Annotated in this window: 51 protein-coding genes (1 of these 51 running past the window's edge); 15 read left to right on the top strand and 36 right to left on the bottom strand. The window is 72.4% G+C overall.

The window, feature by feature from the left end; translation table 11 throughout:
- Positions 1–534, bottom strand: the 5' portion of a protein-coding gene (locus ACFWJ8_RS17550; protein ID WP_378813963.1) for an ABC transporter permease. Its footprint begins 597 nt before the window's first position; 534 of the gene's 1131 nt are visible here — the first part of the coding sequence; it begins with the start codon at positions 532–534; the stop codon falls past the left edge of the window.
- A gap of 64 nt (positions 535–598) precedes the next feature.
- On the opposite strand from ACFWJ8_RS17550, the gene ACFWJ8_RS17545 reads away from it, so the two are divergent.
- Positions 599–1189, top strand: a complete 591-nt coding sequence (locus tag ACFWJ8_RS17545; protein ID WP_378813961.1) for a TetR/AcrR family transcriptional regulator — start codon at positions 599–601, stop codon at positions 1187–1189.
- Positions 1190–1400: 211 nt separating this feature from the next.
- Here the strand turns inward: ACFWJ8_RS17545 and ACFWJ8_RS17540 are convergent, their stop codons facing one another.
- The 5 genes from ACFWJ8_RS17540 to xylA all read right to left on the bottom strand — a co-directional run bounded on the left by ACFWJ8_RS17540 (position 1401) and on the right by xylA (position 6150).
- The gene (locus ACFWJ8_RS17540) at positions 1401–2183 is read right to left on the bottom strand and encodes a GTP pyrophosphokinase family protein (protein ID WP_378813959.1); all 783 of its coding nucleotides are present in this window, start codon (positions 2181–2183) and stop codon (positions 1401–1403) included.
- A 49-nt stretch (positions 2184–2232) separates the two neighbouring features.
- Complete coding sequence (locus ACFWJ8_RS17535) at positions 2233–3081, bottom strand: transposase (protein WP_378813957.1); 849 nt, start codon at positions 3079–3081, stop codon at positions 2233–2235.
- A gap of 32 nt (positions 3082–3113) precedes the next feature.
- Positions 3114–3467 (bottom strand): hypothetical protein, encoded by a 354-nt coding sequence (locus tag ACFWJ8_RS17530; RefSeq protein WP_378813955.1) that lies wholly within the window; start codon positions 3465–3467, stop codon positions 3114–3116.
- Between the two features lie 79 nt (positions 3468–3546).
- Entirely contained in the window at positions 3547–4851 is a 1305-nt protein-coding gene (locus ACFWJ8_RS17525; RefSeq protein ID WP_378813953.1) for a xylulokinase, read from the bottom strand.
- A gap of 111 nt (positions 4852–4962) precedes the next feature.
- Entirely contained in the window at positions 4963–6150 is a 1188-nt protein-coding gene (xylA, locus tag ACFWJ8_RS17520) for a xylose isomerase (RefSeq protein WP_378813951.1), read from the bottom strand.
- Positions 6151–6301: 151 nt separating this feature from the next.
- Here xylA and ACFWJ8_RS17515 point away from each other — a divergent pair, with 151 nt between their 5' ends.
- Both ACFWJ8_RS17515 and ACFWJ8_RS17510 read left to right on the top strand, forming a co-directional pair.
- Positions 6302–7360, top strand: coding sequence for a LacI family DNA-binding transcriptional regulator (locus ACFWJ8_RS17515; RefSeq protein ID WP_378813949.1), 1059 nt, complete (start codon positions 6302–6304; stop codon positions 7358–7360).
- The gene (locus tag ACFWJ8_RS17510) at positions 7357–8520 is read left to right on the top strand and encodes an ROK family protein (RefSeq protein ID WP_378813947.1); all 1164 of its coding nucleotides are present in this window, start codon (positions 7357–7359) and stop codon (positions 8518–8520) included. The genes ACFWJ8_RS17515 and ACFWJ8_RS17510 overlap by 4 nt, the downstream gene beginning before the upstream one ends.
- A gap of 9 nt (positions 8521–8529) precedes the next feature.
- On the opposite strand, the gene ACFWJ8_RS17505 is transcribed toward ACFWJ8_RS17510, so the two are convergent.
- Positions 8530–9525: a LacI family DNA-binding transcriptional regulator gene (locus ACFWJ8_RS17505; protein WP_378813945.1), complete on the bottom strand. Its 996-nt coding sequence runs from the start codon at positions 9523–9525 to the stop codon at positions 8530–8532.
- A gap of 173 nt (positions 9526–9698) precedes the next feature.
- Between ACFWJ8_RS17505 and ACFWJ8_RS17500 the strand changes: the two genes are divergently transcribed.
- Genes ACFWJ8_RS17500 through ACFWJ8_RS17485 form a run of 4 tightly spaced genes read left to right on the top strand, consistent with a single transcriptional unit; the run spans position 9699 to position 15183 of the window.
- The gene (locus ACFWJ8_RS17500; RefSeq protein ID WP_378813943.1) at positions 9699–10988 is read left to right on the top strand and encodes an ABC transporter substrate-binding protein; all 1290 of its coding nucleotides are present in this window, start codon (positions 9699–9701) and stop codon (positions 10986–10988) included.
- 12 nt (positions 10989–11000) lie between these two features.
- Complete coding sequence (locus ACFWJ8_RS17495; protein ID WP_378813941.1) at positions 11001–12026, top strand: carbohydrate ABC transporter permease; 1026 nt, start codon at positions 11001–11003, stop codon at positions 12024–12026.
- A complete protein-coding gene (locus ACFWJ8_RS17490) occupies positions 12023–12889 on the top strand; it encodes a carbohydrate ABC transporter permease (protein ID WP_378813940.1) in 867 nt (288 codons plus the stop codon). The genes ACFWJ8_RS17495 and ACFWJ8_RS17490 overlap by 4 nt, the downstream gene beginning before the upstream one ends.
- Positions 12886–15183: a glycoside hydrolase family 3 N-terminal domain-containing protein gene (locus ACFWJ8_RS17485; protein WP_378813938.1), complete on the top strand. Its 2298-nt coding sequence runs from the start codon at positions 12886–12888 to the stop codon at positions 15181–15183. The genes ACFWJ8_RS17490 and ACFWJ8_RS17485 overlap by 4 nt, the downstream gene beginning before the upstream one ends.
- A gap of 87 nt (positions 15184–15270) precedes the next feature.
- Here the strand turns inward: ACFWJ8_RS17485 and ACFWJ8_RS17480 are convergent, their stop codons facing one another.
- Genes ACFWJ8_RS17480 through ACFWJ8_RS17465 form a run of 4 tightly spaced genes read right to left on the bottom strand, consistent with a single transcriptional unit; the run spans position 15271 to position 19767 of the window.
- Entirely contained in the window at positions 15271–16776 is a 1506-nt protein-coding gene (locus tag ACFWJ8_RS17480; RefSeq protein ID WP_378813936.1) for an alpha-N-arabinofuranosidase, read from the bottom strand.
- Positions 16773–17879: a Gfo/Idh/MocA family protein gene (locus tag ACFWJ8_RS17475; RefSeq protein WP_378813934.1), complete on the bottom strand. Its 1107-nt coding sequence runs from the start codon at positions 17877–17879 to the stop codon at positions 16773–16775. Before ACFWJ8_RS17475 ends, ACFWJ8_RS17480 begins: the two co-directional genes overlap by 4 nt.
- On the bottom strand, positions 17876–18568 hold the full coding sequence (locus ACFWJ8_RS17470) for a ThuA domain-containing protein (protein ID WP_378813933.1): 693 nt from the start codon (positions 18566–18568) through the stop codon (positions 17876–17878). Before ACFWJ8_RS17470 ends, ACFWJ8_RS17475 begins: the two co-directional genes overlap by 4 nt.
- Positions 18565–19767: a Gfo/Idh/MocA family protein gene (locus ACFWJ8_RS17465; RefSeq protein ID WP_378813931.1), complete on the bottom strand. Its 1203-nt coding sequence runs from the start codon at positions 19765–19767 to the stop codon at positions 18565–18567. The genes ACFWJ8_RS17470 and ACFWJ8_RS17465 overlap by 4 nt, the downstream gene beginning before the upstream one ends.
- A gap of 95 nt (positions 19768–19862) precedes the next feature.
- Here ACFWJ8_RS17465 and ACFWJ8_RS17460 point away from each other — a divergent pair, with 95 nt between their 5' ends.
- Both ACFWJ8_RS17460 and ACFWJ8_RS17455 read left to right on the top strand, forming a co-directional pair.
- Positions 19863–20861, top strand: a complete 999-nt coding sequence (locus tag ACFWJ8_RS17460; protein ID WP_378813929.1) for a LacI family DNA-binding transcriptional regulator — start codon at positions 19863–19865, stop codon at positions 20859–20861.
- A gap of 117 nt (positions 20862–20978) precedes the next feature.
- A complete protein-coding gene (locus ACFWJ8_RS17455) occupies positions 20979–22400 on the top strand; it encodes an aspartate aminotransferase family protein (RefSeq protein WP_378813927.1) in 1422 nt (473 codons plus the stop codon).
- Positions 22401–22507: 107 nt separating this feature from the next.
- Here the strand turns inward: ACFWJ8_RS17455 and ACFWJ8_RS17450 are convergent, their stop codons facing one another.
- Positions 22508–22987, bottom strand: a complete 480-nt coding sequence (locus tag ACFWJ8_RS17450; RefSeq protein WP_378813925.1) for a MarR family winged helix-turn-helix transcriptional regulator — start codon at positions 22985–22987, stop codon at positions 22508–22510.
- 79 nt (positions 22988–23066) lie between these two features.
- On the opposite strand from ACFWJ8_RS17450, the gene ACFWJ8_RS17445 reads away from it, so the two are divergent.
- On the top strand, positions 23067–24266 hold the full coding sequence (locus ACFWJ8_RS17445) for an FAD-dependent oxidoreductase (protein WP_378813923.1): 1200 nt from the start codon (positions 23067–23069) through the stop codon (positions 24264–24266).
- Positions 24267–24281: 15 nt separating this feature from the next.
- Here the strand turns inward: ACFWJ8_RS17445 and ACFWJ8_RS17440 are convergent, their stop codons facing one another.
- The gene (locus ACFWJ8_RS17440; RefSeq protein WP_378813921.1) at positions 24282–24857 is read right to left on the bottom strand and encodes a TetR family transcriptional regulator; all 576 of its coding nucleotides are present in this window, start codon (positions 24855–24857) and stop codon (positions 24282–24284) included.
- A 105-nt stretch (positions 24858–24962) separates the two neighbouring features.
- Between ACFWJ8_RS17440 and ACFWJ8_RS17435 the strand changes: the two genes are divergently transcribed.
- Positions 24963–25988, top strand: a complete 1026-nt coding sequence (locus ACFWJ8_RS17435; RefSeq protein ID WP_378813919.1) for an SDR family NAD(P)-dependent oxidoreductase — start codon at positions 24963–24965, stop codon at positions 25986–25988.
- 326 nt (positions 25989–26314) lie between these two features.
- Here ACFWJ8_RS17435 and ACFWJ8_RS17430 read toward each other — a convergent pair whose 3' ends face one another.
- The 15 genes from ACFWJ8_RS17430 to ACFWJ8_RS17360 all read right to left on the bottom strand — a co-directional run bounded on the left by ACFWJ8_RS17430 (position 26315) and on the right by ACFWJ8_RS17360 (position 44059).
- Positions 26315–27874: an SLC13 family permease gene (locus ACFWJ8_RS17430; RefSeq protein ID WP_378813917.1), complete on the bottom strand. Its 1560-nt coding sequence runs from the start codon at positions 27872–27874 to the stop codon at positions 26315–26317.
- Between the two features lie 507 nt (positions 27875–28381).
- On the bottom strand, positions 28382–30397 hold the full coding sequence (locus ACFWJ8_RS17425; RefSeq protein WP_378813915.1) for an NAD(P)-binding protein: 2016 nt from the start codon (positions 30395–30397) through the stop codon (positions 28382–28384).
- A 36-nt stretch (positions 30398–30433) separates the two neighbouring features.
- Positions 30434–31594, bottom strand: a complete 1161-nt coding sequence (locus tag ACFWJ8_RS17420; protein WP_378813913.1) for a cystathionine gamma-synthase — start codon at positions 31592–31594, stop codon at positions 30434–30436.
- Positions 31591–32610: a pyridoxal-phosphate dependent enzyme gene (locus ACFWJ8_RS17415; RefSeq protein ID WP_378813911.1), complete on the bottom strand. Its 1020-nt coding sequence runs from the start codon at positions 32608–32610 to the stop codon at positions 31591–31593. The genes ACFWJ8_RS17420 and ACFWJ8_RS17415 overlap by 4 nt, the downstream gene beginning before the upstream one ends.
- Positions 32611–32784: 174 nt before the next feature.
- Positions 32785–33249: a helix-turn-helix domain-containing protein gene (locus ACFWJ8_RS17410; protein WP_378813909.1), complete on the bottom strand. Its 465-nt coding sequence runs from the start codon at positions 33247–33249 to the stop codon at positions 32785–32787.
- A gap of 98 nt (positions 33250–33347) precedes the next feature.
- A complete protein-coding gene (msuE, locus tag ACFWJ8_RS17405; protein ID WP_378813907.1) occupies positions 33348–34016 on the bottom strand; it encodes an FMN reductase in 669 nt (222 codons plus the stop codon).
- Positions 34013–34639, bottom strand: a complete 627-nt coding sequence (locus ACFWJ8_RS17400) for an alkylhydroperoxidase domain protein (RefSeq protein ID WP_378813905.1) — start codon at positions 34637–34639, stop codon at positions 34013–34015. Before ACFWJ8_RS17400 ends, msuE begins: the two co-directional genes overlap by 4 nt.
- Entirely contained in the window at positions 34636–35277 is a 642-nt protein-coding gene (locus ACFWJ8_RS17395; protein WP_378813903.1) for a CMD domain protein, read from the bottom strand. The genes ACFWJ8_RS17400 and ACFWJ8_RS17395 overlap by 4 nt, the downstream gene beginning before the upstream one ends.
- Positions 35274–36317 carry a putative FMN-dependent luciferase-like monooxygenase gene (locus tag ACFWJ8_RS17390; protein ID WP_378813901.1) on the bottom strand — a complete coding sequence of 348 codons (1044 nt, stop codon included), beginning with the start codon at positions 36315–36317 and terminating at the stop codon, positions 35274–35276. Before ACFWJ8_RS17390 ends, ACFWJ8_RS17395 begins: the two co-directional genes overlap by 4 nt.
- Positions 36314–37960: a dipeptide ABC transporter ATP-binding protein gene (locus ACFWJ8_RS17385; RefSeq protein WP_378813900.1), complete on the bottom strand. Its 1647-nt coding sequence runs from the start codon at positions 37958–37960 to the stop codon at positions 36314–36316. The genes ACFWJ8_RS17390 and ACFWJ8_RS17385 overlap by 4 nt, the downstream gene beginning before the upstream one ends.
- Positions 37957–38910 carry an ABC transporter permease gene (locus ACFWJ8_RS17380; RefSeq protein ID WP_378813898.1) on the bottom strand — a complete coding sequence of 318 codons (954 nt, stop codon included), beginning with the start codon at positions 38908–38910 and terminating at the stop codon, positions 37957–37959. The genes ACFWJ8_RS17385 and ACFWJ8_RS17380 overlap by 4 nt, the downstream gene beginning before the upstream one ends.
- Positions 38907–39884: an ABC transporter permease gene (locus tag ACFWJ8_RS17375; RefSeq protein ID WP_378813896.1), complete on the bottom strand. Its 978-nt coding sequence runs from the start codon at positions 39882–39884 to the stop codon at positions 38907–38909. The genes ACFWJ8_RS17380 and ACFWJ8_RS17375 overlap by 4 nt, the downstream gene beginning before the upstream one ends.
- Before the next feature lie 13 nt (positions 39885–39897).
- The gene (locus ACFWJ8_RS17370; RefSeq protein WP_378813894.1) at positions 39898–41538 is read right to left on the bottom strand and encodes a TIGR04028 family ABC transporter substrate-binding protein; all 1641 of its coding nucleotides are present in this window, start codon (positions 41536–41538) and stop codon (positions 39898–39900) included.
- 248 nt (positions 41539–41786) lie between these two features.
- Positions 41787–43202 carry an NtaA/DmoA family FMN-dependent monooxygenase gene (locus ACFWJ8_RS17365; protein ID WP_378813892.1) on the bottom strand — a complete coding sequence of 472 codons (1416 nt, stop codon included), beginning with the start codon at positions 43200–43202 and terminating at the stop codon, positions 41787–41789.
- The gene (locus ACFWJ8_RS17360) at positions 43199–44059 is read right to left on the bottom strand and encodes a sulfurtransferase (protein WP_378813891.1); all 861 of its coding nucleotides are present in this window, start codon (positions 44057–44059) and stop codon (positions 43199–43201) included. Before ACFWJ8_RS17360 ends, ACFWJ8_RS17365 begins: the two co-directional genes overlap by 4 nt.
- 176 nt (positions 44060–44235) lie before the next feature.
- On the opposite strand from ACFWJ8_RS17360, the gene ACFWJ8_RS17355 reads away from it, so the two are divergent.
- On the top strand, positions 44236–44862 hold the full coding sequence (locus tag ACFWJ8_RS17355) for a hypothetical protein (protein WP_378813890.1): 627 nt from the start codon (positions 44236–44238) through the stop codon (positions 44860–44862).
- 12 nt (positions 44863–44874) lie between these two features.
- Here ACFWJ8_RS17355 and ACFWJ8_RS17350 read toward each other — a convergent pair whose 3' ends face one another.
- Positions 44875–47022: a DEAD/DEAH box helicase gene (locus tag ACFWJ8_RS17350; RefSeq protein WP_378813889.1), complete on the bottom strand. Its 2148-nt coding sequence runs from the start codon at positions 47020–47022 to the stop codon at positions 44875–44877.
- Between the two features lie 141 nt (positions 47023–47163).
- Between ACFWJ8_RS17350 and ACFWJ8_RS17345 the strand changes: the two genes are divergently transcribed.
- Positions 47164–47505, top strand: coding sequence for a DUF6412 domain-containing protein (locus ACFWJ8_RS17345; RefSeq protein WP_378813888.1), 342 nt, complete (start codon positions 47164–47166; stop codon positions 47503–47505).
- 87 nt (positions 47506–47592) lie between these two features.
- A complete protein-coding gene (locus ACFWJ8_RS17340) occupies positions 47593–48345 on the top strand; it encodes a YidC/Oxa1 family membrane protein insertase (protein ID WP_378813886.1) in 753 nt (250 codons plus the stop codon).
- Between the two features lie 58 nt (positions 48346–48403).
- Here the strand turns inward: ACFWJ8_RS17340 and ACFWJ8_RS17335 are convergent, their stop codons facing one another.
- From ACFWJ8_RS17335 to ACFWJ8_RS17305, 7 genes are all read right to left on the bottom strand, one after another.
- Complete coding sequence (locus tag ACFWJ8_RS17335; protein ID WP_378813884.1) at positions 48404–48643, bottom strand: hypothetical protein; 240 nt, start codon at positions 48641–48643, stop codon at positions 48404–48406.
- A gap of 53 nt (positions 48644–48696) precedes the next feature.
- Positions 48697–49152 (bottom strand): DUF2871 domain-containing protein, encoded by a 456-nt coding sequence (locus ACFWJ8_RS17330; RefSeq protein WP_378813882.1) that lies wholly within the window; start codon positions 49150–49152, stop codon positions 48697–48699.
- Positions 49153–49229: 77 nt separating this feature from the next.
- On the bottom strand, positions 49230–50882 hold the full coding sequence (locus ACFWJ8_RS17325) for a DHA2 family efflux MFS transporter permease subunit (RefSeq protein ID WP_378813880.1): 1653 nt from the start codon (positions 50880–50882) through the stop codon (positions 49230–49232).
- Positions 50879–51502 (bottom strand): response regulator, encoded by a 624-nt coding sequence (locus tag ACFWJ8_RS17320; protein WP_378813879.1) that lies wholly within the window; start codon positions 51500–51502, stop codon positions 50879–50881. The genes ACFWJ8_RS17325 and ACFWJ8_RS17320 overlap by 4 nt, the downstream gene beginning before the upstream one ends.
- The gene (locus ACFWJ8_RS17315; protein ID WP_378813877.1) at positions 51499–52794 is read right to left on the bottom strand and encodes a sensor histidine kinase; all 1296 of its coding nucleotides are present in this window, start codon (positions 52792–52794) and stop codon (positions 51499–51501) included. Before ACFWJ8_RS17315 ends, ACFWJ8_RS17320 begins: the two co-directional genes overlap by 4 nt.
- A complete protein-coding gene (locus tag ACFWJ8_RS17310) occupies positions 52763–54883 on the bottom strand; it encodes an MMPL family transporter (RefSeq protein ID WP_378813876.1) in 2121 nt (706 codons plus the stop codon). Before ACFWJ8_RS17310 ends, ACFWJ8_RS17315 begins: the two co-directional genes overlap by 32 nt.
- Positions 54884–54973: 90 nt before the next feature.
- Positions 54974–56023, bottom strand: coding sequence for an FUSC family protein (locus tag ACFWJ8_RS17305; protein ID WP_378813874.1), 1050 nt, complete (start codon positions 56021–56023; stop codon positions 54974–54976).
- Positions 56024–56110: 87 nt separating this feature from the next.
- Between ACFWJ8_RS17305 and ACFWJ8_RS17300 the strand changes: the two genes are divergently transcribed.
- On the top strand, positions 56111–56728 hold the full coding sequence (locus tag ACFWJ8_RS17300; protein ID WP_378813872.1) for a TetR/AcrR family transcriptional regulator: 618 nt from the start codon (positions 56111–56113) through the stop codon (positions 56726–56728).
- Positions 56729–56786 lie beyond the last annotated feature (58 nt).

Genomic DNA, 56786 nt, shown 5'->3' with positions numbered 1-56786 from the left:
CGTGACGGTCGGGATCTCGGGTGCCGCGCCGTCGGTGGCCCCGGGCGGAAGCTGAGGGACCTGCCCCGACTTGAGCGCCCCGACGATCGCGGTCAGCTGGTCGGTGAGCGCCGTCTTCGCGGCGGTGTCGATCTGCGCCTGCAGTTGCGTCGCGACGCCGCGCAGCGCCTGGGCGGCGACGGGGCTCGCCGCCGTCGCGATGAGCACCTCAGGCTTGTCGCCCAGCAGGATCGCGCCGTAGAGCTCGCGGGATTCGATCTTGTTCACGGCGTCGTCTCGATCGTCGACGGTCGACAGGATGAACGGTGCCGGATCCTGCTCGGCCAGCTTGTCTTCGACGGCGCTGACGGCCTCGTCCGGTCCGCTGATGCCGGCGGGCAGATTCTGCGCCTGCGACGTGGCGGCGGGCCACACGAACGCCATCACGACGACCGCGACGATGAGCGATCCGAGCAGGCCGAACGCCGCGGCGACGATCCACTTGGTGGGGCGGGCGGGCGCCTGCTCGCCCGCGCTTGCACGATGAATGCTCATCGCGTCCTCCTAAAAAGAATGATGATTCTGTTTTGGAGAATAACAGAATCGCTATTCTGTTTCCATGCCGAAGGTGTCAGAGGAGTATCGGGAGGCGCGACGCGACGAGATCGCCCGCGCGGCACTGCGCTGCCTCGAGCGCAAGGGCGTGCGCGACACGTCGATCGCCGACATCGTCGAGGAGTCAGGCCTGTCCACCGGCGCGATCTACTCGCACTTCACGAACAAGGGCGAGCTGGCCCGGTACATCGTCGGGCGATTCCTGCTCCCCCGCATCGACGGGCTCGAAGCGGCAGGAGCACGGGGCGACATCCTCCCGCCTCGCGACGCCCTCCGCGGGATGCTCGGCGTGTTCGACGAAGCCGGGCTCAAGGCCTCGCTCGTACTCCAGTTCTGGGGCGAGGCGATGGTCGAGCCGGCCCTGCAGGAGCAGCTCCTGACCACGGCAGGCCGCCTGCGCGGCTCGCTCGAGATCGCGATCGGCCCGTGGGCGGCGACGCAGACGGCGAGCGAAGAGGACGCCGCGGCCCTCGCCGCCACCGCGGCCCGGTCCATCGCCGCCTTGGCGCAGGGGTACATCGCGAACGTGGCGGTCTTCGGCCCCCGCGAGGTCGACGACTACATCGCCAGCGCCATCACGGTGCTGGAGAGCTGAGGAGTCGGTCCGGGTTCGAGCGCCACGCTTCGTCTCGCTGACGCTCGTTCAGCGACCGGGTGGTCGGGCGAGCGCGACGCCGGTCGGCGACCGGGTGGTCGCGGGCGCGGGCGAGCGGGACGTCCGTCAGCTCCCGGGCGGTCGGCGACCGGGTGGTCGGGGCGAGCGGGACGCTTGTCAGCGACCGGGCGGTCGCGGGCGCTCGGGGTCGTCAGACCTCGCGCACTCCGGTGTCGCCGTGGCCGGGGGCGTCGGCATCCGGCTCGGGAGCGGCCGTGATCTCGCGGACCGTCACCGCCGATGCGGTGGGCGCGGCGGCACCGCGGATCTGGCGGTGCAGGCGCTCCATGCGGGCGTCGAGCTCGGCTGCGGTGACGGCGGCGTCCTTGAGGCTCTCGAGCAGCTCGTCGGGCACGCGCGTCGCGTACTTGTAGTAGATCTTGTGCTCCAGGCTCGCCCAGAAGTCCATCGCGATGGTGCGGAACTGCACCTCGACCGGCACGTCGATGCGCCCTGTCGACAGGAACACCGGCACCTCGAGGATCGCGTGCAGGCTCTTGTACCCGTTGGCCTTGGGCTCGGCGATGTAGTCCTTCACCTGCAGGACGCGCACATCGTCCTGCGCGGTCAGCAGGTCGAAGAGGCGATAGACGTCGGCCGTGAAGCTGCAGGTCACGCGGATGCCGGCGATGTCGGTGATGTTGCGCCGGATCGAGTCGAAGTCGCCGTCGATGCCCTTGCGCTGCACCTTCTCGACGAGGCTGTCGGGCGACTTGACGCGGCTCGACACGTGCTCGATCGGGTTGTAGTCGTGCGTCAGCAGGAACTCGTCGCGCAGGATGCCGATCTTCGTCTCGACCTCCTGCAGGCCGAAGCGGTACTCCATCATGAATCGCTGCAGCTCGTCGCGGAGCTCGCGCAGCTCGGCCGCCGAGACCGTGATCTCTCCCTCGTCTGCCGTCGTCGCGGGCACCAGCGGAGCAGGAGTCGCCATGCCTTCCACCGTAGGGAGGGTGCCTACGAGAGTCCTGTGAAGCGGTGGATCACTCGTCGTCGAGCACGCGTCTGGCGCGGTCGGATTCCTGGGTGGCCGCCCGGGCGCGCGCCGCGGCCTCGGCATGCTCGCGCGCCACGGCATCGAGCTTCTGCTCGGCCGTCGCGGCGTCGGCCTCGAGCGTGGCGAGGTCGCGGCGCAGGTCATCGATGCGCTCGCGCACATGGTCGACGCGCTCCTGGGCCTTCGCGCGGCGCGCGTCGACGCGCGCGAGCTCGCGCTCGGCTTCGTTCGCCAGGCGCTCCGCCTCGCGGGCCGCCTTCTCCGCCGCCTTGCGGGCACGGCGTTCGGCGAGGTCGTCCCGCGGGGCCGGCTCGACCGCGCCCGGCAGCGACCCGCCGACGGCGTCGGCGAGCGTGGCGGGGTCGATGTCGCCCGCCTCGAGCGTCGTGACGAGGCGCGCCGTGAGCACGGCAGCGGCGGCTGCGGCATCCATCACCGCCGCATTGATCGTCTTCTCGGTCTCGTCGCGCGCGGCCGCACTGAGCGAGACCCCGGCGTTCGAGGCGAGCCCCACCGCCTGCTTCGCGAGCGCAGCGACGAGCTGGCGCCGCTGCGCCCCGAGCCGCGACAGCTCCGCGGCGTCGAGGTCGTCCTGCGCCTCGCGCAGCGCCGCCGACAGCTCGACGGCATCGGCGAGCTGTCCGTCACGGGCGAGGAGGTTGACCGCCCACGCCGCGACCGACGGCTTGCGCAGCGCCTTCACCTGCTTGGCGAGCGCGGGATCGGATGCCGCCGCCCGCGCATTGCGGGCCGCCGTGAACTCGGCCGGGGGCAGGGCATACAGCTCGGCCGCGATCTCGTCGAGCTCGCCATCGCCCTCGGCTGCGGCATCCATAGACCGCATTCTCTCCCGATCTCGTCGAGAACTCAGGAGATCCGCGTGCGACCGGCGCCGACTCCCCCGGATTCCCGCGGGACGGCAGGCACGGACGGCGAGGATTCTCCTGAATCTCTGACGCGCCGCGCCCGCGCCGACACGGCGTACAGCACCAGCATGAGCGCCATCGTCACGAGGTAGAACCCGTGCAGCACCCAGATCGGGCCGAACGGCAGGCTCACCACGTAGAACGTGTACACGAGGTTGCCGAGGTTGCCCATGATCAGGGCGCTCGCGCTGTACGACCGCAGGTCGTGCGACCGCACCGCCTTCACCAGCATCGGCAGGTTGGCCGCGGCGAACAGCACGGTCGAGACCGTCCCGGCGAGCATCGCAGCGTCCATATACAGAAGATGCGACAGCAGAGCCCGCCGATACATCGGCAGTTCTGCCCATTTCTCGCGGGCAGACGGATGCGGGGCCTCAGTCCGCGAGAACCGACGCCGCCTGCCGCGCTGCGCCGAGCGCCACGTACTCTCCGGGTTCGGGCACCTCGACGGCGAGGCCCAGGACCAGTGATGCGATCTGCCGCACCGCCTCGGACTGCGCGCCTCCGCCGATCAGCAGCGCGCGCTCGAGCGGCACACCGAGCCCGCGCAGCGCCTCCAGTCCCGCGGCGAGCCCCGACAGCATGCCCTCGACCGCGGCGCGCGCGAGGTTCTCGCGGGTCGTCGAGGCGAGGGTCATGCCGGTGAGCGATGCGGTCGCATCCGGAAGGTTCGGGGTCCGCTCGCCTTCGAAGTACGGCACGAGCGCGAGGCCCGCTGCCCCCGGTCCCGCAGCCAGCGCCAGGCGCGACAGCTCGGCGTGGTCGACACCCAGCACGCGGGAGATCGCGTCGAGCACGCGCGCGGCGTTGAGCGTCGCGACGAGGGGCAGGAACCGGCCGGTGCAGTCGGCGAAGCCGGCGACCGTGCCCGTGGGGTCGATCGTGCGCTGCTCGCTCACCGCGAAGACGGTGCCCGACGTGCCGATCGACACCACGACGTCGCCCGGGCCGGCACCGAGGCCGAGCGCCGCGCCGGCGTTGTCGCCGGCACCGCCGCCGACGCGTCGGCCGTCGGCGTCCGAAACCGACTCGTCCGGTCCGAGCACCCGGGGAAGGACGACGTCATGGCCGAGGGCCGCGACCAGCAGCTCCCGGTCGTACGAGCCGTCGGCGGGGTTCCAATAGCCGGTGCCGGAGGCATCCGACCGGTCCGTGATGAGCTCGTCGAGCACAGGGCCCCGGGGTGACGCGCCGGCGGGACCGAAGCCGCGCAGCCGCCACGTGAGCCAGTCATGCGGCAGGGCGACGGCCGCGACGCGCGCGGCGTTGGAGGGCTCGGCGTCGCGCAGCCAGCGGAGCTTGGTGATGGTGAAGGATGCCACGGGCACCAGGCCCGTGCGCCGCGCGAGCTCGTCGGCGCCGAACTCGGCGACGAGGTCGGCGGCAGCACCCGCCGAGCGGGTGTCGTTCCACAGCAGCGCGTCGCGCACGACCCGGCCGTCGGCGTCGAGCGCGACCATGCCGTGCTGCTGGCCGCCGACGGCCCAGGCCTCGACGTCCTCGAGGCCGCCGGCGTCCGCGATCGCGGCCTGCAGCGCGGTCCACCAGGCCTCGGGATCGACCGAGGTGCCGTCCGGGTGCGAGGCACGCCCCTGCCGGACGATGGCGGAGGTCGCGGCATCCACGATCACGACCTTGCAGGACTGCGTCGACGAGTCGACTCCCATGACCAGTGCCACGGATGCTCCTTGGGTAACGGGCGAGACAGGGGATCCCGCACGGGACCGAGGGTATGACCCCGGGTCTCGGCGCGAATCCCCTGTCTCGGTGAGCGGTGACGGTGGGGCGGCTCAGCGGGCGCCGAGCAGGTGCTCGGTCGCGAGCTGCTGCAGGCGGACGAAGCCGCCGCCCTTGCCGCCCAGGTACGCGTCGGCGTCGAAGTCCTCATAGGCCGAACGGTCGGCGAGGAACTCGTCGTACGTCTCCCCCGGGTTGAGCGTCGGGGTGGACAGCTCGGGCACCTTCGCCGCGGCGAGCGCCTCCTGCACCTCGGGGTCGGCCCGGAAGGCGGCGGCGCGCTCCTTGAGCAGCAGGTACGTGCGCATGTTGGCCGCCGCGGACTCCCACACGCCCTTCTCGTCCTCGGTGCGCGACGGCTTGTAGTCGAAGTGGCGCGGACCCTCGTATGCGGGCACACCGCCGGGGCCGCCGTTCTCGAGCAGGTCGACGAGCGCGAACGCGTTGTGCAGGTCGCCGTGGCCGAACACGAGGTCCTGGTCGTACTTGATGCCGCGCTGGCCGTTGAGGTCGATGTGGAAGAGCTTGCCGTGGTACAGCGCCTGGGCGATGCCGGCGGCGAAGTTGAGGCCCGCCATCTGCTCGTGGCCGACCTCGGGGTTGAGGCCGACGAGCTCGGGGCGCTCGAGCGAGTCGATGAACGCGATCGCGTGGCCGAGCGTCGGCAGCAGGATGTCGCCGCGGGGCTCGTTCGGCTTCGGCTCGATCGCGAAGCGGATGTCGTAGCCCTTGTCGGTGACGTAGTCGCCGAGGATGTTGACGGCCTCGCGGTAGCGCTCCAGCGCCGCGCGGATGTCCTTGGCCGAGTCGTACTCGGCTCCCTCGCGGCCGCCCCACATCACGAACGTCTTCGCGCCGAGCTCGGCACCGAGGTCGAGCTGGCGGAAGACCTTGCGCAGGGCGTAACGGCGCACGTCGCGGTCGTTGGCCGTGAAGCCGCCGTCCTTGAAGACGGGGGCCGAGAAGAGGTTCGTCGTCACCATCGGCACGATGAGGCCGGTGTCGGCGAGCGCGCCCTTCAGACGGTCGATCTGCGACTGACGCTCGGCGTCGGTCGAGCCGAAGGCGAACAGGTCGTCGTCGTGGAAGGTGAGGCCGTAGGCGCCGAGCTCCGAGAGCTTCTCGACGACGTGGACGACGTCGAGGGCGGGCCGGGTCGGCCCGCCGAAGGGGTCTGTGCCGTTGTAGCCGACGGTCCAGAGACCGAACGAGAACTTGTCGGCGCGAGTGGGGGTGGGCATGACGCTCCTTTGCGGCGGGCAGTAAATGTTGCTGACGACAACCTATACCAGAATGGATGCCGCGTCCAGCAGCACCCGCAACGCATCGAGCGGTACGAGCCCTCGGTTTCTCGCCCCGGCGCCCGACAGTTTCGGCGCTACTCTCGGACGCATGACGGAGGCCTCCCGGATCACGCTGGCGACGATCGCCGCCGAGGCGGGCGTGTCGCTCGCGACGGTGTCCAAGGTGCTCAACGGGCGCACCGACGTCGCGCCCGCGACGCGGTCCCGGCTCGAGCGCGCACTGGCGCGGCACGGCTACACGCGACGCGTCGGCAAGCGGCGCAGCGAGTTCATCGAGCTCGTCTTCCACGAGCTGGAGCCGAGCTGGTCGATGGAGGTGATCGAAGGCGTGGAGGAGGTCGCTCACGCCGCAGGGCTGTCGGTCGTGCTCACGGTGAGCGGCGATCGCCACACCCCCGGCGCCGACTGGATTGACGGCGTGCTCCGCCGGCGCCCGGTCGGCGTCGTCCTGGTCTTCTCCGACATCGCCGAGCGCCTGCGGGACAAGCTGCGCGCGCAGCGGATCCCGTTGGTGATCGTCGATCCGGCCGGTGATCCGTCGCCCGACGTGCCGTCGGTGGGATCGGCGAACTGGTCCGGCGGGGTGATGGCCACCCGCCACCTCATCGACCTGGGGCACCGCCGCATCGCGGCGATCACAGGCCCCGACGACATGATGTGCTCGCTCGCCCGCGTCGACGGCTACCGGTCCGCCATGACCGCGGCCGGCCTGCCCGTCGACCCCGAGCTGATCCGGTTCGGAGACTTCCACCCCGACGGTGGCGAGTCGGCGGCGCGCGAGCTCCTCGCGCTCGACGAGCGCCCCACGGCCATCTTCGCGGGCAGCGATCTGCAGGCCCTCGGGGTCATCGCCGCCGCGTCGGCGGCCGGGCTGCGGGTCCCCGACGATCTCTCCGTGGTCGGCTACGACGACATCGCCCTCGCCCGCTGGATGAGCCCGCAGCTGACGACCGTGCACCAGCCGCTGCGCCGCATGGGAGAGGAGGCGGCGCGCCTCGCCCTGCGCCTGGCCGACGACGCCACCCCCGACACCCTGCGCATGGACCTCGCGACACATCTGGTGATCCGCGAGAGCACGGCCCCGCCGCGCACCGGAGGATCCTCATCGGACGCGACGCCGCGACTCGCCCCTACAGTGAGGGTATGAACGAGCCCGTCGGCAGCCGCCAGGCGAACCTGTCGCGCCTCCTGCGCATCGTTCATCTGGAAGGCCCCGTCTCGCGCGCGACGCTGACGGGCGCGACGAATCTCAACCGTTCGACGATCGCCGATCTCGTCGGAGATCTCGTCTCGCTCGGACTCGTCGAGGAGCACGCACCGGACCCCAGCCGCCGCGTCGGCCGCCCGTCGCCGCTGGTCGCTCCGCACCCGCGCGTCGCCGCGATCGCCGTCAACCCCGAGGTGGACGCCGTGACTATCGCCACGGTGGGTCTGGACCGACGCGTCAGCCGACGGCGGCGGGTCGAGATGACCGGCCTCGTCAGCCCGGAGCGCACGACGGAGCTGATCGCCGAGTACATCGAGCTCCAGCGGGACGAGGGCGCCGGCGAGCTCGCCCTGGCCGGCATCGGGATCGCCGTCCCCGGACTCGTGCGCGCCGCCGACGGTCTGGTACGGGATGCCCCGCACTTGAAGTGGACCGATATCGCACTACGCGAGATGGTGGAGGCCGCCACCGGGCTGCACACCGTGGTCGGCAACGACGCCGGCCTCGGCGTCGTCGCCGAGCACCTGTTCGGGGCGGCGCGCGGCGTGGACGACATCGTCTACCTCAACGGCGGGGCGAGCGGCATCGGCGGCGGCCTGATCGTCAACGGCATGCCCGTCGCAGGAGCCTCGGGCTACTCGGGCGAGTTCGGGCAGAACCGGCCGGGGATCGCGTCGAACGACGACAGGCGGGCGAGCAACGGCGTGCTCGAAGACGAAGTGAGCCAGGCGCGGCTCCTCGCCGTCCTGGGGCGGGAGAACGCCGACGAGCCCGAGCTGGCGCGCCTCCTGCGCACGACGCGCTCCGCCGACGTCGCCGACGAGATCGCCCGCCAGCGACGCATCCTCAGCACCGCCCTCGCCAATGCGGTCAACGTGCTCAACCCCGCGGTCGTCGTGCTCGGCGGCTTCCTCGCGATGCTCGCCGCCGACGACCCGGACGCTCTCACGCGCGCCGTGGTCGCGCAGACCATGCACGCCAACGGAGAAGACCTCGAGATCCGCTCTGCGGCGCTTGCGGAAGACCGCCTGCTCATCGGGGCGGCCGAAGCCGCGTTCGCCGAGCTGCTGCGCGACCCGGCGGGCGCGACGCCGACCTGAGCCCGCCCCTCACTCCGGCGGTGCCGTCGTGTCGCGCGGCACGAGGCGCGTCGGGAGCTTGACGTGGGTGAGGGCCGGGCGCTCACCGTCCATGAGCGACAGCAGCAGCCGGGCGGCCTCGGCGCCGAGCGTCTGCATCGGCTGACGCACCGTCGACAGCGCCGGGGTCGCCTTCGCCGCCTCGGGCACATCGTCGAACCCGATGACCGAGAGGTCACGGGGCACGTCCAGTCCGAGCTCCGAGGCCACCTTCATGATCTCCAGGGCCGAGATGTCGTTCGCCGCGAAGATGGCTGTCGGCCGCTCGGCCCGGCGGAGCATCTCCAGCGCCGCGATGCGCACGGCGTCGGGCCGGTAGCTTCCCGACCCGACGAACGCGGGGTCGATCGGGATGCCGGCATCCGTGAGCGCCCGGCGGTAGCCGGCGTCGCGCGCGATCGACGATCGCAGATCGCGCCGGCCCGCGATGAAGCCGATGCGGGTGTGCCCCAGCTCGACGAGATGCCGGGTGGCCTGCAGAGCGCCTCCGTAGCTGTCGCACTCGACCGTCGGCACATCGGCGGGCCCGGTATGGGGATCGATGGCGACGACGGGCACTTCGGTGCCGACGTTCACCACGGTGGGCGTGACCATGATCGCGCCGTCGATGAGTGTGCCGCTCAACCGCGACAGCGAGCGTCGCTCCCATCCCTCGGCCGCGCCGTGCGAGCCGGAGTAGGCGAGCAGGTCGTAGCGCGTGGCGCGAAGGGCCTGGCCGACGCCCTTCAGGATCTCTGCGCTGAACGGCTCGAAGTCGGCAACGAGCACGCCGATGACCCCGGTCGTGCGTGAGCGCATGCTGCTCGCGATGAGGCTGGACTCGTACCCCAGCTCGGCGACGACGGCGAGGACCCGATCGACCGTCTCGCTGGCCACGCCGTACCGTCCGTTGACAGCTTTGGAGACCGTCGCCACCGACACGCCGGCGGCGGCGGCGACATCCGTGATGGTGGGTCGGCGGCTCATGTTTCGAAAGCATAACGGCATCGAAACCGTTATTGAAAACGTTTGACAAGGTATTTGTTGCGGTCACAGACTTTTCTCGCTCGGACCGCACGCCGAGCGAAGCGCGGCCCGATCGCGCGGACTACCGGCACCCCGAAGCGGAGGTGCTCCTCGAAGAAGAGAACGGGAATCACATGAAGGGCAAGAGAATCCTCGCGGGTTCGGCAGCACTTGTCGTCGGCGCGCTCGCGCTCGCCGGCTGCAGCGCCGGCGGCTCCGACGGGAACAGCGACGGCAAGGTCGAGATGACCTTGTGGCAGAACTCGACGACGGGCCCGGGGCAGCAGTTCTGGAAGGACGCGATCGCCGCGTTCGAGAAGGACAACCCCGACGTCACGATCAAGATGCAGTCGATCCAGAACGAGGACATGGACGGCAAGCTCCAGACCTCGCTCAACGCGGGCGACCCGCCGGACATCTTCCTGCAGCGCGGCGGCGGCAAGATGGTCGCCATGGTCCAGGCCGGCCAGCTCACGGACCTCACCGGCAAGATCGAGGGCGAGGCGAAGGAGAACATCTCCGAGGGCTCGTTCAAGGCCGAGACCTACCAGGACAAGGTGTGGGCCATGCCGCTGTCGGTGCTGCCCGGCGGCATCTTCTACAGCCAGGACCTCTACACCGCCGCGGGCGTCACGGAGAACCCCACCACGATCGACGAGCTCGTCGCCGCCAACGACAAGCTGAAGGCCACGGGCGTGGCTCCGCTCGCCCTCGGTGCGAAGGACGCCTGGCCGGCCGCGCACTGGTTCTACTGGTTCTCGCTGCGCGAGTGCGCCCCGAAGACGATGGAGGAGACGGGCGACTCGAAGGACTTCAGCGACCCCTGCTGGCTCAAGGCCGCGCAGGACCTCGAGGACTTCGCTGCGACCGAGCCGTTCAACGACGGCTTCCTCACGACGTCCGCCCAGCAGGGCGCGGGCAGCTCGGCCGGTCTCGTGGCGAACCACCAGGCCGGTGGAGAGCTGATGGGCGCGTGGGACCCGGGTGTGATCGCATCCCTCACTCCTGACGAGAAGCCGCTTCCTGACCTCGCCTGGTACCCGTTCCCGGAGGTCCCGGGCGGCAAGGGCGAGCCCGGCTCGATGATGGGCGGCGTCGACGGCTACTCCTGCTCGGCGCAGGCGCCGAAGGAGTGCGTGGACTTCCTCAACTTCGTCGCTTCCGACGCCCAGCAGACGGCGTACTACAAGGCGTTCAACTCCCCGCCGGTCAACACGGCCGCGCAGGCCGAGGTGAGCGAGCCGTACCTGAAGCAGATCCTGGAGGCCTACAACAAGGCGCCGTTCGTCTCGCAGTGGCTCGACACCGTGCTGGGCCAGAACGTCGGCAACGCGCTCAACGTCGCCGTCGTCGACATGCTCGCCGGACAGAGCTCGCCCGAGCAGCTGATCGAGGCCGCCAACGCGGCCGGGGCGAAGGGCTGAGGAACACTCCGCATGTACACGAGCGAGACACCGAAGACGGACGATCGCCCGGAGACGGATCTCGCGCAGCGCGCCGGGGGCGGTGGCGTCACGCCGCCGCCCTCGGCGCCGCCGCGCCGCCGACGCCGTGGGATGGGCTGGTCGGGCCGTCTGGAGGTCGCGGTACTGGCTGGACCGGCCGTGCTGCTCTTCCTGGGCTTCGTCATCTTCCCCGTCGTCATGGCGGCGTACTACGGGTTCTTCAACTGGCACGGCTACGGACCCGCGACCGACTTCATCGGCCTCAAGAACTACGTCACGATCGTCACCGATCCTGACTTCCAGGAGGCGCTCGGCCACAACGCCTTCATCGTGGTGATGTCCTTGGTGATCCAGGGACCGGTCGCCCTGCTGCTGGCGCTCCTGCTCAACCGCAAGATGCGCGGGCAGTCGGTCATCCGCGTGCTGATCTTCGTGCCCTACGTGATCGCGGAGGTGGTCGTCGGCACCGGCTTCAGCCTCATGCTCGCCACCAACGGCGCCCTCAACGGCCTCCTCGAGAACCTCGGCCTCGAGCAGTTCACGCGCGACTGGCTGTCCGACCCGAGCATCGCCATCTGGACGCTGATCGCCATCCTCACGTGGAAGTACGTGGGCTTCGCGGTCATCCTGTTCCTGGCGGGCCTCCAGGGCATCCCCGAGGAGCTCTACGAGGCGGCCGCGATCGACGGCGCGAGCTACTGGCAGATCCAGCGGCGCATCACGATCCCGCTGCTCGGACCGACGCTTCGGATCTGGGCGTTCCTCTCGATCATCGGCGCCCTGCAGCTGTTCGATCTCGTCTACATCATCTGGGGCCAGTACGTGGCCTCCGTCGCCGGCACCTCCACGATGGCGACCTACATGGTGGCCAACGGCCGCAACGCCGGCAACTTCGGCTACGGCAACGCCGTCGCCGTCGTGATCTTCCTCATCTCCCTCATCGTCGCCCTGATCTACCAGCGCTTCGTGCTGCGGCGCGACACCGCGGGCGCGCTCACCGAAAGGACCGACCGATGACCGCCGCCGTGGCGACCGCCGCGCCGACCAAGCTCCGATCTCCGCGGATGCGGACCGGCACCCCTGCCGTGTACTTCGTCGCCCTCGTGGTGATCGCGCTGATGCTCGGCCCCGTCATCTACATCATCGTCGGCGGCTTCCGCACGAACTCGCAGATCACGACGAATCCGGCCGGCCTGCCCGACCCGTGGGTGCTCACCAACTACATCGGCGTGCTCACCGAGGGCACGTTCTGGATGCTGGTGCTGAACTCGACCATCGTGGCCGTGGCGACCACCGTCGGCGTGATCGTGCTGGGCCTGATGGCCAGCTACGTGCTCGCACGGTACTCGTTCCGCGGCCGCGGCGCGCTCTACGCGCTGTTCGCCGCCGGGCTCATGTTCCCGATCACGGTGGCCATCACGCCGCTGTACATCGTCGTGCGCAACCTCGGGCTGATCAACTCGCTCGGCGGCGTCATCCTGCCGCAGATCGCGTTCGCCCTGCCCACGACGATCATCATCCTGGTGCCGTTCCTGCGCGCCATCCCCGACGAGATCCAGGAGGCGGCCTTCATCGACGGATGCAGCCGCCTGGGCTTCTTCTGGCGCATGGTCGTGCCGCTCGCGGTCCCGGGTGTCATCACCGTCGGCATCCTGGCGTTCATCGGCAGCTGGAACAGCTATCTGCTGCCCCTGTTCATCCTGAACGACAACGCATCGTTCACACTGCCTCTGGGGGTGCAGGCGTTCTCGTCGCAGTACTCCGTCGACACCGCGAAGGTGCTGGCGTTCACGTCGCTGTCGATGATCCCCGCGCTGGTGTTCTTCAGCCTCTTCGAGCGCCGCATCGTCGGCGGGCTCACCGGGGCGGTCAAGGGATGAGCGGCGTGGACCTGCCCGCCGTCTCGGAGCGGGTGCGTGCGCTGCACGCCCAGATGACGCTGGATGAGAAGCTCGCGCAGCTCGTGGGCTACTGGGTCGACCAGGGCGACGAGGTCGTCGCGCCGATGGCCGGCGAGATGGTGACCTCCACCGGGTACGACGAGGCGACGGTGCACGGGATCGGGCATCTGACCCGCGTCTACGGCACCCGCCCTGTCGATCCCGCGGAGCGGGCGGCGTGGCTGTGGGGCGAGCAGCGGCGGCTCCGCGAGCGCTCACGCCTGGGCATCGGGGCGATCGTCCACGAGGAGTGCCTGACCGGCCTCGCCGCGTGGAAGGCCGCGACCTTCCCCACACCGCTGGCGTGGGGCGCGGCGTTCGACCCGGAGCTGACGGAGCAGATCGGCGAGGCCATCGGTCGTTCGATGTCGGAGCTCGGCATCCACCAGGGGCTCGCCCCGGTGCTCGACGTCGTGACGGACCCCCGCTGGGGCCGCGTCGACGAGTGCATCGCCGAGGACCCGTACGTGGTCGGGACGATCGGCACCGCCTACGTGCGCGGCCTCCAGTCCGCCGGCGTGCACGCCACGCTGAAGCACTTCGCGGGCTACTCGGCCTCGCAGGCCGGGCGCAACCACGCCCCGGTGCACATGGGCCGCCGGCGCCTTCAGGACGTCGTCCTGCCGCCGTTCGAGATGGCGGTCCGTGACGGCGGCGTGCGATCGGTGATGAACTCGTACGCCGAGATCGACGGTGTGCCGGTGGCGTCCAACCCCGAGCTGCTCACCTCGCTGCTGAGGGAGGACTGGGGCTTCGACGGCACCGTCGTCGCCGACTACTTCTCCGTCGCGTTCCTGCACGCCCTGCACGGTGTCGCCGAGGACCTCGGCGCGGCGGCGCTCCTGGCGCTGCGGGCCGGCATCGACATCGAGCTGCCGACAGGCGACGCCTTCGTCGGGCCGCTCCGAGAGCGGCTCGCCACGGACCCGCAGGGCCTGGCCGATGTGGACCGCGCCGTGCTGCGCGTGCTCGCGCAGAAGGAGGAGCTCGGGCTGCTCGACGACGACGACTCGGCGCCCCCGACGGACGTGGCGCTCGACAGCCCCGAGCTGCGGGCACTCGCCCGCCGGTCTGCCGAGGAGTCGATCGTGCTCCTGCGAAACGACGGGATGCTGCCGCTCGCCGCGCCCCGGTCGGTCGCGCTGATCGGACCGAACGCCGACGCGGCCGAGTCGCTGATGGGCTGCTACTCGTTCGCCAACCACGTGCTCGCCCATCACCCCGGCACGCCGCTCGGGTTCGACATCCCGACCGTGGCGGAGGCGCTGCGCGCCGAGCTGCCGGAAGCCTCGATCGTGCTCGAGCGGGGCTGTGACGTGGAGGACCTCGACACCGCGGGAATCGCCGCGGCGGCCGAGGCGGCCGCACGCGCAGAGGCGGCGATCGTCGTCGTCGGCGACCGAGCGGGCCTGTTCGGCCGGGGCACGGTCGGCGAGGGCAACGACGTCGACGACCTGGAACTGCCGGGAGCACAGCGTGCGCTCGTGGAGGCGGTCGTCGCGACCGGCACTCCGACCGCGGTGGTCGTCGTCTCGGGCCGGCCGTACGCGATCGGATGGATGCTGGAGGGCCCGACGGCCGCCGCCGCCGTGATCCAGGCGTTCTTCCCCGGCGAAGAGGGCGGCCCCGCGATCGCGCGCATCCTGTCGGGCGCGGCGGCGCCCTCGGGCAGGCTGCCCGTGTCCCTGCCGCGCTCCGCGGGTGCACAGCCGTACACGTACCTGCACCCGGTGCTCGGCGGCCCGACCGAGATCACCAGCGCCGACAACACCCCCGCGCTCCCGTTCGGTCACGGCCTCACGTACACGACGTTCGCCCGGGAAGACCTCGAGGCCTCGGATGCCGCCACGGGCGGAACCGTCGTCGCCCGGGTGCGGGTGTCGAACACGGGCGATCGGACCGGCACCGACGTCGTGCAGCTCTACGCGCGCGACGTCGTCGCCTCGGTGACACGGCCGGTCGCGCAGCTGCTCGCGTACCAGCGTGTGACGCTCGCCCCGGGCGAGTCGACGGTCGTGACCTTCGACGTCCCCGCGACCCGCCTCGCCTTCACCGGACGCGACGGCCGTCGCATCGTCGAGCCCGGCGCCGTCGAGCTGTGGGTCGGGCCGTCGTGCGCCGAACGAGAGACCGAGACCCGGATCGAGCTCACGGGCACGACGCACGCGGTCACCGCCGACTCCCCCCGGGTCGCGACGGCGAGCGTCACACCGCTGGTCCGCGAACCGCGCTGACGCGAACACCCGGGCCGAGGCATCCATCCGGAACACGAGGGCCCGGTGCGCATTGCGCACCGGGCCCTCGTGGCGTCGTGGCGAGGTCTACGCCAGGTCGAGCTCCACCGTCGCGAACGAGTGCGGCGGCAGGGTGACCGTCAGCACGCCGGCATCCACCGACGTCTCCAGCGCCACGGGCGCCACGGCGTCGGGCGCCTCGGGGGTGTTGTGCGCGGCGGCATCCTCCCCCGTCAGCACACGGGCGCGGCGCACGGCGGCCGGCCGGCCGCGCAGGTCGACCTTCACCTCGAGCGCCTCGTCCAGCGACAGGTTCGACAGCGAGACCAGGGCGCCGCCGTCGCGCGTCGAGGCCGACACCGACAGCCCCGGCACGTCGTCGGCGGCGACCGGCGTCTGCAGCACATGGGCGGCGAGGGCCGTCGCGTCGTGGTGGCCGCGGTTCATCTCGAACACGTGGTAGGTCGGGGTGAGCACCATGGCGCCAGAGTCGTCGGTGAGGATCATCGCCTGCAGCACGTTGAGGGTCTGCGCGATGTTCGCCATCTTGAGGCGGCCGGCGTGCCGGTGGAACGCGTCGAAGTGCACGGCGGCGACGAGCGCGTCGCGGACGGTGTTCTGCTGGAACAGGAACCCGGGGTTCGTCCCGGGCTCGACGTTCCACCACGTGCCCCACTCGTCGAGGACGAGCCCCACCTTGCGGTCGGGGTCGTACGAGTCCATGACGGCCTCGTGGCGGCGGATGACGCGCTCGACATCGAGCGCCTTGCGCATCGTGCCGTAGAACTCCTCGGGCGAGAACTCTGTCGCCGACTCGGTGTTGATGCCCGATCCGGCGTGCGAGTAGTAGTGGAACGACACCCCCTGGAACACCGGCGTCGGGTTCGAGCCGCAGGTGAGGCATCCGAGCGACTCCATGAGCGCGCGCGTCCACGCGACGTCGTCGTCCGACGCGCCGGCCGCGATGCGGTACAGCTTGTTGCCGCCGTGGTCGCGGCAGTACGTGCCGTAGCGACGCGCCTCGAGCGCGTACTGCTGCGCGGTCATGTTGCCGCCGCAGCCCCACGCCTCGTTCCCGATGCCCCAGAAGGGCACGGTCCAGGGCTCATCACGACCGTTCTCGCGACGCAGGCGCGCCATCGGCGAGTCCCCGTCGCGCGTGAGGTACTCGACCCACTCGCTCATCTCGCGCACGGTGCCGCTGCCGACGTTGCCGTTGACGTAGGCGTCGGCGCCGAGCAGGTCGCACAGGTCCATGAACTCGTGCGTGCCGAAGTGGTTGTTCTCGACGACGTCGCCCCAGTGCGTGTTCACCATGGTCGGCCGGCTCTCGCGCGGACCGATGCCGTCGCGCCAGTGGTAGTCGTCGGCGAAGCAGCCGCCCGGCCAGCGCAGGTTGGGGATGCCCAGCGCGCGCAGCGCGTCGACGACGTCGGAGCGGATGCCGCGCACGTTCGGCAGGGGCGAGTCCTCGCCGACCCAGAATCCGCCGTAGATGCAGCGGCCGAGGTGCTCGGCGAAGTGCCCGTACAGGTGGCGGCTGATGACGTCTCCGGGGACGTCGAGATCGATGACGGCGCGGGCCGTGGTCACAGGCTTCTCCAGGTCGTTGCGGGGGTGAGGGGGACGAGGGCGGGGCGCTCCACGGTGGTGCGGAGCGGTTCGCGGATGCCGGAGGCCGCGGATGCGGCGAGCGCGGTCATGATCTCCAGCACGTGCAGCGCCATGGCGCCGCTCGCGCGGCCGTCGGAACCGTCCGCGGCGCGGGCGAGGTCCACGAGCCCGATGCCTCGACCGGCGTCGACATAGCCCGCCCACGGTTCGAGGGTCTGCCACTCGCCACCCCCCTCGTGAAGGCGCACGTCGCCGGCGAAGCCGTTGGGATCGGGCACGACGAGCGAGCCGTCGACGCCGTGCACCTCGATGGGCTGGGCCGTCGAGCGCACGCCGTCGAAGCTCATGGTCACGGTGGAGATCGCGCCGGAGGCGTGATGCAGGATGCCGGCCAGGTGGGTGTCGACCTCGACGGCGATCCGCTCGCCGGCGCGGGGGCCCGCGCCGATCACGCGCACGTCGCGCGAGCGCGAGCCCGCGCCCGACACGGCGATGACGGGCCCCAGCAGCTGCACGAGCGAGGTCACGTAGTACGGCCCCATGTCGAGCAGCGGTCCGCCGCCCTCGCGATAGTAGAAGTCCGGCTGGGGATGCCACGACTCGTGGCCCGCCGAGATCCATGTCGCCGACGCCGACACCGGCTGCCCGATGCGTCCGTCGTCGATCGCGGCGCGCGCCGTCTGCACGCCGGTGCCGAGCACGGTGTCGGGTGCTCCCCCGACCCGCACGCCGGCGGCGGTGGCGGCATCCATCACGCGCTGGGCGTCGGCGAACGTGGCCGCCAGCGGCTTCTCGCCGTACACGTCCTTGCCGTGCGCGATGGCCGCGAGCGCGACGTCCGCATGGGCGGCGGGGATCGTGAGGTTCAGGACCGCGTGGATGCCGTCGTCGGCCACCAGCTCGTCCGTCGTGAGCGCCCGGCACCCGGGCAGCGCGTCGGCCGCCGCGCGCGCCCGCGACGCGTCGAGGTCGGCGACCGCGGCGATGCGGATGCCCGACGCCTCGGCGAGCGTCGCGAGGTACTGCCCCGAGATGACGCCGAGACCGACGATGCCGACGGCGGTCGGCTCGACGCCCGTCACCGCGCCGCCCACAGCAGTCCGCGCTGGATGATGGTGCGCACGTTGTCGTCCTGCAGCACGTCGACGCTGTGCCCCGGCGTCGACACGAAGACACGTCCGGCGCCCCACTCGCGCGTCCACACCGCGGGCGACACGATCGGCCGGTGCCACGGGTGGTACGGCTGCACGGGGTGGGTGGTCGTGGCCAGCACGTCGTTGAGGTCGTCGTGCAGCACCCAGTACTGCTCCGTGGTGAGCGGGAAGTCGTCGATCCCGGCCATGATCTCGTGCCCGCGGCCGAGGTCGGTCAGCTCGACGGTGTACTCGAGGTAGTTGTCGGTGGGTGCGCCGTGGACCTCGTCGGGGTGCTTCGACGGGTGAGTCGCGAACTGGCCGCCCACGAGCTGCAGGTAGTCCGAGCTCGACCGGAACGAGTCCGCGATCCCGCCGTGCCACCCCGCGAAGCCGGTCCCGGCGGCGACCGCGTCGCGCAGGCCGCGGATCGCCTCGTGCGACGCCTGCGACATCGTGACGGACTGCAGCACCAGGTCGGTCGCGGCCATGCGGTCCGCGTCGGCGTACACCTGCGGGTCGTCCTCGATCGTCACGTCGAACCCGCTGTCGCGGAGGAACGGGATGAACAGGTCGGTGGCCGCGACGGGCTGATGGCCGTCCCATCCGCCGCGGACGACGAGGGCGGTGCGGGTCATGCGGGGGTCCCTTCGGAGTGACCGACGGCGGGTGCCACCGGGGTGAGGATGCTGTCGTGCCCGGCGCTGCGCTCGACGGCGGCGAGCACGCGCTGCACCTGCGCCGCGTCGGCGAACGTGGGCGAGACGGGGATCTCGCCGGCCACGGCGCGCACGAAGTCGACGGCCTGGTGGGCGAACAGGTGCTCGTACCCGAGCCCGTGGCCCGCGGGCCACCACGCTCCGGCGTAGGGATGCCGCGCCTCGGTCACCTGCACGCGGCGGAATCCCTGCGCCGCGTCGGCCGCGGCGTCGTAGACCTCGAGCTCGTTCATGCGCTCGAAGTCGAACGCGACGGCGCCGCGGTCGCCCGAGATCTCGATGCGGTTGGCGTTGCGGCGCCCGGTCGCCATGCGGGTGGCCTCGAAGACGCCCAGCGCACCGCCGTCGAAGCGCGCCGTGAACGCGGCCGCGTCGTCGACGGTGACCGGGAGGCGGTCGGCCGGATCGGCGGCGACGCCGCCCAGGCCCTCGACGGCGCCCCGGCGCGGGCGGGACGTGACGAACGTGCGCATGACGGCCGACACAGCGTCGATGCTCTGGCCCGCGAGCCACTGTGCGGAGTCGATCGAGTGCGCGCCGATGTCGCCGAGCGCACCCGAGCCCGCACGGTCGCGGTCCATGCGCCACGTGTGGGGCGCGTCGGGATCGCTCAGCCAGTCCTGCAGGTACTGCGCGCGGACATGGCGGATCTCGCCGACCCGTCCGTCGGCGATCAGCTCCTTCGCGAGGGCGAGCGCGGGCGTGCGGCGGTAGCTGAAGCCGCACATGGCGACGCCCGAGGCGCGGGTGGCGGCATCCGCCATCGCCTCCGCCTCGGCGACCGAGTTCGCGAGCGGTTTCTCGCACAGCACGTGCTTGCCCGCGGCGAGCGCGGCCAGCGCGATCTCAGCGTGCGTGTCGCCGGGCGTGCAGATGTCGATCACGTCGATGTCGTCGCGTTCGACCGCGTCACGCCAGTCGACGGCGTGCTCGGGCCAGTCCAGCCGTGCGGCGAACTCGGCGGTCGCGTCGGGGCGGCGGCCGACCACCAGTGCCGGCACCGGCTCGTACGGGAGGTCGAAGAAGCGCGGGGCGGTGCGCCAGGCCTGCGTGTGCATGCGGCCCATGAAGCCGGTGCCGATCAGTGCGATCCGCAGCGGCGATGTCGTCGTCGTCATCGTGGGGAGCCCTTTCCAGGCACCGACGATGCCACCGAGCCCATCGGCCCGCGAGAATCTTGCGCAAAACAGCGGCCGTGCGCGAAGGTGGTCGGGTGCCCGCCCGCGTCACCCTCGCCGACCTCGCCGCACGCGCCGGCGTGAGCATCGGCACGGCCTCGCGCGCGCTGTCGGGGCGCGGCGACCTCGCCCCCGCCACGCGCCGTCGCGTGCTCGCCGCGGCGCGCGCTCTCGGGTATGCGCGCGACCCCGCGGTGGGCGGCCGGCCATCAGGCTCGGCACGGCTCGTCGACCTCGTGCTCGGCGGATACCACAACGCCTACTCCGACGAGGTGACGGCCGGTGCCCGCAGCGCGGCCGCCGCCGCCGGCTACGACCTCGTCCTCACCGAGGAGCGCGACACCCCTGACGACGACTGGCCCATGCGGGTGCGGCGGCGCGGCTCGGCCGGAGTCATGCTCGGCCTCATCTCGCCCACGGCGTCGCAGCTCGCGGCGCTGACGGACGCCGACATCCCGGTGGTCCTGATGGACCCGCAGGCAGAGACGTCGCGCGGCCTCACGAGCGTCCGCACGACCGACCGCGCCGGTGCGCGCACGGCGGCGCTGCACCTCGCCGACCGCGGCGCGACGCGCTTCGCGATCGTCGTCGGCTCTCCGCCGTACCGGTACGGGCGCGCACGGCACGAGGGGTTCGCCGAGGGGCTGCGTGAGGTGCGGCCGGGCGCCGACGCCGTCACGCTCGAAGCGGACTGGGGCGCCGCGGCCGCCCGCGACGCCGCGCTCCCCCTGCTGCGGCGGCTGCGCCCGGGCGAGCGGCTCGGGGTGTTCGCGTGCTCCGACGAGATGGCCGCGGGCGTGTACGCCGCCGCCGCGGCGACGGGCCGCAGCATCCCGGGCGACGTGCTCGTGGTGGGCTTCGACGACCTCCGCAGCGCACGCTGGCTCACCCCGCCGCTCACCACCGTGCGACAGCCGATCCGCGAGATGGCCGCCGCAGCAGTCACGGCCCTCACCGATGCGGCCGCCGGTGCGACCCTGGCATCCGCTCCGATCGTGCTGCCCACGCGCCTGATCCCCCGCGGCTCCACCTGACGCAGACCCCGGCCTCCGGACGGACCGACGGGACCGGCATCCACTCAGCACAGAACGCCCTACCGGGCGGGCGAGCCGCACCGGTAGCGTGAGGACACGTCTGACGGAAGGCCACTCATGTCTCTCTCGACCGAACGTCCCGCCCGCACCGGCCGCCCCACGAGGAGCGAGGCGGAGCTGCAGCAGATGGCGAAGGACCACCTCTGGATGCACTTCGCACGCCAGTCGGTGATGACCGAGGGGCCCGGTGTCCCGATCATCGTCAAGGGCGAGGGCCACCACATCTGGGACTCGCAGGGCAAGCAGTACATCGACGGCCTCGCCGGCCTGTTCGTCGTCGCCGCCGGCCACGGTCGCAAGCGCCTCGCCGAGGCCGCGGCGAAGCAGGCGGAGGAGCTCGCGTTCTTCCCGATCTGGTCGTACGCGCACCCGGCAGCCATCGAGCTCGCCGACCGCATCGCGTCGTACGCCCCCGGCGACCTCAACAAGGTCTTCTTCTCCACCGGCGGCGGCGAGGCCGTCGAGACCGCGTTCAAGCTCGCCAAGTACTACTGGAAGCTGCAGGGCAAGCCCACCAAGCACAAGGTCATCTCGCGGGCGGTCGCCTACCACGGCACGCCGCAGGGCGCCCTCGCGATCACGGGCATCCCCGCGATGAAGGCGATGTTCGAGCCGCTCACGCCCGGCGGGTTCCGCGTGCCGAACACGAACTTCTACCGCGCCTCCGACATGGGCGCCCCGACGGGGAGCCTCGAGGAGTTCGGCGTGTGGGCCGCCGACCGCATCGAGGAGATGATCCAGTTCGAGGGGCCCGACACCGTGGCCGCCGTCTTCCTCGAGCCGGTGCAGAATTCGGGAGGATGCTTCCCACCGCCGCCCGGCTACTTCCAGCGCGTGCGCGAGATCTGCGACAAGTACGACGTGCTGCTCGTCTCGGACGAGGTCATCTGCGCGTTCGGCCGCATCGGCCACATGTTCGCGTGCGACGCCTACGGCTACCAGCCCGACATGATCACGTTCGCCAAGGCCGTCACCAGCGGCTACTCGCCGCTGGGCGGCACCGTGGTCAGCGACCGCATCTACGAGCCGTTCGCGCACGGCGACACCGCGTTCTACCACGGGTACACCTTCGGCGGGCACCCGGTCTCGGCCGCCGTCGCCTTGGAGAACCTCGACATCTTCGAGGAGGAGGGGCTCAACGAGCACGTCCGCGAGAACTCCTCGATCTTCCGCTCCACGCTCGAGAAGCTCACCGACCTGCCGATCGTCGGCGACGTCCGCGGCGACGGCTACTTCTTCGGCATCGAGCTGGTGAAGGACAAGACCACCAAGGAGACCTTCGACGACGACGAGTCGGAGCGCCTGCTGCGCGGCTTCCTCTCCAAGGCGCTGTTCGACGCCGGGCTGTACTGCCGCGCGGACGACCGCGGCGACCCCGTCATCCAGCTCGCGCCGCCGCTGACGATCGGCCCCGCCGAGTTCGACGAGATCGAGCAGATCCTCCGCGGCGTGCTGACGGAGGCGTGGACGCGGCTGTGATCCGTGGTCCCCACGGCTTGTCCACGCGCCGCTGACGCGTCGCGTGGCGCCTCCGGCCGCGTGGGCCCAGCCGCGGCCGGCGGCATCCACTCCTCTGCGCCGGCGCGCTATGAGCTCCGGTGCAGCGCCTCGGCCTCGTCGCTGTTGAACGCCGCCGCACGGGCGAGGAACTCGTTCGCGAAGTCGAGCTGCTCGTCGGTCAGCGTGTCGAGGTATTCGTTCCACCGGGCGGTGACGCCCTCGTACACGGGGCCGACGCGCGCCATCACGGTCTCGGGGATCGCCGTGACGATCACCCTGCGGCGGTCGGCGTCGTCGCGCGTGCGCGTGACGTAGCCGGCCCGCTCGAGCCGGTCGATCATCGTCGTGATCGCCCCGCCGGCGGTGAGCCTGAGGCGGGACGCCAGTTCTCCCGGCGTCGCCGGGCCTTCGCTGAGCAGAAGGCCGACCGCCTGCAGGTCGGAGCCGTTGAGGCCGCCCGACCGCGCGACCGCCTCCTGGAAGAGCACGGCGCGCGCCATGAAGTCGCGCATCACCTCGCCCTGGCGGGCGATCGCCACGGCACGGGTGGAGGCCGGATCCGACATCTGCTATTCTCTCTAATATCGAGAGACTCTCTCATAGAGACTCTCTGTTTCGCTCTCAGACTATCGAAAGGCCACCCCCATGCCCAAGGCGCTCATCATCGGCGGAGGGGTCGCCGGACCGGCCACGGCCCTGTTCCTGCAGAAGGCCGGCTGGAACGCCGAGGTGTTCGAGGCGCGGCCGGCACCCACCGCGCACGGCGGCCTGTTCCTCAACGTCGCCACCAACGGGCTCACGGTGCTCGACCTGCTGGGCCTGCGCGACCGACTCGTCGCCCTGGGCCATCGGTGCCCCTACATGGAGATGTGGAGCGGACGCGATCGCCTCCTCGGCACCGTGCCCAACGGGCCGGCCGGCGAGCCGGAGCGCGGCAGCGTCGTGGTCCGTCGCGACGAGCTGCACGCGGTGCTGCGCGACGCGATGACCGAGCAGGGCGTCCCCACGACCTGGGGCGCGCGCCTCGAGCGCATCGAGGAGCACGCGGACGGCGTCACCGCGCACTTCGCCGACGGCACGAGCGCCTCCGGCGACATCCTCATCGGCTGCGACGGCGTCGGTTCCATCACGCGTCGATGGATCGATCCGGCCGCGCCGGAGCCGTTGTACTCCGGACTGCTCAGCGTCGGCGGATTCTCCCGTGTGCCCGGACTCCCGCCGACCCCCGGCGTGCAGCGCATGATCTTCGGCGCGCGCGGCTTCTTCGGCTACCTCGTGCGCGACGACGGCGAGGTGTACTGGTTCGCCAATCCCACCAGCCCCGAGCTCGACCGCGACAGACTGCGCGCGATCTCCGATGACGACTGGCTCGCCGAGCTGCGCGAGCTGCACGCCGACGACCCCTTCCCGGTGCCGCAGATCCTCGCCGCGGCCACCACCGTGGGCGCGTATCCGATCTACGACCTGCCTCATGTGCCTCACTGGCATCGCGGCCGCGTCGTCGCCGTCGGCGACGCCGTCCACGCCACGTCGCCCAACGCCGGCCAGGGCGCATCGCTCGCCCTCGAGGACGCTGCGACGCTCGCACGGCTGCTGCGCGACTCGGCGACCCACGAGCGGGCCTTCTCCGTGTACGAGCGCACCCGCCGGCCCCGCGCCGAGGAGGTCGTCAAGTACTCGCGCGCCATCGGCCGCCAGAAGTCCACCAGTGGCTCACGTGTCGCCGTGGCGATGCGGGACCTCATGCTGCCGCTGTTCCTGCGCAACGCGACGCAGAACACGCGCAACAACCACCTCTACAACCACCGCGTCGCGTGGGACGACACGACCGCTCTCCCCGCCTGACCGCATCGAGGCTGGTCAGCGCGGGGCGAAGGCCGCCCGGAACAGGCGGCGAGCCCGGGCCGACGCGGCGGGCCGGGCCGCGGCATCCGTCCTCGCCAGCTCGGTGGCGAGCATGCCGGTGGCCATCGTGACGTCCTCGATCTCGACGTGGTCCCCGATGCGGCCGGCGGCATGGTCCCGCGCGACCAGCTGTTCGACGACGCCATAGAAGCGCTCACCGAGGACGGCGACGCGGGGATCGGTGAGGTCGGCCGTCACGAGCTGGATGAACGCCGTCGACACCACGGCCTGATCGACCACGCGGTCGAGCAGGTCTTCGATGGTGCGGTCGGGCGCCGCGGTGTACTCCTCCAGGTCGCGCACGTTGTCTTCGAACACGGCGACGGCGAGGGCGGTGCGGTCGGGGAAATGCCGATAGAGGCTGCCCTGCCCGACACCGGCGCGTTTGGCGACGGCGCTGAAGGGGGCGGCGAGCCCTCCTTCGGCGTAGACCTCGCGGGCAGCGGCGATGAGGGCGCGGCGATTGTCGGCGGCGGCGGCGGGGCCGCGATTCTGGCGGGTCTCCGCACGGGGGGATGCGGTGCTGTGCACGGGTGTAGCCTAGTACCGGACATAGTTGTCCGGTAGGAGCCGCCCCGAAGGATCCTCGTCCCCCGGACCCGCAGCCCCGATGCACTGCCAACGAAAGGGAAGACAATGAGCACCACCCCCGCTCCCCTCACCGGAGCATCCACCATCCAGACCTGGCTCGACGACGCCGCCGGCGGCGCCGCACTGCGCGGCCTCCTCGCGCAGGGCGGACAGACCGCGGACTCGCTCGCGCCGATCGCAGCCCTGCCCATCTCGAACCTCGTCGCCATGAGCGGCGGCGCGTTCCCGCAGGCGGCCCTCGACGCGCTCATCGCGCAGGTCAACCCCGACGGCGTCCCCGAGGTCGCCGCCGACGAGACCCCCAAGGCCGAGTGGGCCGAGAAGATCAGCGCGGGCCGCTTCACCGGCCAGACCGTGATCGTCACGGGCGCCGGCTCGGGCATCGGTCGTGCCACCGCGTCGCGTGTCGCCCGCGAAGGCGGCCGCGTCATCGCGGTCGACGTCAGCCAGGAGCGCCTCGACGAGTTCGTCGCCGCGCACGACGGCGCCGACGTCGTCGCCCTCACCGCCGACATCACCGACGACGAGGGCGTGGCCCGCATCATCGAGGCCGCCGGCGAGCGCATCGACGCACTGGCCAACATCGCCGGGATCATGGACGACATGACCCCGGTCGGCGAGGTCACCGACGCCGTGTGGGACCGCGTGTTCCGCGTCAACGTCACCGGCACGATGAAGCTCATGCGCGCCGTCATCCCCGCGATGCTCGCACAGGGCGGCGGCTCGATCGTGAACACGTCGTCCGAGGCGTCGCTGCGCGGCTCGGCCGCCGGCGCGGCCTACACGGCGTCGAAGCACGCCGTGGTCGGCCTCACCAAGTCGAGCGCGTTCATGTACGGCCCGAGCGGCATCCGCGTCAACGCGGTCGCCCCCGGCGGCGTGATCACCAACATCGAGGCGAAGTTCAACTCGCCGTTGGGCGCCGAGCGCGTGCAGGCGGGCATGGCGCTCATGACGCCGCCCGTGACCGCCGACCGCCTCGCCGCGTCGATCACGTTCCTGCTGAGCGACGACGGCGTGAACGTCAACGGCCAGAACCTCGCCAGCGACGGCGGCTGGTCGGCCGCCTGACGCCCTGACCGCGACGCCCCGGCCGACCCGACGGCCGGGGCGTCGCCATGTCCGCGCAAGGTTCGGAGATCTCTCGGATCTCGGAAGCCTGGGCCGCAGGCATCCGAGTTTCGCGTGATCTCCGAACGTCGGGCGGCGCCCACCCCCGGACGCCTGACAGGTCGAACCCCGGCGCCCCCGCGAATCCAGGGGGTGGATGCCGCCGCCCGGCCGGCCGGACGACCCCAGGCCCCGCCGCCAGACTCGGAGATCTTGCGGAGCTCGGACACCTGGGCCGCAAGCATCCGAGTTTCGCGTGATCTCCGAGGCAGGCGGCACGGCGTGAGTCAGAAGGGCCAGATCAGCGGCACGTAGTACACGGCGACCAGCAGGAAGAAGATCGCGAGCGGGAGGCCGAGCTTCCAGTAGTCGCCGAAGCGGTAGCCGGCGGGGTCCATCACCATGAGGTTGGCCGGTGTCGCGATCGGCGTGAGGAACGCGGCCGCGCCGGCCACGGTCAGCGCCATCATGAACGGCTGCACCGAGACACCCATCGCCTGCGCGACCGAGATCGCGATCGGCGCCACGATCAGCACCGTGGCGGTGTTGCTGATGAGCTGCCCCAGCACGACCGTCAGCGCGCACAGCGCGAGCAGCGCGACCTGGGGGCCGGCGTCGCCGAGGAGTGACAGCATCCCTCCCGCGACGAGGTCGGCGGTGCCGGTGCTGATGAACGCCGTCGACAGCGGGATCATGCCCGCGATCAGCACGACGGTGGTCCACGAGATCGAGTGGTACGCCTGGGTGACCGTCACGGTGCGGGTGAGCACCAGCGCGCACGCCGCCAGCAGCGCCGCCACCACCGGGGGCACGAGCCCGGTCGCCAGCAGCACCACCATCGCGAGCAGGATCACCGCCGCGCGCTTCGCACCGCGGCCGAGCGGCACCGATCGCCGCAGCTGCGCGGGGTCGTCGACCGCGAGCACCCCGGGCTCGTTCGCGCGGCGCGCGAGGTCGTCCCATGCACCCTGCAGCAGCAGCGCGTCACCTGCCTGCACGACGAACTCGGCACCCTTGAGCTGCTCGTCTCCGCGACGCGCCGCGAGCACGACCAGGTCGCCCCGCTTCGTCGTCATCCCGGCGCACAGGGTCTTGCCGATGAGCGGCGACCGGGGCGCCACGACCACCTCGGTCACGCCGTTCACGGGCCCGAGGAGCGTCCCGGTGTCGAGCGACAGCGAGTACTGGCTGCGCAGCAGCCGGGCATGCCGCATGAGATCCTTCGGCATGAGGGCGCCGCGCCGCTCGGGCAGCAGCCGGTCGCCGAGCAGCAGGATCGCGACGGTGCCGATGAGGATCGGGATGCCGACCAGCGCGAACTCGAAGAACCCGAACTCGCGTCCCCCTGCGCCGGCGGCGAACTCCGACACGATGATGTTGACGGGGGTTCCGGTGAGGAGCAGCAGCGACCCCGCGGAGGCGGCGAACGCGAGCGGCATCAGCAGCTTCGACGACGCGATCCCGGCGCGGGCCGCCACGACCACCACGAGCGGCAGCAGCGCCGCGACCGCGCCGTTGATGCTGATGAGCGCCGTGAGGCCCGCCACCAGCAGCGCGATGACGACGACGAGCGTGTTGCGCTTCGTCCCTGCTCGGCCGATGACCTTCTGCCCCGCCCAGGCGGTGATGCCCGTGGCATCGAGCGCCTCGCTGACCACGAACAGCGCCGCGATGAACAGCGTCGTCGGATCGCCGAACCCGGCAAGGGCCTGCGGGAGCGTCAGCACACCGGTGAAGAAGAGGGCCAGCGCCACGCCGATCGCGACCACGCCGATCGGCACGCGGTTGCTGACGAACGCGATCACCGCGAGCACCAGGATGACGAGCGTTGCGGCGACGGGGTCCACGGCCCCAGCGTAGCCACCCCCCTCGCGCGCGTGCCGGCGGCCGACCGCGCACGCGCATCGCCTCGGGGGTCGGTCGCTGAGCGAGGAGCGCAGCGACGACGCGAAGCCTCCTCCCTCGCTCAGCGACCGGGGGTCGATGCCGACCGTGCACGCGCTTCGTCTCGGTCGTTCCTCCCTCGCTCAGCGACCGGGGGTCGATGCCGACCGTGCACGCGCTTCGTCTCGGTCGTTCCTCCCTCGCTCAGCGACCGAGGGTCGATGCCGAACGTGCACGCGCTTCGTCTCGGTCGTTCCTCCCTCGCTCAGCGACCGGACGATCGATGCCGACCGTCAATGACCCCACAGGCGAGCCCCGGACGCTGAGCGAGCGCCAGCGAGACGAAGCGCACTGCGCACACCCGGGGCGACCGAGCCACCAACGGCACTCATTGCCGAACGTGCACCTCGCATCGCCTCGGGAGTCGGTCGCCGAGCGAGGAGCGCAGCGACGAGACGAAGCGCAGAGGCTTAGCTGCGCAGCACGGCCAGTCCGGCGACGTCGTAGGCGAGCTCGACGGCCTCGAAGATCGCGGCGTCGATCGTGCGGGGCGCGAACGCGTCGCCGATGGTCACCACCCGGGGTGCGGCATCCCGAGCTCCGGGAACGCCGACCGACGCGCGCGGTTCGACGGCCACGACGGTGTCGATGCCGGCGAGGGTGGTCGCCTGTCCGGTGAGGGTGTCGCGCACGACGGCCTCGCGACCGGCGATGCGCTCGACGCGGTGCGCCGCGCGGCGCCGGAAGCGCCCCGAAGCCCCGAGGCGCTCCAGGAGCAGCGGGCGGTCGTAGCCCGCCCCGATGTGCGGGAACACGGTCTCGAACGGGGTGACGAGCTCGAGCTCGTCGACGTGCGGCAGCAGCATGAGCGCGATGCCGGCGGCGTACGCGGTGCCGTCGGCGTCGACCACGACGATCCGGTGGCCGAGTGCGCCGCGATGGGATGCCGCCGCGAACGCGTCGATGGTGCCGTGGAGCGGGAACCCGCCGGTGTACGCGCCGCCCAGCGCGAGGGAGGTCGTCGGCGGCGCCACCGCGCCGGTCGCGACGACGATGCCGTCGGCTCCGAAGCCGCGCAGCACCTCGGCGGTCGCGAGGGCGCCGAGGCGCACGTCGACCTCGGCGGCGGCGAGGTCGCGCACGAGGTCGTCGACGAGCAGGCCGACGCTCTCACGGCCCGGCACCTGTCGGGCGAGCCGCAGCTGCCCGCCGAGCTCGGTCGCGCGCTCGAGCAGCGTGACGTCGTGCCCGTCCTGGCCGAGCTCCACTGCGGCGCGCATGCCGGCCGGTCCCCCGCCGACCACGATCCACCGCTGCGGGGCGTCGGCCATCGGGCGTGGCCCGCGCTCGAGCTCGCGCCCGGCGAGCGGGTTGACGGTGCACGACATCGGGAGTCCGCGGCTGCCGCGGCCGAGGCATCCCTGGTTCAGCCGGATGCAATGCCGGATGCCGGTGTTCGGGGCGTCGACCGGCGCACGGCCGACGAGCTTGCGGCCGAGGTCGGGGTCGGCGATCTGCGCGCGCGTGAGGGCGACCATGTCGGCGATGCCGGACGCGACGACCTCCTCTGCCTCTTCGACGGAGCGCGCGGCGCCGACGCCGAACACGGGAACATCGGGGTTGGCGGCCTTCACCGCGGCCACGTCGTCGCGCAGCCACGCGTACGGCATCGGCGACGAAGGGAAGACGTAGTGCACGTTGTGGTACCCGCCCGCGGCGAGGTCGAGGAAGTCGATGCGCGTCTCGGCGCGCAGCCGCGCGATCGCCTCGCGCATCGCCGTGCCGTCGAGCCCGTCCGGATGGAACTCGTTCGCGACGATGCGGATGCCGACTGTGAAGTCGTCGCCCACCCGCTCGCGCACGGCCCGCAGCACTCGGCGCGGGAACCGCGTGCGCCCGTCGAGGTCGCCCCCGTACTCGTCCGTGCGCGCGTTGTACAGCGGCGAGAGGAACTGGTGCAGCAGGTACCCGTGGGCCAGGTGGATCTCGACGCCGTCGAATCCGCCCGCGCGTGAAAGCTCGGCCGACCGCGCCCACCCCTCGACGAGCGCCGCGATGTCGTCGCGGTCCATCTCACGGGTGGCGTGCGCGGTGGACGGCGACAGTATGCGCGACGGGGCATACACCGTGCGCGGGCCGTCCGGACCGTCTGCCTGGGCCTGCGCGCCGTGGTGGTTGAGCTGCACGAAGACCTTCGCGCCGGCCTCGTGCACGGCATCCGTCATCCGCTTCGACGCGGCGACGCCCTCCGGGCGGTAGGCGTCCTCGAAGCCCCTGATCGACCCGGTCGGGTGGACGAAGTGGTTGCCCGCGACGAACAGCCCGCAGCCGCCGCGGGCCCGCCGCACGTAGTACGCGGTCTCGCGGTCGGACTCGACGCGGTCGGAGTACTGCTTGGAGTGCGCCGTCTGCATGAGCCGGTTCGGCACCGTGACGGCGCCGATGCGCAGCGGCTGCGCCAGCGGCGACGAAGGGCTCGCAGTCATGCCCAGAGCCTACGGTCCCGAACCGGCCCGTCAGGGTCAGAGCCGCGCGAGAGCCTCGTCGAGATCGGCGACCAGATCGGCGACCGACTCGATGCCGACCGACAGCCGCACGACCTCCGGCGGGACGGCGAGCTCGGTGCCGCGCACCGACGCATGGGTCATCTCGTCGGGATAGTTCATGAGCGACTCGACGCCGCCGAGCGACTCCGCGAGCTGGAACAGCCGGGTCGATTCGGCGAAGCGCCGGGCGGCGGCCGCGTCGGCGAGGGCCACTGACACGATGCCGCCGAAGCCGCTCATCTGCCGCGCCGCGAGCTCATGCCCGGGGTGCGACGGAAGGCCCGGGTAGTACACGCGGGCCACCGCCGGGTGCGCGGAGAGGAAGGATGCCACCTCCTGCGCGTTCTCGCTGTGCCGCTGCATGCGCAGGGCCAGCGTCTTGATGCCCCGGGTGGTGAGCCATGCATCGAGCGGGCCCGACACGGCGCCGACGGCGAACTGCAGGAACTTCGCCTCGCCGTAGAGGGCGTCGTCGTTCATCACCAGAGCGCCGCCGACGACGTCGGAGTGTCCGCCCAGGTACTTCGTCGTGGAGTGCACCACCACATCGGCGCCGAGCGCCAGGGGCTGCTGCAGCGCAGGTGAGGCGAACGTGTTGTCGACGACGACGAGCGCGCCGGCGTCGTGGCCGAGGCGCGCGAGGCCGGCGATGTCGGTGATGCGCAGCAGCGGGTTGCTCGGGGTCTCGACCCACACGATGCGCGCGGGGCGCTCCTCGAGCGCGGCCCGCACCGCGTCGAGGTCGCTCATGTCGACCACCCGCACGGTGACTCCCCACGCGCCCAGCACGCGGGCGATGAGCCGGTAGGTTCCGCCGTACACGTCGTTGCCGAGCAGGACCTCGTCGCCGGGCTTGAGCGCGGCGCGCAGCAGCGCGTCCTCGGCGGCGAGCCCCGACGCGAACGACAGGGCGTGGGCGCCGCCCTCGAGCGCGGCCAGCTGCGTCTCCAGCGCCGTGCGCGTGGGGTTGCCGCTGCGGCCGTACTCGTACCCCTCGCGGAGGCCGCCGATGCCGTCCTGCGCATATGTCGTCGAGAAGTGCACAGGCGGGATCACGGCGCCGGTCGTGGGATCGAACGCCTGCCCGGCGTGCACGGCGCGGGTCTCGAAGCCGGAGTCGGAGGTGGGCTCGGTCATGCGGGTGCTCCTTCGTGAGGGGTGGTTCCGGTGGCCTCGGGGCCGGGGCGGCCGCTGCTCGGCAGGTCGAAGCCGTGCTCGCGCATCCAGTCGTCGTCGTAGAAGCGCTGGAGGTAGCCGCGACCGTGGTCGGGGAGCAGCACGACCACGACGGCGTCGGCGGGCAGGTTGCGGGCGGTGCGCAGCGCGGCGACGACCGCCATGCCGCTCGACCCGCCGACGAGCAGCCCCTCCTCACGGGCGAGGCGCCGGGTCATGGCGAACGACTCGGCATCGGGGATGCGGTGGATCTCGTCGGGCACCGACGGGTCGTAGCTGTCGGGCAGGAAGTCCTCGCCCACGCCTTCGACGAGGTAGGCGTGCAGCGGCCCGCCCGAGTAGATCGACCCTTCCGGGTCGGCGCCGACGACGCGCACCGCGCCGTCCGAGACCTCGTGCAGGTATCTGCCGGTGCCGCTGATCGTGCCGCCCGTGCCGATGCCGGCGACGAAGTGCGTCACGCGGCCGTCGGTGTCGCGCCAGATCTCGGGACCGGTCGTCTCGTAGTGGCTCAGCGGCCCGTTGGGGTTCGCGAACTGGTTCGGCTTGAACGCCCCGGGGATCTCGCGCACCAGCCGGTCGGCCACGCTGTAGTACGAGCGGGGGTCCTCCGGCGGCACGCTCGTGGGCGTCTCGACCACCTCCGCCCCGTAGGCCTTGAGCACATCGACCTTGGCGCCGGCGAACTTGTCGGGCACGACGAAGATCATGCGGTAGCCGCGCTGGATGGCGACCAGGGCCAGGCCCACGCCGGTGTTGCCGCTGGTCGGCTCGACGATCGTGCCGCCCGGCCGCAGCAGCCCGTCGCGTTCGGCTGCGTCGATGATGCGGGCGGCGATGCGATCCTTGGCCGAACCGCCGGGGTTGAAGTACTCGACCTTGGCGAGCACCGTGGCGGCGATGCCGTCGGTGACGCGGGTGAGCTGGACGAGGGGGGTGTTGCCGACGAGGTCGGCGACGCTCTGGGCGTATCGCACGTGAGGTTCCTCAGGTGTTGCCGCGCGCACGGGCGCGGAGGGTCGTCAGGGGTCGCGGAGGTCTGCGTGAAGCGGAGGCTTCAACAGCAGGGGCGACAACACCGACAGGTCAACACGGGCGCCAGTCTAGACGGTGGGCTCAGGCCACGTACAGATGCGGGCCGCAAACCGGCGTCACGCGGCACCGCACATGCCGTGCGGCACGACCTCGGCGACGCACGGCGTGCAGCCGTTGCGGGCGCTCTGCAGCGTGCGCTCGAGCACCGCGATCGTGGTGCCGCCGCCGCGGCTCGTGAACGACGGCATCCGCAGCACGTCGGCCAGGAGATTGCGCCGCACGCCGAAGAACCGCTCGAGGTCGTCGCCCGTGAGGAACGCGGGCAGGGTCCGCGTGAGCTCGCGGATGACCGTCGCCTCGGCATCCACGCGCACCATCCACGCGCGGCGGCGCAGCTGCCGGCGGAACTCGGCCTCAGGCACGAACCAGCGCCGCCCGAACCGGTAGCCGGGAAGGTCGCCGTCGGCGAGACGGCGGGTGAGGGTCGTCGATGTCAGCCCGGCGAGCTTGGCGGCGGCAGCCGCCGTGAGGAACGGCGAGCCGCCGGTGCCGCGGCGTGTGGGGGTGACTTCGAAGCTCACACCACGCAAGACGTCCGCGATGGGCTTTCATGACGGGCCTCGGAGAAGACGAGTGGATGCCGCCGGCCCGGCCGGCGGCATCCACTCCCCGTCTCTCGTCACCAGGTCGCGACGTACTCCGAGCGGCGCACGAGCGCGGCCTGCTCGACGAGCGGCAGCGAGCGGTCGACGGCCTGCACGACGCGACGGGCGACCTCGGGCGAGCTCAGCCGGTAATCGGTGAAGTCGCTGTTGGACGCGTACACGCCGATCGGCAGCGTCAGCGCCTGGAAGAAGCCGAACAGCGGGCGCAGCTGGTGCTCGATGATGAGCGCATGCCGTTCGCCGCCCCCGGTCGCGGCCAGGAGCACCGGGGTGCCGACGAGGTCGTACTGCCCGACGAAGTCGAACAGGTGCTTGAACAGTCCCGTGAACGAGGCGCGGTAGACCGGGCTCGCGACGACCAGCAGGTCGGCGGACTCGATCGCGCGCAGCGCGTGCTCCACTTCGGCGGCGACGTCTTCGCGGCGCAGCGCCCCGGCGAAGCCCGGCCCGAGGGCAGCGACCTCGACCAGCTCGGTCTCGGCGGCGACACGCTCGGCGACCCCGGCGAGGATCGTGCGGACGAGCGCCGTCGTGCGGCTCGGCTCCTGCAGCGACCCCGACACCCCGACCACCCGCAGCGGCCGCAGGGCGCCGCCACCGGCGTCCGGATGCGAGGACCCCGCCGCACCGTGCGCCGCCGCGATCCCGGCGGCGGTCGCGGCCGCGAGCTCGACGGCACTCACGACGCGTCCTCCGGGGGCGCGACCGGACGGCCGATCGAGAGCATCAGGCGGTTCGCCCAGTTGAAGAACGCGGCGCCGTGGATGACGTCCGAGATCTCGAGGTCGTCCAGGCCCGCCCCGCGCAGGCGTGCCACGTGGGTCTCGTCGAACGCGAGCGGCGTCGCGGTGAGGGCGGCCGCGGCTGCGACGATCGCGTTCCATCGCTCGCCGAGGTCCGCGTCGATGCCCTCGACCAGCAGCCGGTCGACGAACTCGGGCGACTTCGAGAAGTGCGTCGCGAAGCGCGCATGCACCGAGGCGCAGAACACGCACCCGTTGACGCGCGACGCGGCGGTCGCTGCCAGCTCGCGCTCGGCACGCGGCAGCCCCTCGGCGGTGTTGTAGAAGATGTCCTTGTCGACGAGCGTGCGGGCACGCAGGATCTCGGGGTCGCGGACGAGCAGCCGGAAGTAGTCGCTCGACGCCCGCGGCCGGTCGACGAGGCCGTCGTAGTGGCGCTCGGTCAGCTCGTCGACGGGCAGGGGCTCCAGCCACGGGAGCCACCCCACCTCGGCGCGCGTGAACGCGTGGGGGTGCGGCGCGTCGTGCGTCAGGACGACGGCTTCGGTCGTGGTGCCGGTCATGCGGAGACCTCCTCGGACGATGCGGATGCGGAGACGGACGGAGCGAGGGCGCGAAGTCCCGCCGCGACGCGCTGCTGGAACGCCAGGAACGACACCAGCTGCGACAGCGTCACGACCCCGTCGACGCTCCAGCCGGCGTCGACGAGCCGCGTCTGGGCGGCGGCATCCGCCTCCCGCGGCCGGAACGTGAGCAGGTGTGCGTGCGCCAGCGCGGCGGTGAGACGCTCCCCCAAGGCGTCGCGGGCAGCGATGCCGGGCTCGTACCGCCGTCCGTCGGTGCTCTCGCCCACGAGGCCGTCCTCGCGGTAGGCGCCGAAGGGCCCCGCCGTGGCGGCGGCGGATGCCTCGGCCAGGACGATCTCGGTGCGCCGGGCGTCGACGGCGGCTGCGGCATCCGCGTAGAAGGCCGCCGTCGCGTCGTCGGCCGTCGAACGGGTCGCGAACGCGGCGACGAGCAGGCGCTCCTCGAGCGGGAACGCGGTGTCGTCGAGGGGAGCGAACAGGGCGTCGTAGCTGGCCTGCAGCTGGTCGCGGGTGACGGGCCGTCGGCGGCGCAGCGCGTCGAGCGGGTCGCCGGCGCGGACGCCGACGAGGTCGTCGACGACGTCGACGCCCTCGATGAGCTCAGGGGTGGTCATGAGGTCTCCTTTCCGAGACGGCCGAGGGGTTCGAGGGAGCGGTCGCGGCCGGCCCAGCCGAGCGCGGGGGCGACCTCGGTGGCGAAGAGCTCGATCGACCGCAGCACGAAGTCGTGCGGCGCGTCGACGGAGTGCACCTGGAAGGCGACCTCGGTCGCACGCGACAGGGTCGAGTCGGCAGCGAGCGACGCCGCGACCTCCTCGGGGGTGCCGAGGTGCGTGTCGGTCGCGGCGATGAGGTCGTCGAGCGCGTCCTCGGGCAGGTGGTGCCCCGACCGCCGCAGGCCCTCGGCCGCGCGCCGGAGTCCCACCTCGGCGAACCGCAGGGCGTCGGAGCGGTCATCGGCGACGAAGACGGTGCGGGATGCCGTCACCCGCGGCGCGACGCCGTCCGGCAGTGCATCCAGGTAGCGGTCGATGATCGGGTGCTGCAGCTCGGCGAGGCTCGCGGTGAGTGCGTCGACCGGCCGCGGCTGCGTGCGCGAGAGCAGCAGGCCGTGCCCGTGGACACCGGCGCGCGTGCCGCCCGCCGGCGAGAACGTCGCCTGCCAGACGCGGCCCGACAGCCCCGCGGCCGGCGGGTACAGCGTGTTGCCGCCACCGATCTCGCGGCCGGCGAGCGCGTCGACCAGCACCGTGAGCTTCTCGTCGTACACGGCCGCCTTCGCCGCGACGTCCTGCCCGAACGGCACGAACGACGACGGGGTGCCGCCGCTGCCTAGGCCCAGATCGATGCGTCCGCCCGACAGCAGGTCGGCGACGACGGCATCTTCGGCGACCCGCACCGGGTCCTCCAGCGGCAGCGTCACGACGCCCGTGCCGAGCCGGATCTCGCTCGTCGCGGCGGCGACGTGCGCGAGGAACACGAACGGCGCCGGGAGACCGCCTTCCGCGGCGCGGAAGTGGTGCTGCGCGACCCATGCGCGCCCGACGCCGAACCGTTCCGCGTGGCGGATCTGGTCTGTCGCGAGGCGGTATCGCTCGGCGGGTGGCGCCTCATCGAGCAGGCGGGTGAAGAAGGCCAGAGACGGCGCGGTCATGCCGCGACCTCCGATCGTCCGGGCACGGCTGCCAGCAGCTCGCGCGTGTACTCGTGGGTGGGGGCCGAGAAGAGGTCCTCGGTGCTGCCGGCCTCGACGACCCGGCCGCGGCGCATCACCGACACGGTGTGGCTGATGCGGCGCACAACGGCGAGGTCGTGCGAGATGAACAGGTAGGTGAGCCCGAGCTCCTGCTGCAGCGACTCGAGCAGCTCGAGGATGCGTGCCTGCACGGTCACGTCCAGCGCCGACACCGCCTCGTCGAGCACGACGACGTCCGGCCGGATGGCGAGGGCGCGGGCGATCGCGACGCGCTGCCGCTGGCCGCCCGACAGTTCGCGCGGCGAGCGCTCCAGGACGTCGGCAGGGAGCGCGACGCGGTCGATCAGCTCCGCCGCGCGGCTGTGGCGCTCGGCCCGCGTGCCCTCGCGGAAGTTGTGCAGCGGCTCCGCGACGATCTGCGCGACGCTCTGGCGGGGGTCCAGCGACGAGAACGGGTTCTGATAGACGAGCTGGATGCGGCGGCGGAGCTGCCGCAGGCCGTCACCGCGCAGCCCCGCGATGTCGCCGAGCTCCCCGGAGGCGTCGGCGAGCTCGATGCGACCGGCGTCCGGCTGCAGGAACCTCGTCACGAGACGTGCCGTCGTGGTCTTGCCCGACCCCGACTCGCCCACCAGCGCATGGGTCGTGCCGCGGCGGACCTGGAACGACACGTCGTCCACCGCGCGGAACGCCTCGCGCCCGCGCACCGCGAACTCCTTGACGAGCCCCTCGGCCACGATGGCGTAGGGGTTCTCGGCCGCGGCGGCCGCGGCATCCCGCAGGAACAGGGGCGGTGCGGGGCGACGGAAGTCCTCCGTCGCCAGCGCCGGCGCGTCGGCCAGCAGCTGCCGCGTGTACGGATCCGACGGAGACGACAGGATGCCGGCGCTCGGCCCCTGCTCGACGACCCTGCCGTGGTTCAGCACCACGAGACGCTGCGCGCGGTCGGCGGCGACTCCGAGGTCGTGCGTGACGAGGAGCACCGCCGTGCCCTCCTCGCGGCGCAGATCGTCGATGAGGTCGAGGATGCGCCGCTGCACCGTGGCGTCGAGCGCGCTGGTCGGCTCGTCCGCGATGATCAGCCGCGGACGCAGCGCGATCGCGGTCGCGATGAGCACGCGCTGCCGCATCCCGCCCGACAGCTCGTGCGGATACTGCCGGGCCCGCAGCGCCGGGTCGTCGAGCCCGACCCGCTCGAGCAGCTCGAGCACGCGCCCGCGGCGGGCGGCGGCATCCCGGACGCCGTGCACCCGGAGGATCTCGCCCACCTGCACGCCCACCGGGCGCACCGGGTCGAGCGACGACACCGGGTCCTGGGGCACGAGGCCGACCTGCGCTCCGCGGACGCTCCGCAGCCGCTTCTGGTTCCAGCCGGTGATGTCGACGCCGCCGAGCGCGATCGAACCGCCGTCGACACGTCCGCCCTCCGGCAGCAGCCCGATGAGGGCATGCGCGGTGGTCGACTTGCCCGAGCCGGACTCGCCGACGAGGGCCACGACCTCGCCCTCCTCGACCGTCACGTCGACGCCGTGGACGACCTCCCGACGGCCGGTGCGGGTCTGGTACGACACCCGCAGGTCGTGCACGTCGAGCACGCTCATCGCGTCCTCCTTCCGATCGACTGGCTGATGCGGTTGGCGCTCAGCACCACGACGAGCACGACGAGGCCGGGCAGCGTCGTGAGCCACCACGCCGTCGCGACGTAGTTGCGCCCCTCGGCGATGAGCAGGCCCCACTCGGGGGTCGGCGGCGGCGCGCCGTAGCCGAGGAAGCCGAGGGTCGAGATCGCGAGGATCGCGCCGCCGAATTGCAGCGCGGCCAGGCCCACGACCGCGGTGAGCGAGTTGGGCAGCACGTGCCGGCGCAGCACAGCCGCGAACGAGCCGCCACTGCCGAACGCCGCCTCGACGTAGTCCGTGCGACGCACGCGCACCACCTCGGACCGCGACAGCCGCGCGAACGACGCGACGCTGCCGATGCCTACGGCGATCGCCGCGTTCACCGTGCCGAAGCCCAGCAGGATGATCACCGACAGCGACAGCAGCAGGCCGGGGATCGACAGCAGCACGTCGACGACCCGCATCAGCACGTCGTCGAGCCAGCCGCCCACCGAGCCGGCGACGACGCCGAGCAGCGTGCCCGCCGCCAGGCCGACCGTCACGGCGATGAGGGCGCCCGACAGCGAGTGGATCGCGCCGTACACGACGCGCGCGTACAGGTCGCGGCCGATCGCGTCGGTGCCGAACCAGTGCTCGGGACTCGGCGGCAACAGCTTCTGCGCGGGGACCCCGTCGATCGGGTCGTACGACGTGAACAGCCACGGCGCCGCCGCCCACAGCACGGCGATGACGATCACCGCGACCGCGACGACGAGGGTCCACGACGGACGTCGCCCCTGCGCGAACAGCCGTGCGACGTTCGCGCGGCGCGACGGCTGGCCCTCGGGAGCGCCCGCGTCACGCGCGACCGGGTCGAGGACGGTTCCGGATGCCTCGTCCCGCGCGATCGCGGCGGTGGCAGCATCCACTCTTTCGCTGGTCTGAGTGCTCATGCGGAGGCCTCCTGGAGGACGGGGGCGGAGGACGGGCGTGCGGAGCGCGAACCGCGACGCAGCCGCGGGTCGAGCACCGGGTAGAGCAGGTCGACCACGAGGTTGACGATGACGAACGTCAGTGCCGCGAGCACGACGATGCCCTGCAGCACCGGGATGTCCTGGCTGGAGACGGCCTGCTCGGTGATGCGGCCGATGCCGGTGCGGCCGTACACCGTCTCGGTCACGACCGCGCCGCCGATCAGCTCGCCGAACAGCACGCCGGCGATCGTGAGCGTCGGCAGCAGGGCGTTGCGCGCCACCGACCGCCACAGCACCCACGACGGTGACGCGCCCTTGGCGCGCACCACCGTCACGAAGGGCTGCAGCTGCACCTCGTCGATGCTGCGCACGAGGATCTGCGCGAGCGGCGCCGAGATCGGCACGGCCAGCGTGATCACGGGGAGGATGAGCCCCACCGCCGGGTCGGCCGCGACGATCGGCACCCAGCCCAGGCCGAACGAGAACACCTGGATGAGGAGGATGCCGAGCCAGAACACCGGCACCGCGACGAACACGCCCGGGAGGGCCTGCAGCCCCTGACGCAGCCAGCCGAAGGGCGACAGCGTCGAGAGGAACGCGATGGCGAACGCGATGACCGCCGCGAGCACGAACCCGAGGCCCGCGAGCACCGCCGTCGCCGGAAGGGCCTCGCCGATGAGCTGCAGCACCGGTGTGCCGTACTGCGTCGAGTAGCCGAAGTCGCCATGGGCGTACCCCGTCAGCGTGGCCCAGTACTGCTCCCACCACGACGAGTCGACGCCGTACGCGACGCGGATCTGCTCGATCTGCTCCGCACTCAACCCGAGCGAGGGGTCCTCGTACTTGATCAGGATCGCGTCACCCGGCAGCAGCTGCAGCAGGATGAACGTGGCCGTGAAGGCCGCGATCAGAACGATCGCGGCCTGCCCGGCGCGTCTCAGCGCGTAGCTCATCGACTCTTCGGTCCTACTTCTTCTTGTCGAGCCACACGTCGTAGAACAGCGGGCGCGCGACCGACTCGAACTCGATGCCCTGCACGTACGGCGCGGCGCCGTAGACCTGCGGTTCCTCGAACAGCGGGATCACGTACGCCTGCTCGGCGAGGTAGTCCTGCACGGCCTGCGATGCCTCGACGCGGGCGTCGGGGTCGGCCGTGGACGCGACGGCGAGCAGCAGCTCGTCGAGCTTCGCGTCGTCCGACAGCAGCGTGTTGCGGTTCTTCGTGTAGTACTGGCTCTTGATGACGTCGAGGTCCGCGCGGCCGACCATCGAGTGGTACAGCGGGGTCTTGAGCGGGTCCTTGATGTCTTCGGCGTAGCTGCCGGCGTCGGCCGACTTGACGTTGAGCTCGACGCCGATCTTCTTGAGCTGCTGCGACACGAGCTCGAGCGTCTGCTTCGACAGCGGCTGGGCCTTGGCCTCATAGACGTCGAGCGACAGGCGCTGGCCGTCCTTCTCGCGGATGCCGTCGGCGCCCTCGTCCCAGCCGGCCTGGTCGAGCAGCTTCGCGGCCTTCTTCGGGTCGTACTCGTAGTACTCCGACTCGTCCTTGTAGCCGAGGGCGGTCGAGCTGAGCGCCGACGTGGCGCGCGGGTAGTTGGCGGTGAACACGGTGTCGACGACCTCCTGGCTGTCGACGCCGGCAACCAGCGCCTGGCGCACCTTGATGTCGCTGAGGATCGGGTTGGTGAAGCGGAGGCTCAGCGAGTTGTTCACGCCGCGGGTCTGCGGGGCGTACAGGTCGAAGCCGCCGGACTCGACCCGCGCCTCGTCGAACGCCTGCACGTAGCGGATGTAGTCCGCCTGGCCCGACAGCAGCGAGCCGATGCGCACGCTGTCCTCGGGCGTGACGATCAGGTGGATCGTGTCGAGGTAGGCACGGCCCTGGTGCTCCGAGCTCGGCGGCGCCCAGTCGTAGTCGTCGCGTGCCTCCAGCGTCAGCTCGGTGCCGAGCTTCTCGTCCGTGATCGTGAACGGACCCGTGCCGATGATGTCGGCGGCGTTCCCCGCGCCGAACTCCTCGAGCGTGCGGTCGAGCGTGGCCGGCGACAGCAGGCCCGAGTTGATGGTCGACGTCGCCTGCAGGAAGCCGGGCGCCGGAGCGCTGAAGCGGAACGTCACGGTGTCGGCGTCGACGACCTCGCTCGACGCGTAGTTGTTGATGGCCTCCGACACGGTCAGGCCGAGGTCGGGGGTGCCGAGTCCGTACGTGTCGAAGTTCTTCGCGACCGCCGCGGCGTCCAGCGGCGTGCCGTCCGAGAACGTGACGTCGTCGCGCAGGTCGAACGTGTACTCGGTCGCGTCGTCGTTCACGGTCCACTCGGTCGCGACCCACGGCTCGATCTCGAGCGTCTCGGGGTTCTGCCACGTCAGACGCGCGGTGATGTTGTTGACGAGGCCGCCGTTGGGGTAGAAGCCGGCCTGCGGCGGGTAGAGGTTCGTGTACGTCTGGTACTCGAGGTACGTCAGGGTGCCTCCGGTGACCGGGTCTCCGGCGGCGTCCCCGCCGGAGGCGGCGGGCTGCTGCGACGCGCATGCCGTGAGGGATGCCGCGGCGACGAGCACCGCGACGGCACCGGCGATGATTCGCGATGCGGGACGGGACATGTTCTCTCCTGGGTTCGGGCTGTTGCTGCAAGGTGTGTCGGCAACGCTAGGGAGCGGCATCCCACCCCCGTTCTTCGTGACGTCACGGCCGTTCACCGTCCGCAAGCGGAGGACACCGGGAGTCATGCGGGGTAACAGATGCCCGCTCGTTGAGCGAGCGAAGCGAGACGAAACGCCCGGGCCGACGAGGAACCGGAGTCACCCGTCGGTCGAGGCGTTTCGTCTGCGCGCGCGAGAGCGCGCTCCGCTCAACGACCGGACGCGAGTGCCTCGACGTGGGCGAGCCGTGGCGCCCCGAGCGCCAGCCGCTCACGCAGCGTGGCGCCCTGGCGGCCGATCAGCCCGCGGCGGCGGAGCTCCGGCACCGCGAGGGCCGTGAACGCCTCGAACTGCGCGGGCTGGAAGGCCGACAGCACGTTGAAGCCGTCGGCGGCGCCGGCATCGCGCCAGAGCTCGAAGTGGTCGGCGATCACCGACGGGTCGCCGACGACGAAGTTCGCCGGCACCGCGTGCGCCGCGACCAGGTGCCGCCACGTGACCGGGTGGTCGCCGCCGAGGCCCCGCCCGGTCCGGGCGCGCACGACGTCGAGAGTGCGCACGGCCGCCTCGGCGAACGTCGCCGCGGTCGCGGCCGGCACCGGGTCGTCGACGGCCGCCGCGCGCGCCGGGTCGTCCGGGGCGATGGCGGCGACATCGAGGAACGAGCCGAGCGACCGGTTCGCCGGGAACCCGGGTCGCTGCGCATGCGCCGACGCGCCGTCGTCCAGCGGCACGAGCAGCAGCAGCCGGTCCACGATCGCGCGCGCGGCGGCGTCCGTCTCGGCCACCACCGGCAGCACCGGCACGATCACCTTGAGGTCTTCGGGGTCGCGACCGGATGCCGCCGCCAGGGCTCGCAGCTCGGCCCGCGTTGCGGCGGCCACAGCCGGGTCGCCCGCGGCGATCAGGGCGAGGTCGGCCTCGGTCGCGGCGAGCGCGCGCGAGCGCGGCGACGTGCCGGCGTGCACGATGGGCGGGTGCCCCTGCGGCGGCCGGGCGACGTTGAGCGGGCCCTCGACGCGCACCTGCGTGCCCTGGAGGGCGGCGGTCCGCAGGCGTTCGGCGTCGATCAGGATGCCGCTGTCGGGGTCGGCGATCCAGGCGTCCTCGTCCCACGACTCCCACAGCAGCCGCAGCGCCTGGACGAACTCCTCGGCACGGTCGTAACGGGTCTCGTTGTCGGCGTGGGCGTCACGGCCGTGGTTGGCGGCAGCGCGCGGCTCCGCACCGGTGACGAGGTTCACCCCGGCGCGTCCGCCGGTGAGCAGATCGAGGGATGCCGTCGCCCGCGCCGTCGCGTAGGGGTCGGCGTACGTGGAGTTCACGGTCGCGATGAGCCCGATGCGCTCGGTGATGCCCGCGAGGAACAGCACCGCGCTCACCGGGTCGATGCGCGCGAGCAGGTACGGGTCTCGGAACTCCAGATCGGGCCCGGTGGCGAGCCAGTCGCCGAAGAACAGGTAGTCAAGGTCGGCGTCCTCGGCGAGCTCAGCGACGCGGCGCAGCACGGCGGCGTCCGTCCGGGGATCGGCGTGCGCGCCCGGGTGCCGCCACCCCGAGGGGTACGCGCCGAGCGTGCGCACCATGGCGCCGACGATGAGGGGCCCGGTGGCGGCATCCGTCATACCGGCACCACGTCCAGCGAGGGCGCCGAGCCGACGGCGGCGAGCCGGCCGCGCGAGCGCGACCACTGGCTCCACGACCCGGGGTACACGACGACGTCGATGCCCGCCAGCGCTCCGGCGAGCGCCGTGTGGGTGGCGGCGATGCCGGAGCCGCAGTACGCGGCCACCGAGACGCCCTCCGCCACACCCGCCGCCGCGAACTCGGCGCGGATCTCGTCGGGCGTGCGGAACCGGCCCGCGGTCAGATGCACGGTCGTCGGCAGGTTGACGGCGCCGGGGATGTGCCCGCCGACCGGATCGTGCGGCTCGGAGTCGCCGCGGTAGCGGTCGGGCGCGCGCACGTCGAGCAGCAGGCCGTGGTCGGGCCATTCCTCGACGCCGTCGATGTCGGCGACGCCCTCGGTGATCTCGCCGAGCACGACGTCCCCCGGCGGGCGGGGCAGCACGTCGCCGGTGTCCAGCGGCAGCCGTTCGGTGAGCCAGCCGCGCAGGCCGCCGTCGAGCACCCGCACGTCGGCGATGCCCGACCGCGTCAGCACCCACCAGGCGCGCGCCGCGGCGACGGAGTGCACGTCGTCGTACGTGACGACGGTGTCGCCCTGGTGGATGCCCCACCGCCGGGCCGCGGCCTGCAGCTGCTCGCGCGAGGGAAGGGGATGCCGCCCCTCCCGCGGATCGCCACGCCGTGCCAGCTCGTGGTCGAGGTCGACGTAGACGGCGCCGGGCAGGTGCCCGTCGAGGTACGCCGGGCGTCCTTCCGGCTGGTCGAGACGCCAGCGCACGTCCAGGATCCGCGGCGGGGTGCCGCTGCGGATGAGGTCGGCGAGCTCGGTCGGCGAGATGAGTGGGGAAGGCATGGGGTCATGCTCGCGCCGCCGCGCCGGGCACGGAACGGTATGACGACACATGCCGCGACCGGGCGTCATACGCCGCGATACGGCGTCATGCGACGTCACACGCAGTCACCCTCGGCGAGTGACGCGCGCGCCCGCGCCGCGCCCCTACGCTCCGGGGAGAACGTCAGGAGAAGTGGATGCCGCACACCCAGGATCCCCGCCCGGCGAAGCCGCTGCGCGGCCTGCGCGCACGCCGCGCGATCGCCGGCCTGGCAGTCGTGGCCGCCGCGGCCCTCCTCGCGGGCTGCGGAACCGGCATCTTCCCGATGCCGACCGCACTCCCGACCGATCTGCCCACGACACGTCCGACCGACCTGCTCCCCACGCGGAGCCCTTCTCCGACACCGACACCGACACCGACGCCCGAGCCGGCGCCGACTCCGACGCGCACCGGCGTCCTCCCACCCCTGCCGACCCCGACCGTGGCGCCGGAACCCACGCCGACGCCGACACCGACGCAGGAGCCGGCACCCGAGCCGACGTCGACCGTCGCGCCGGAGCCGACGGTGGTTCCCGTGCCGGAGCCCACGGCGGCTCAGACGCCGACACCGACGTCAACCCCGACGCCCACACCCACACCGACCGCCTCGCCGACGCCCACGCCCACGCCCACGCCCACGCCCACCGCCGACGCGTCGGACGCCGATGTCACCGCCGCGAGCTGGGTGCCCTGGGTCGCGCTGCTGGTGCTGCTCGTGGGCGGCGCGGTCACGTACCTGATCGTGCGCAGACCTCGGCGTTCCGGCCCGACGCCGCCCGCCTAGCCTCGGCGACGATCAGCCCCGCAGGGCGAGGACGAACGGCAGCACGGCCGTCGCCCCGGCGCGGCGCAGCTCGCGCGCGGCGACGGTGAGCGTCCAGCCGCTGTCGAGGCGGTCGTCCACCAGCAGCACCGGCCCGGGGGGAACGTCGAGGCCCTCCGCCGAGAACCGGCCCCACACGCCCGCGACTCTGAACGCGCTGTTGCCACCCGCCTGCCCGGTGGGTCCGCCGTCCACGAGGTCGAGTGCACCGAGGTAGGGCAGGCGTCCGATGCCGGCGAGCCCGCGGGCAAGGGAGTCGACGAGCTGCGGCTTCGTCCGGGACGGCATCGCGACGACGGCGACCGGCCGGTCCTCCCACTTCCACTCGGCGAGCACCCGCACGCAGGCGCCGAGCACGTTCTGCGGCACGGGCTGGTCGGCCGCGCCGGCGGCGAACAGGTCGCGCATCGCCCCGCCCCAGCCGAGGTCGGTCAGGCGCGCGAGGGCGCGGCCCTCGGTCGCCTGCTCATCGGCGGCGATGCGTCCCTTGACGGCCACGCCCAGGCGGTCGGCCCCGGTCGGCCACTGCCGGCGCGGCTCGATCGGCACGCCGACGCGGTCGAGCGCAGCGGTGGCGGCATCCGCCGCGGTGGCGGCGATCTCGGTCGGGAACCACGGGCTGGCGCAGTTGTCGCAGCGCCCGCAGGGCGCGGCGGTCTCGTCGTCGAGCGACCGCTGCAGGAACTCCATGCGACAGCCGTCGGTGTCTTCGTACTCGATCATGTGCTGCTGCTCAGCGACGCGCTCGGCCGCGATGCGACGGTAGCGCTCTTCGTCGTAGGCCCACGGCTGCCCGGTCGCGATCCAGCCACCGCGCACGCGTCCTACGGCGCCGTCCACGTCGAGCACCTTGAGCAGCAGCTCGAGCGGCGTGCGCCGGATGTCGACGATCGCCTCCAGCGCGGGCGTCGACAGCGGCCCGCCCGCCTGCGCCAGCGCCGACAGGACGCGCTCGGCGCGCTCGCGGTCGGGCATCGAGGCGGTCGCGAAGTAATGCCAGATCTCGCGATCCTCGGTGCCGGGCAGGAGCAGCACGTCCGCCGACGCGGTCGCACGACCGGCACGGCCGACCTGCTGGTAATACGACACCGGGGACGACGGCGCGCCCAGATGCACGACGAAGCCGAGGTCGGGCTTGTCGAACCCCATGCCGAGCGCACTGGTGGCGACGAGAGCCTTGACGCGGTTGTCCTTCAGCAGCGCCTCCGACTCCTCGCGCTCGTCGGTGTCGGTCTGCCCGGTGTACGCGCGGACGTCGTACCCGCGTTCACGCAGCAGCCGAGCAGTGTCGTTGGCCGCGGCGACGGTGAGCGTGTAGATGATGCCCGACCCCGGCAGGTCGCCGAGGTGGCTGATGAGCCACGCGAGCCTGCTGGGCGAATCGGGCAGGCGCAGCACGCCCAACCGCAGCGACGCGCGTGCGAGCGGGCCGCGGATGGTCAGCACGCCGGGGTCTGCGGCACTTGTGCTGAGCGAGGGACGAGACGAAGCATCCCCGGTCCGGGCGTCGAGCTGCTCGGCGACGTCGGCCACCACCCGGCTGTTGGCCGTGGCGGTCGTGGCGAGCACCGGCACCCCCGCGGGCATGCGGGCGATGAGGTCGCGCAGGCGCCGGTAGTCGGGCCGGAAGTCGTGGCCCCAGTCGCTGATGCAGTGCGCCTCGTCGACCACCAGCAGCCCGATGCGCGCGACGAGCTGCGGCAGCTGCTCGTCGCGGAACGACGGGTTGTTCAGGCGCTCGGGCGACACCAGCAGCACGTCGACCTCGTCGGCGTCGAGCTGTGCGAGCACATCGGTCCACTCGTGCGCGTTCGTCGAGTCGATCTTGACCGCGCGGACGCCGGCGCGGGCGGCGGCGGCGATCTGGTCGCGCATCAGGGCGAGCAGCGGCGAGACCAGGACGGTCGGCCCCGCGCCGCGCCGGCGGAGCAGGAGCGTCGACACGAAGTAGACGGCCGATTTGCCCCAGCCGGTGCGCTGCACGACGAGTGCGCGGCGCCGATCATCGACGAGGGCCTGGATCGCCTCGAACTGCCCGTCGTGGAACTCGGCGTCGTCGCGGCCGACGAGAGCGCGCAGCACCTCGAGGGCTTCGGTGCGGGTGTCGGTCGTCGCTGTCACGCGTTCCACCCTGCCTCATGCCGCTGACATCCGCCGCCCCGCCGGCGGCGGCCTGTGAAGCTGGCCGGTGGTCCAGCGTGCAGCACCCCGCTGGGGAGGAGTCGTGCCCGTGCTACCGTGGCCGCGACGGAGGGAGGCCCCGTGTTCGACGCCATCGGCATCACGCTGCGCGCCCTCGTCGAGCTCCTGGCGGCCGTGATCCGCCCCGCGGCCGAGCTGATCGCCGCCACCGCCCGCCCGCTGTTCGAGACGGCTCCGCTCGCGACGGACACCGGCGCGCTCGTCCTCGCGGTGACGCTCGTCGCCGCCCTCGCCGTGCTCGCCGTCGCGATCGCGCTGTTCCGGGCGCCGGCACGCACGGTCGCCGCCGGAGCGCATCCGCTCCGGGCGATCGCCGACGCGACGCGCCTCACGGCGTCGCACCCCGACGCGCCGGGGCACTCCCGTCCGCGCGCACCCGGGATCGCGGCCCCGGCCGCGTAGCCCACCGCGCACGTCCCGCCGAGCGGGCGTCCGCCGGTGCCCTCGTGGCCGCATGCCACGAACCGCACCGGACGAAACGGACATCCCTTGGACCTCTACGCCTTCCCACCCGTCGCCGCGATCCTCGACGCGGCCTACGCCCTGCTCATGCACCTCATCGCGCTGCTCGAGCCGGTCGCCGGAACCGCCGCGGCCGCGGCATCCGTCATCCTGCTGACCCTGGCGGTCCGCGCCGCCCTCATCCCGGTCGGGATCTCGCAGGCCCGGGCCGAGCAGACCCGCAGCCGGCTCGCACCGAAGCTGCGCGAGCTGCAGAAGCGCCACAAGCGCGACCCCGAGCGCCTGCAGCGCGAGACGATGAAGCTCTACGCCGACGAGAAGACGTCGCCGTTCGCGGGCTGCCTGCCGATGCTCGCACAGGCGCCGGTCGTCGCGATCGTGTACGCGCTGTTCCTGCACCCCGCCATCGCCGGTCACGCCAACACTCTGCTGACGCAGCAGCTGCTCGGCGTCCCGCTCGGGCTCAGTGCGGTGGGCGCCGCGGCGTCCGGCGCCGCGACGCTCGCCACTGCCGCGGTGTTCGCGGGCGTGATCGCGGTGATCGTCGTGGTCGCCGAGCTGACCCGACGCGCGTTCCGTCCGCAGGTCGACGAATCACCGGATGCCTCGCCCCTCGCCGGCGCCGGCATGGCGCGGGTCGCCGGGGTGCTGCAGTTCACGACGGCGGTCTTCGCCCTGTTCGTGCCCCTGGCCGCCGCGCTCTATCTCGCGACGACGGTCGCCTGGACGCTCGCACAGCGGGTCGTGCTGCGCCGGAGGTTCCCGCTGGCGGCGCGATGACGGCGCGCCTGAGCTGTCGCACGGCGCGCCCACGGACAGGCGTCGCGCCCGCTCGGTGTCAGGGGATCCACTCCAGCGGCGGCCCCAGCCGGGCGGGCGCGATCGCAGGAGCGGGTTCGTGGTCGGGCTGCGCCGTCGACGCGGCCTGCGCCCGCAGCACGGGCACGGCGACGTCGAGCGGCGCGAACGGCAGGAACGTCCGCTCGAAGAGCCGAGCAAGCCGGCTCGACCAGCATGCGGCCGCACGCCTCCACGCCGCACGCAGCGCGGTTCCCGTCGGGGCGTGGTCACGGAACATGGGGCCTCCTCATCGTGATGAGGCCTCGTCGCCCGCGGTGATACCGCCCGAGCCTAGACCCCCGCGGCCTCGGCCTGCGGCATCCGCTCGCCCGCGGCCGCCGGCCGACGCAGTGCCGTGCCGAGAGCCAGGAAGAGCAGCACCATGCCCGCAGTGAGGAGGATGTGCCCCATGCCCGCGATCCCCGCGATGGCCTTGGACGACTCCTGCCCCAGCACGGTGAGCGAACCGTGCCAGATCAGCATCGCGGAGGTCACCACGACCCCGGCGTTGTAGACCCAGAAGAACCAGCCGAACAGCTTCGACGCCGACAGCGTGAACACCTTCTCGAGGACGAGCACGATCAGCAGGATGATGAAGCCGAGGGTCAGCAGGTGCGTGTGGGCGAGCCCGAGCTGTGTGAACTGCCCCTCGGGGAAGTCGTTGACCTTCGTGAACTCGCGGTAGAACAGGCCGGACACGACTCCGGCGAGCATGTAGCCGAAGGCGGCGTAGTAGAGCTTGCGCATGGCGTTCCTCTCGATCGTCCCTTCCAGGGTCGCTCGGGCGGGCCCGGGCGGGATCCACCGAAAGGTTGATCTCGGCGTCAGCCGTCCGCGGGCGTCCGTCGGGCCGCCCGGCGCAGCAGCAGCGCGCCGACGAGCCCCAGCAGCAGGAACAGCGACGCCACCAGCAGCGCCCAGCGCGTCGCGTCCGCGAACCCGGCGGCGAGCGCATCGACGGCCGCGGCGGTCTGGTCGCCGAGTGGGCCGGCGTCGCCCTGCGCGCGCAGCTGCGTGATGGTCGTCCCGGCGGACTGCCGCGTCGCCTCGGCGACGCTGTCGGCGGTGGAACCCGTGAACCCGGCCGAACTCAGCGCGGCCGGCAGCGTCAGCGCCAGCGCGATCGACAGCGCGGCGCCGGCGAACGCCGTGCCGAGTGCCGAGCCGACCTGGCGCACGGTGCTCTGCGTCGCCGACCCCTGGCCCGACTGGGCGACCGGCACGTCGCGCAGCACGGTGCCGGTGAGCTGAGCGGATGCCAGTCCCAGGCCCAGCCCGTAGACCACGAGCGGCAGCGCCACCAGCCAGCCCGGCGTGGTCGCGGTGACCACCAGCGCGACGGCGACGACGCCGGCGACCTCGAGGACGAGTCCGACCAGGACGGTCCCGGGGGCGCCGAACCGCGCGGCCACGTGGCGTGCCGCCGCTCCTGAGGCGAACGCGCCCAGCGCCATCGCGGCCAGCACGAGTCCCGCTCCCATCGCGTTCATGCCGAGCGCGTTGACGAGGTACAGGGGCAGCACGAAGATGATCGCGAACTCCCCCACGGCGACCGCGCCGGCGGTCACGTTCCCCCACGTGAACGTGGGGAGCCGGAACAGCTTCAGGTCCAGCAGGGCCGATCGCCCGTTGCGGGCGCGGTGGCGTTCCCACAGGACGAAGAGCACCAAGGACGTGACCGCGATCGCCAGAGTGATCGGGATGATCGAGATCGCGGCGTCCGCCGGCCACACCCAGCCGAAGATCTGGAACTCGGTCTTCGGACGGAACCATCCGAGGTCGGGGCCCTCGATGATCGAGAACACGAGGGCGCCGAATCCGATGGCCGACAGCAGCGCCCCGTCGACGTCGATGCCGGGGCCCCGCGTGCCGCCGCGGGTCTCGGGTACGACGAGCAGCACGGCGATGAACACGAGCGCGCCGACCGGCACGTTCACGAGGAAGATCCACTGCCACGACGCGTACTCGGTGAGCGCGCCGCCCGCCAGCGGACCCACCGCCGCCGCGCCGGAGATGACGGCGCCCCACACGCCGAAGGCGGCGGCCCGGTAGCGGCCGCGGAAGACGGCGTTCACCGTGGACAGGGTGGAAGGCATGATGAGCGCGGCGCCGACCGCCTGCACGGCGCGGGCCCCGATGAGCGGGCCGGATGCCTCGGCCATCGCCGCGAGGACGCTGCCGCCGACGAACACGCCGAGCCCGACGAGGAACAGCAGCCTGCGTCCCCAGCGGTCGGCGAGACGCCCGGTCGACAGCAGCAGCGCGGCCAGCACGGCCGCGTACAGGCTGCTCACCCACTGCGCGTCGGTGAGGTCCATCCCGAGGTCGGCGATGATGTCGGGCAGCGCGACGCCGACGATGGTGCCGTCGAGCACGATCATGCCGAGGCCGATCGAGAGCACGGCGAGCGCGAGCCAGTCGCGGCGCGTCGGAGCCGCGACGTCGTCGGTCTGCGGGACGGGGGCGGCGGCGCTCATAGGATGCCTCTCTCTTGGGCGACGGCGACGGCCCGCGATCTGGTGTCGACGCCGAGCTTGCCGAAGATGTGGACGAGGTGGGTCTTGACGGTCGCCTCGGTGACGAACAGGGATTTGGCGATCTGCGGGTTGGAGGCGCCGGTCGCGAGCAGCCGCAGCACGTCGAGCTCGCGGTCGGTGAGCCGCACCCGCGGGGCGCGCAGCACCTGCACGACGCGTGCGCTCAGTTCAGGGGTGAGCGCGAGCCGGCCGGCGGCGGCGTCGCGCACGGCGCGCACGATCGTGTCGGGCGGCGCGTCCTTCAGCACGTAGCCCGCGGCGCCGGCCTCGATCGCGCCGAGGATCTCGGCATCCCGGTCGAACGTCGTGAGGATCACGACGGCGGGCGCCGGCTCGAGGGCCCGCAGCGCGGCCGTGGTCTGCACGCCGTCCATGCCCTCACCCATCCGCAGGTCGCACAGGACGACCTCCGGGCGCTCGTGGTGCGCCAGGGCGACGGCCTCCTCGCCGGTGGCCGCCTCTCCGACGATCTCGATGCCGGGCTGCCCGGCGAACAGGGAGCGCACACCGGCGCGGACGATCGGGTGGTCATCGGCGATCAGCACCCGCAGCGCGGTCATCGCGCACCTCCTGTCATGATCGGCACCGACGCCGACAGCGCGACGCCCTCGCCGGGCGCGCTCTCGACGTCGAGCCCGCCCCCGAGCTCTCGCAGCCGTTCGCGCATCGCGCGCAGCCCGTAGCCTCCCGCGGGCCCGGTGGGGCGCGACGCCCAGCCTGTGGCGTCGAATCCCACCCCGTCGTCCACGATGTCCAGCCGCACCGTGTCGCCGCCGTCGGCCATCGTGACCACGACGCGGCTCGCCCCCGCGTGCAGCCGCACGTTGGCGAGTGCCGACTGCGCGGTCCTCAGCAGCGCGACCTCGGCCGCGACCGGCAGCGCCGGCAGCTCATCGTCGACGCGCAGCTCGGTATGCACGCCCGTCTCGTCTTCGAGACGCGTCAGCATTCGTCCCAGGGCGTCGGCCAGCGGCGATCCGTCCAGCTCGGCGGGCATGAGCGCCGCGACGATGCGGCGGGTGTCCGCCAGACCCTCGCGGGCGAGCTCGCCGATCTGGGCGAGGGCCCGGCTGGAGGCACTTGTGCTGAGCGAGGAACGAGACGAAGCATCCCGATCCTCCGCGTCGACGGAAGCCGACGTCGCGATCATGCGGATCGATGTCAGGCTCTGCGCCACCGTGTCGTGGATGTCGCGGGAGAGGCGGGTGCGCTCGGCGATGGCGCCGGCATCGCGCTGCGCCACGGCCAGCTCCTCCTGCAGCGCGGCGGTCTCCTGCTGAGCCGCGACCAGCGACGCGATGAGCCGCTGTCGCTCGCGCCCGTCGCGGACGAGCTCCAGGTAGCCCCGGGAGATCCCGAGCGCGAACACGCCGCCGACCGCCGGCCCGATGACGTTCGCGTAGCTGGTGGTGCCGGTGTGGACCACCGGAGCCGCGATCACCACGAGCAGGACCACCACGCTGAACGGGATCGCCCAGCGCATGCGCAGCACGAACCCCGCGAGCAGCCACAGCGGGAACGCGAGCCACACGAACTCCGGCGAGATGGCGACCGCGCCGACCCAGATGAGGGCGAGGCCGACGAGCCAGCCGGCGGCGAGTCCGCGGTCGCGCGTGCGCTCGCTGAGCAGCAGCCCGCCGAAGTACCAGCCCGCGAACACGACCGATACGGCGACGACCCACGGCACGGGGGTGCCGTCACCGACGGCACGGACGGCGCCGATCACGATCAGGGCTGCCGTGATGACGGCCTGCCCGACCCGGATCGACCCGACGAGCCCGCGCCACGACCGCACCGGCCGCGGCGGCGGGCCGCCGGACTCAGCCGACGGGCTCGCGGAGAGCTGCGACATCCCCGGGCACCCCCTCCTCTGGCACGGCGTCCCCGTCGCGCGAAGCCGGGACCCGCGGGATCCGGCCCGGCCACCACATGCGGTCGCCGACCAGCGAGAACAGCGCGGGCACGACGAGGGTGCGCACGACCAGGGTATCGACCAGCACGCCCACACCGACGATCAATCCGAGCTGGCCGAGCGTCACCAGAGGGAGCAGCCCGAGCGCCGCGAACACGCCCGCCAGGACGAGCCCGGCGCTCGTGATGACCCCGCCGGTCGCGGCGACGGCGTTCACCATCCCCGGCCGGGTGCCGACCATCGCCGCCTCGGCCCGCGCGCGATGCACGAGGAAGATCGTGTAGTCCACCCCCAGCGCCACGAGGAACAGGAACGCCAGCAGCGGCACCTGCAGGTCGAGCGCGGTCCAGCCGAACAGCGTGCGTCCGAGCCAGGCGCCGGCCCCGATCGCGGCTGTGGCGCTCAGCGCGTTGACCAGGAGCAGCACGAGCGGCGCGACGAGCGCCCGCAGCAGGAGGATCAGCACCGCGAGCGTGACGAGCAGCACGAGAGGCGCGATCACGAGGAAGTCCCGCACATTCGCGTCGCGCGCGTCGAGCGCCTGGCCGGCGGGTCCGCCGACGAGCGCGGAGCCGGAGGCCGCGTGCGCGGCGTCCCGCACATCCCGCACGAGCTGCAGGCTCTCGGGCGAGCCGGGCTCGGCGTCACCCACCACGAGCAGCCTCACGAGTGCGTCGTCGTCGCTCTCGGCCACGATGACCGCCCGCTCGACACCGGGGACGTCGTCGATGGCCGCCGTGACGGCATCCGCGTCGTCCGCCTCGGCGATCACGACCAGAGGCTCGGCCTCACCGGGCGAGAAGTGGTCGCCCAGCACCTCCAGCCCGATGGCCGACTCCGACGGCACCCGGAAGCGCTCGGCCTGCGTCAGGCCGAGCTGCATCCCGACGAGCCCGGTCGCCGAGACGGCGAGCAGCACGAGCCCGGCGAGCACCGGCAGAATGGGGCGGGCGACGACACGGGCGCCCAAGGCGCGCCAGGCGCCGACGCGTCGGGTGGGCCGACCCGGGCGCGGAACGAGCGGCCAGAACACCCCGCGGCCGCACACGGCCAGGGCGGGCGGCAGCACGAACAGCACGGCGGCGAGCGCGATCAGCAGACCCAGCGCCGAGGCGATGCCGAGGCCGCGGGTGCCGGGCACGACGGCGAGCAGCAGCGTCAGGAGCGACAGCACGACGGTGGCGTTGGAGGCCACGATCGCGGGGAGGCTCGCCCGCCAGGCGCGCGCGAGCGCGACGCGGTGGTCGGACTCCCTCAGCAGCTGTTCGCGGTACCGCGAGATCAGCAGCAGCGCGTAGTTGGTCCCCGCCCCGAACACGAGCACGCTGACGATGCCGGTGTCGAACTGCAGGTCGAGCGCTGTCCCGAGGGCGGCCGTGGCCTTGCTCGCGAGCTGGTCGGCGAACGCGACGACGACCAGCGGCACGAGCCACAGCACCGGGGAGCGGTAGGTCAGGATGAGCAGCAGTGCGACGATCCCGACGGTGACGAGCAGGAGCGTGAAGTCCGCGCCGTCGAACGCCGCCGCGACGTCGACGCCGAACGCGGCACCGCCCGTGACCTGCACCGAGACGCCGTCGATCGGCTCGTCGGCGATGGCGTCGCGGATGCCCTCGACGGCGTGTTCGGCCCCGTCGTCCTCGTCGCCGATCGACACGGTCGACTGGATGACGGCGGCTCCGCCGTCCTCGCTCGGAAAGGGCCCGACCGACGCGGCGCCGGTCTCGGCATCGATCGCCGTCGCCAGCGCCGTGAGCTCGGCGAGGTCGGCGGCCGTGAGCGCCCCGCCGTCGTCGCGGCTCGCGACGACGAGCAGCGTCTGCTCGTCGGCATCCGGGAACTGGTCCGACAGCGCCGCGACCTGGCCGCTCTCGGATTGCGGTGGCACCGGGTCGCTGCCCGCTGCGAGGTCGGCGCGGCCGAACACGCCGAGGAGGGCGACGAACGCCAGGACGCCGAGCGCGAGCGAGATCCAGGCGCCTCGACGAGAGGTCAGCCCGTGGGACAGGGAATCGATGAACCGGTGCACCCCTACACTCCACTCGCCGGCGTGGCATCCAGCGTCGCGCGCACAGTCGACCCCGGGATCAACCGATCGGTGGAGGCGGGGTGATCGCGCTCAGTCGTCTCGCGGATGCAGCAGGCCGCTCGCCGCCCCCAGCGCTGCGCCGACAAGCGTGTCGACGACCCGCTCGGCCGCGACGGCGACCGTGTCGACGGTTCCGGTGGCGGCTCCGGTGAGCAGCAGCACGAGCGGCGTGATGAACACCAGCGCCAGGGCGTAGTTGCGCACCACGAGCAGCTCGATCGTGAACTGCAGCAGGCCGAGCACGAGGGCGAGCCACAGCGGCGAGAGCGGCAGCGGGGCGAGCAGCAGATACACGCCGGCTCCCACCACCGTGCCGACCATGCGGTGCAGCCCACGGCTGAAGGCCGCACGGCGGTCCGCGGCGACGCCGACGACGGCGACCGCCGCTCCGACGATCCAGTACGCCCGATCCGGATCGAGCACGAGTCCCAGGCCGATGCCGACCACGGTCACCAGCGCGACGCGGGCGACCAGCATCCGCTCCCCGCCGGTCCACGCCGGGCCCGGGAGGATCTCGCGCAGCGGTCGCGCCGCCACTCGCCGCCGGCTCTGCAGCGCGAGCGGAGCGAGCGACACGGTGGAGGCGAACAGGATGCCGCACACCACGGCCACGACATAGACGACGGCTTCCGCGCCCGACGCGACGACGTGAGACGACAGCCCGTAGACGAGCACGACGAACAGCGGACCGGGCGGACCCACGCGGAACCCGAACATCGCGATCGCCGCCACGACGGCGACCACCGCGAGGCCGACGAGTGTCGCGGCCTGCGACGGAGCGGCGAGCGCACCGAGCACGGCCGCCGCGGCCAGCGCCCCGGCGACGAAGGGCACGACGCGGACGCGCTCGATCACCGGCAGGTGCGTGCCGTAGAGCGCGACGAAGGCTCCCGTCGCGGCCTGGAAGCCGAGGTCGGGGCGTCCGAGCAGCGACATCAGCGCGATCGGCACAGCCATCGCGATCGCGGCACGGAGCCCGATCGGCCAGCGGGGCGCGGGCGCGGGCGCGAGCCGGAACAGACTGGTCACCGCGTGGCGGAGGTCGGCAGAGAACCGGCGTGCGGGGTCGTGCTGCGGCATCCGGCCTCCTCTCCCCCTCCATCCTCCCGCGTCCGGGCAGAACTTCCAATCGGAGGTTTTCGGGCTCCACTCGGTATCATCGGGGCTATGACCTCCTCGCCCGCCGACGCGCCCCGGTCCCGCGGGCGCTACGCGAAGGGCATCGCCCGACGCCAGGAGATCCTCGACAAGGCCATCGAGGTGTTCGCCAGGCGCGGTTCGCAGAAGACGAGCCTGCGCGCGATCGCCGAGGAGGTCGGCGTGACGCACGCGGCACTCACCCACTACTTCGGCTCACTGGAAGAGCTGCTCGTCGCGGTCTACCGCGAATCCGAGCGCAAGGCCAACGGTGCGAAGGCGACGCCTCCTCCGGAGTCGAGCCCCGCGATGGCGATGCGCGTGTCGGCAGAGGAGAACCGCGCCATCCCCGGTCTGGTGCAGCTGTACTCGACCCTGGTCGCGATGGCCCTCGAAGACAACCACCCCGCCGCCCAGGAGTTCGCCACCGAGCGCTTCGCCCGGCTGCGCGAAGACATGGCGGAGCAGGTGCGCGGCCTGCAGGCATCCGGCCATCTCCGCCCGGACCTCGACCCGATGCTCGTCGCCGCGCTCGTGATCGCGGCCTCCGACGGCCTGCAGACCCAGTGGCTGCTCGACGCGACGGTCGACCACGAAGCTGCGCTCGTGATGCTGGACCGCCTGCTGCGCGGCGGCGCACCGGCCTGACCGGCTCGCCTCCCGACGAAAGACCGCGGGGGGGCCCGCGCGCGGCCGGGGGGCCCCG

The sequence above is a fragment of the Microbacterium sp. NPDC058389 genome, assembly GCF_042722305.1.
Taxonomy (GTDB): Bacteria; Actinomycetota; Actinomycetes; order Actinomycetales; family Microbacteriaceae; genus Microbacterium.
Note: the sequence above shows the minus strand (reverse complement) of the source record. Positions and strands in the feature narration are given on the sequence as shown.

Coding starts and splice junctions, on each gene's coding strand:
- ACFWJ8_RS17545 (WP_378813961.1), top strand. CDS start 599: ATGCCGAAGGTGTCAGAGGAGTATCGGGAGGCGCGACGCGACGAGATC.
- ACFWJ8_RS17540 (WP_378813959.1), bottom strand. CDS start 2,183: ATGGCGACTCCTGCTCCGCTGGTGCCCGCGACGACGGCAGACGAGGGA.
- ACFWJ8_RS17535 (WP_378813957.1), bottom strand. CDS start 3,081: ATGGATGCCGCAGCCGAGGGCGATGGCGAGCTCGACGAGATCGCGGCC.
- ACFWJ8_RS17530 (WP_378813955.1), bottom strand. CDS start 3,467: ATGGACGCTGCGATGCTCGCCGGGACGGTCTCGACCGTGCTGTTCGCC.
- xylA (WP_378813951.1), bottom strand. CDS start 6,150: ATGCCCACCCCCACTCGCGCCGACAAGTTCTCGTTCGGTCTCTGGACC.
- ACFWJ8_RS17515 (WP_378813949.1), top strand. CDS start 6,302: ATGACGGAGGCCTCCCGGATCACGCTGGCGACGATCGCCGCCGAGGCG.
- ACFWJ8_RS17510 (WP_378813947.1), top strand. CDS start 7,357: ATGAACGAGCCCGTCGGCAGCCGCCAGGCGAACCTGTCGCGCCTCCTG.
- ACFWJ8_RS17505 (WP_378813945.1), bottom strand. CDS start 9,525: ATGAGCCGCCGACCCACCATCACGGATGTCGCCGCCGCCGCCGGCGTG.
- ACFWJ8_RS17500 (WP_378813943.1), top strand. CDS start 9,699: ATGAAGGGCAAGAGAATCCTCGCGGGTTCGGCAGCACTTGTCGTCGGC.
- ACFWJ8_RS17495 (WP_378813941.1), top strand. CDS start 11,001: ATGTACACGAGCGAGACACCGAAGACGGACGATCGCCCGGAGACGGAT.
- ACFWJ8_RS17490 (WP_378813940.1), top strand. CDS start 12,023: ATGACCGCCGCCGTGGCGACCGCCGCGCCGACCAAGCTCCGATCTCCG.
- ACFWJ8_RS17485 (WP_378813938.1), top strand. CDS start 12,886: ATGAGCGGCGTGGACCTGCCCGCCGTCTCGGAGCGGGTGCGTGCGCTG.
- ACFWJ8_RS17470 (WP_378813933.1), bottom strand. CDS start 18,568: ATGACCCGCACCGCCCTCGTCGTCCGCGGCGGATGGGACGGCCATCAG.
- ACFWJ8_RS17465 (WP_378813931.1), bottom strand. CDS start 19,767: ATGACGACGACGACATCGCCGCTGCGGATCGCACTGATCGGCACCGGC.
- ACFWJ8_RS17455 (WP_378813927.1), top strand. CDS start 20,979: ATGTCTCTCTCGACCGAACGTCCCGCCCGCACCGGCCGCCCCACGAGG.
- ACFWJ8_RS17450 (WP_378813925.1), bottom strand. CDS start 22,987: ATGTCGGATCCGGCCTCCACCCGTGCCGTGGCGATCGCCCGCCAGGGC.
- ACFWJ8_RS17445 (WP_378813923.1), top strand. CDS start 23,067: ATGCCCAAGGCGCTCATCATCGGCGGAGGGGTCGCCGGACCGGCCACG.
- ACFWJ8_RS17435 (WP_378813919.1), top strand. CDS start 24,963: ATGAGCACCACCCCCGCTCCCCTCACCGGAGCATCCACCATCCAGACC.
- ACFWJ8_RS17425 (WP_378813915.1), bottom strand. CDS start 30,397: ATGACTGCGAGCCCTTCGTCGCCGCTGGCGCAGCCGCTGCGCATCGGC.
- ACFWJ8_RS17420 (WP_378813913.1), bottom strand. CDS start 31,594: ATGACCGAGCCCACCTCCGACTCCGGCTTCGAGACCCGCGCCGTGCAC.
- ACFWJ8_RS17400 (WP_378813905.1), bottom strand. CDS start 34,639: ATGACCGGCACCACGACCGAAGCCGTCGTCCTGACGCACGACGCGCCG.
- ACFWJ8_RS17395 (WP_378813903.1), bottom strand. CDS start 35,277: ATGACCACCCCTGAGCTCATCGAGGGCGTCGACGTCGTCGACGACCTC.
- ACFWJ8_RS17390 (WP_378813901.1), bottom strand. CDS start 36,317: ATGACCGCGCCGTCTCTGGCCTTCTTCACCCGCCTGCTCGATGAGGCG.
- ACFWJ8_RS17385 (WP_378813900.1), bottom strand. CDS start 37,960: ATGAGCGTGCTCGACGTGCACGACCTGCGGGTGTCGTACCAGACCCGC.
- ACFWJ8_RS17380 (WP_378813898.1), bottom strand. CDS start 38,910: ATGAGCACTCAGACCAGCGAAAGAGTGGATGCTGCCACCGCCGCGATC.
- ACFWJ8_RS17375 (WP_378813896.1), bottom strand. CDS start 39,884: ATGAGCTACGCGCTGAGACGCGCCGGGCAGGCCGCGATCGTTCTGATC.
- ACFWJ8_RS17370 (WP_378813894.1), bottom strand. CDS start 41,538: ATGTCCCGTCCCGCATCGCGAATCATCGCCGGTGCCGTCGCGGTGCTC.
- ACFWJ8_RS17365 (WP_378813892.1), bottom strand. CDS start 43,202: ATGACGGATGCCGCCACCGGGCCCCTCATCGTCGGCGCCATGGTGCGC.
- ACFWJ8_RS17360 (WP_378813891.1), bottom strand. CDS start 44,059: ATGCCTTCCCCACTCATCTCGCCGACCGAGCTCGCCGACCTCATCCGC.
- ACFWJ8_RS17355 (WP_378813890.1), top strand. CDS start 44,236: ATGCCGCACACCCAGGATCCCCGCCCGGCGAAGCCGCTGCGCGGCCTG.
- ACFWJ8_RS17335 (WP_378813884.1), bottom strand. CDS start 48,643: ATGTTCCGTGACCACGCCCCGACGGGAACCGCGCTGCGTGCGGCGTGG.
- ACFWJ8_RS17330 (WP_378813882.1), bottom strand. CDS start 49,152: ATGCGCAAGCTCTACTACGCCGCCTTCGGCTACATGCTCGCCGGAGTC.
- ACFWJ8_RS17325 (WP_378813880.1), bottom strand. CDS start 50,882: ATGAGCGCCGCCGCCCCCGTCCCGCAGACCGACGACGTCGCGGCTCCG.
- ACFWJ8_RS17320 (WP_378813879.1), bottom strand. CDS start 51,502: ATGACCGCGCTGCGGGTGCTGATCGCCGATGACCACCCGATCGTCCGC.
- ACFWJ8_RS17315 (WP_378813877.1), bottom strand. CDS start 52,794: ATGTCGCAGCTCTCCGCGAGCCCGTCGGCTGAGTCCGGCGGCCCGCCG.
- ACFWJ8_RS17305 (WP_378813874.1), bottom strand. CDS start 56,023: ATGCCGCAGCACGACCCCGCACGCCGGTTCTCTGCCGACCTCCGCCAC.
- ACFWJ8_RS17300 (WP_378813872.1), top strand. CDS start 56,111: ATGACCTCCTCGCCCGCCGACGCGCCCCGGTCCCGCGGGCGCTACGCG.